Source organism: Pseudomonas sp. HAR-UPW-AIA-41, from assembly GCF_002304225.1.
Classification (GTDB): domain Bacteria; phylum Pseudomonadota; class Gammaproteobacteria; order Pseudomonadales; family Pseudomonadaceae; genus Aquipseudomonas.
Genome location: NZ_NSLB01000004.1, coordinates 169,596 through 225,229, shown reverse-complemented (window position 1 = coordinate 225,229; position 55,634 = coordinate 169,596). Strand labels below are relative to the sequence as shown.

The 55,634-nt window shown below is 64.9% G+C and carries 53 protein-coding genes and 1 pseudogene (2 of these 54 cut by a window edge); 17 read left to right on the top strand and 37 right to left on the bottom strand.

Features of this window, described 5'->3' with window-relative positions; genetic code table 11:
- Both CK486_RS10265 and CK486_RS10260 read left to right on the top strand, forming a co-directional pair.
- Positions 1-1,022, top strand: partial view of a fatty acid desaturase gene (locus CK486_RS10265; RefSeq protein WP_176481691.1) — the 3' portion only. 82 nt of this gene lie to the left of the window's left edge; only the last 1,022 of its 1,104 coding nucleotides appear in the window; its start codon lies beyond the left edge, outside the window; its stop codon occupies positions 1,020-1,022.
- Positions 1,023-1,133: 111 nt separating this feature from the next.
- Entirely contained in the window at positions 1,134-4,061 is a 2,928-nt protein-coding gene (locus tag CK486_RS10260) for a hybrid sensor histidine kinase/response regulator (RefSeq protein WP_095940196.1), read from the top strand.
- A gap of 6 nt (positions 4,062-4,067) precedes the next feature.
- On the opposite strand, the gene CK486_RS10255 is transcribed toward CK486_RS10260, so the two are convergent.
- A complete protein-coding gene (locus tag CK486_RS10255; RefSeq protein WP_176481690.1) occupies positions 4,068-4,832 on the bottom strand; it encodes a glutathione S-transferase family protein in 765 nt (254 codons plus the stop codon).
- 108 nt (positions 4,833-4,940) lie between these two features.
- Here CK486_RS10255 and CK486_RS10250 point away from each other — a divergent pair, with 108 nt between their 5' ends.
- Positions 4,941-5,939: a GlxA family transcriptional regulator gene (locus CK486_RS10250; RefSeq protein WP_176481689.1), complete on the top strand. Its 999-nt coding sequence runs from the start codon at positions 4,941-4,943 to the stop codon at positions 5,937-5,939.
- Positions 5,940-5,957: 18 nt separating this feature from the next.
- On the top strand, positions 5,958-6,905 hold the full coding sequence (locus CK486_RS10245) for an alpha/beta fold hydrolase (protein ID WP_095940194.1): 948 nt from the start codon (positions 5,958-5,960) through the stop codon (positions 6,903-6,905).
- Between the two features lie 148 nt (positions 6,906-7,053).
- Here CK486_RS10245 and CK486_RS18075 read toward each other — a convergent pair whose 3' ends face one another.
- The 20 genes and pseudogenes from CK486_RS18075 to CK486_RS10145 all read right to left on the bottom strand — a co-directional run bounded on the left by CK486_RS18075 (position 7,054) and on the right by CK486_RS10145 (position 29,712).
- Complete coding sequence (locus CK486_RS18075; RefSeq protein WP_176481688.1) at positions 7,054-7,389, bottom strand: hypothetical protein; 336 nt, start codon at positions 7,387-7,389, stop codon at positions 7,054-7,056.
- A 106-nt stretch (positions 7,390-7,495) separates the two neighbouring features.
- Complete coding sequence (locus tag CK486_RS10235; protein ID WP_256574401.1) at positions 7,496-7,705, bottom strand: hypothetical protein; 210 nt, start codon at positions 7,703-7,705, stop codon at positions 7,496-7,498.
- Between the two features lie 212 nt (positions 7,706-7,917).
- Entirely contained in the window at positions 7,918-9,183 is a 1,266-nt protein-coding gene (locus CK486_RS10230; RefSeq protein ID WP_095940193.1) for an Hsp70 family protein, read from the bottom strand.
- A gap of 116 nt (positions 9,184-9,299) precedes the next feature.
- Positions 9,300-9,851 carry a putative natural product biosynthesis protein gene (locus tag CK486_RS10225; RefSeq protein WP_095940192.1) on the bottom strand — a complete coding sequence of 184 codons (552 nt, stop codon included), beginning with the start codon at positions 9,849-9,851 and terminating at the stop codon, positions 9,300-9,302.
- A gap of 114 nt (positions 9,852-9,965) precedes the next feature.
- A complete protein-coding gene (locus CK486_RS10220; protein WP_095940191.1) occupies positions 9,966-10,373 on the bottom strand; it encodes a DUF2946 family protein in 408 nt (135 codons plus the stop codon).
- A gap of 93 nt (positions 10,374-10,466) precedes the next feature.
- A complete protein-coding gene (locus CK486_RS10215) occupies positions 10,467-11,063 on the bottom strand; it encodes a MarC family protein (RefSeq protein ID WP_095940190.1) in 597 nt (198 codons plus the stop codon).
- 43 nt (positions 11,064-11,106) lie between these two features.
- A complete protein-coding gene (locus CK486_RS10210; RefSeq protein WP_095940189.1) occupies positions 11,107-13,896 on the bottom strand; it encodes a hybrid sensor histidine kinase/response regulator in 2,790 nt (929 codons plus the stop codon).
- Between the two features lie 114 nt (positions 13,897-14,010).
- Positions 14,011-15,300, bottom strand: a complete 1,290-nt coding sequence (purD, locus tag CK486_RS10205) for a phosphoribosylamine--glycine ligase (RefSeq protein WP_095940188.1) — start codon at positions 15,298-15,300, stop codon at positions 14,011-14,013.
- Positions 15,301-15,317: 17 nt separating this feature from the next.
- Positions 15,318-15,947: a hypothetical protein gene (locus tag CK486_RS10200; protein ID WP_095940187.1), complete on the bottom strand. Its 630-nt coding sequence runs from the start codon at positions 15,945-15,947 to the stop codon at positions 15,318-15,320.
- Between the two features lie 100 nt (positions 15,948-16,047).
- Positions 16,048-17,655, bottom strand: a complete 1,608-nt coding sequence (gene purH / locus CK486_RS10195; protein WP_095940186.1) for a bifunctional phosphoribosylaminoimidazolecarboxamide formyltransferase/IMP cyclohydrolase — start codon at positions 17,653-17,655, stop codon at positions 16,048-16,050.
- A 78-nt stretch (positions 17,656-17,733) separates the two neighbouring features.
- Positions 17,734-18,054: a DNA-binding transcriptional regulator Fis gene (gene fis, locus CK486_RS10190; RefSeq protein WP_095940185.1), complete on the bottom strand. Its 321-nt coding sequence runs from the start codon at positions 18,052-18,054 to the stop codon at positions 17,734-17,736.
- Entirely contained in the window at positions 18,051-19,049 is a 999-nt protein-coding gene (gene dusB / locus CK486_RS10185) for a tRNA dihydrouridine synthase DusB (RefSeq protein WP_095940184.1), read from the bottom strand. The genes fis and dusB overlap by 4 nt, the downstream gene beginning before the upstream one ends.
- Before the next feature lie 177 nt (positions 19,050-19,226).
- Entirely contained in the window at positions 19,227-20,681 is a 1,455-nt protein-coding gene (locus CK486_RS10180) for a DUF3426 domain-containing protein (RefSeq protein ID WP_095940183.1), read from the bottom strand.
- A gap of 45 nt (positions 20,682-20,726) precedes the next feature.
- Positions 20,727-21,605 (bottom strand): 50S ribosomal protein L11 methyltransferase, encoded by an 879-nt coding sequence (prmA, locus tag CK486_RS10175; RefSeq protein ID WP_095940182.1) that lies wholly within the window; start codon positions 21,603-21,605, stop codon positions 20,727-20,729.
- 124 nt (positions 21,606-21,729) lie between these two features.
- Entirely contained in the window at positions 21,730-23,079 is a 1,350-nt protein-coding gene (accC, locus tag CK486_RS10170) for an acetyl-CoA carboxylase biotin carboxylase subunit (RefSeq protein WP_095940181.1), read from the bottom strand.
- 16 nt (positions 23,080-23,095) lie between these two features.
- A complete protein-coding gene (gene accB / locus CK486_RS10165) occupies positions 23,096-23,560 on the bottom strand; it encodes an acetyl-CoA carboxylase biotin carboxyl carrier protein (protein ID WP_095940180.1) in 465 nt (154 codons plus the stop codon).
- 20 nt (positions 23,561-23,580) lie between these two features.
- On the bottom strand, positions 23,581-24,024 hold the full coding sequence (gene aroQ / locus CK486_RS10160; RefSeq protein WP_095940179.1) for a type II 3-dehydroquinate dehydratase: 444 nt from the start codon (positions 24,022-24,024) through the stop codon (positions 23,581-23,583).
- A gap of 145 nt (positions 24,025-24,169) precedes the next feature.
- Positions 24,170-25,971 (bottom strand): annotated as a pseudogene (gene dsbD, locus CK486_RS10155) (protein-disulfide reductase DsbD).
- Positions 25,872-26,960, bottom strand: a complete 1,089-nt coding sequence (locus CK486_RS18500; protein ID WP_371915498.1) for a methyl-accepting chemotaxis protein — start codon at positions 26,958-26,960, stop codon at positions 25,872-25,874. The pseudogene dsbD and the gene CK486_RS18500 overlap by 100 nt, the downstream one beginning before the upstream one ends.
- Positions 26,961-28,080: 1,120 nt before the next feature.
- Positions 28,081-29,712, bottom strand: coding sequence for a PleD family two-component system response regulator (locus CK486_RS10145; RefSeq protein WP_095940352.1), 1,632 nt, complete (start codon positions 29,710-29,712; stop codon positions 28,081-28,083).
- A 237-nt stretch (positions 29,713-29,949) separates the two neighbouring features.
- Between CK486_RS10145 and CK486_RS10140 the strand changes: the two genes are divergently transcribed.
- Together CK486_RS10140 and CK486_RS10135 are read left to right on the top strand one after the other, a co-directional pair.
- Entirely contained in the window at positions 29,950-31,020 is a 1,071-nt protein-coding gene (locus tag CK486_RS10140) for a DUF2333 family protein (protein WP_095940178.1), read from the top strand.
- A complete protein-coding gene (locus CK486_RS10135; protein ID WP_095940177.1) occupies positions 31,020-31,565 on the top strand; it encodes an NUDIX hydrolase in 546 nt (181 codons plus the stop codon). The genes CK486_RS10140 and CK486_RS10135 overlap by 1 nt, the downstream gene beginning before the upstream one ends.
- A 13-nt stretch (positions 31,566-31,578) precedes the next feature.
- On the opposite strand, the gene CK486_RS10130 is transcribed toward CK486_RS10135, so the two are convergent.
- Positions 31,579-32,184 (bottom strand): GNAT family N-acetyltransferase, encoded by a 606-nt coding sequence (locus tag CK486_RS10130; RefSeq protein WP_095940176.1) that lies wholly within the window; start codon positions 32,182-32,184, stop codon positions 31,579-31,581.
- Positions 32,185-32,252: 68 nt separating this feature from the next.
- Positions 32,253-33,494 (bottom strand): TIGR03862 family flavoprotein, encoded by a 1,242-nt coding sequence (locus CK486_RS10125; protein ID WP_095940175.1) that lies wholly within the window; start codon positions 33,492-33,494, stop codon positions 32,253-32,255.
- A 130-nt stretch (positions 33,495-33,624) separates the two neighbouring features.
- Between CK486_RS10125 and CK486_RS10120 the strand changes: the two genes are divergently transcribed.
- A complete protein-coding gene (locus tag CK486_RS10120; protein WP_095940174.1) occupies positions 33,625-34,812 on the top strand; it encodes a diguanylate cyclase in 1,188 nt (395 codons plus the stop codon).
- 7 nt (positions 34,813-34,819) lie between these two features.
- Here the strand turns inward: CK486_RS10120 and CK486_RS10115 are convergent, their stop codons facing one another.
- On the bottom strand, positions 34,820-35,734 hold the full coding sequence (locus tag CK486_RS10115; protein WP_095940173.1) for a histone deacetylase: 915 nt from the start codon (positions 35,732-35,734) through the stop codon (positions 34,820-34,822).
- A gap of 60 nt (positions 35,735-35,794) precedes the next feature.
- On the opposite strand from CK486_RS10115, the gene CK486_RS10110 reads away from it, so the two are divergent.
- From CK486_RS10110 to CK486_RS10095, 4 genes are read left to right on the top strand one after another with little or no spacing between them, the layout of a single operon-like run.
- A complete protein-coding gene (locus CK486_RS10110; RefSeq protein WP_256574400.1) occupies positions 35,795-36,355 on the top strand; it encodes a GNAT family N-acetyltransferase in 561 nt (186 codons plus the stop codon).
- Positions 36,348-37,949, top strand: coding sequence for a SagB/ThcOx family dehydrogenase (locus CK486_RS10105; RefSeq protein ID WP_176481687.1), 1,602 nt, complete (start codon positions 36,348-36,350; stop codon positions 37,947-37,949). Before CK486_RS10110 ends, CK486_RS10105 begins: the two co-directional genes overlap by 8 nt.
- Before the next feature lie 23 nt (positions 37,950-37,972).
- Complete coding sequence (gene tesB, locus CK486_RS10100; RefSeq protein ID WP_095940171.1) at positions 37,973-38,842, top strand: acyl-CoA thioesterase II; 870 nt, start codon at positions 37,973-37,975, stop codon at positions 38,840-38,842.
- Positions 38,839-39,435, top strand: coding sequence for an HAD family hydrolase (locus CK486_RS10095; RefSeq protein WP_095940170.1), 597 nt, complete (start codon positions 38,839-38,841; stop codon positions 39,433-39,435). The genes tesB and CK486_RS10095 overlap by 4 nt, the downstream gene beginning before the upstream one ends.
- Here the strand turns inward: CK486_RS10095 and CK486_RS10090 are convergent, their stop codons facing one another.
- From CK486_RS10090 to CK486_RS10080, 3 genes are all read right to left on the bottom strand, one after another.
- Positions 39,436-40,296: a neutral zinc metallopeptidase gene (locus CK486_RS10090; RefSeq protein ID WP_095940169.1), complete on the bottom strand. Its 861-nt coding sequence runs from the start codon at positions 40,294-40,296 to the stop codon at positions 39,436-39,438. It lies immediately after the preceding gene.
- A gap of 72 nt (positions 40,297-40,368) precedes the next feature.
- Entirely contained in the window at positions 40,369-40,794 is a 426-nt protein-coding gene (locus CK486_RS10085; RefSeq protein WP_095940168.1) for a DUF411 domain-containing protein, read from the bottom strand.
- An 82-nt stretch (positions 40,795-40,876) separates the two neighbouring features.
- Positions 40,877-41,734 carry a PhzF family phenazine biosynthesis protein gene (locus CK486_RS10080; protein ID WP_095940167.1) on the bottom strand — a complete coding sequence of 286 codons (858 nt, stop codon included), beginning with the start codon at positions 41,732-41,734 and terminating at the stop codon, positions 40,877-40,879.
- Between the two features lie 104 nt (positions 41,735-41,838).
- Here CK486_RS10080 and CK486_RS10075 point away from each other — a divergent pair, with 104 nt between their 5' ends.
- The gene (locus tag CK486_RS10075) at positions 41,839-42,228 is read left to right on the top strand and encodes a DUF4345 family protein (RefSeq protein WP_095940166.1); all 390 of its coding nucleotides are present in this window, start codon (positions 41,839-41,841) and stop codon (positions 42,226-42,228) included.
- Between the two features lie 16 nt (positions 42,229-42,244).
- Here the strand turns inward: CK486_RS10075 and CK486_RS10070 are convergent, their stop codons facing one another.
- Positions 42,245-42,745 carry a DUF4136 domain-containing protein gene (locus CK486_RS10070; RefSeq protein WP_256574399.1) on the bottom strand — a complete coding sequence of 167 codons (501 nt, stop codon included), beginning with the start codon at positions 42,743-42,745 and terminating at the stop codon, positions 42,245-42,247.
- A 136-nt stretch (positions 42,746-42,881) separates the two neighbouring features.
- Positions 42,882-44,237: a 3-oxoacyl-ACP reductase gene (locus tag CK486_RS10065; protein WP_095940165.1), complete on the bottom strand. Its 1,356-nt coding sequence runs from the start codon at positions 44,235-44,237 to the stop codon at positions 42,882-42,884.
- A 171-nt stretch (positions 44,238-44,408) separates the two neighbouring features.
- Here CK486_RS10065 and CK486_RS10060 point away from each other — a divergent pair, with 171 nt between their 5' ends.
- Positions 44,409-45,686, top strand: a complete 1,278-nt coding sequence (locus CK486_RS10060) for an acetyl-CoA C-acetyltransferase (RefSeq protein WP_095940164.1) — start codon at positions 44,409-44,411, stop codon at positions 45,684-45,686.
- A 123-nt stretch (positions 45,687-45,809) separates the two neighbouring features.
- On the opposite strand, the gene CK486_RS10055 is transcribed toward CK486_RS10060, so the two are convergent.
- The 5 genes from CK486_RS10055 to CK486_RS10035 all read right to left on the bottom strand — a co-directional run bounded on the left by CK486_RS10055 (position 45,810) and on the right by CK486_RS10035 (position 50,197).
- The gene (locus tag CK486_RS10055; RefSeq protein ID WP_095940163.1) at positions 45,810-47,186 is read right to left on the bottom strand and encodes an L-serine ammonia-lyase; all 1,377 of its coding nucleotides are present in this window, start codon (positions 47,184-47,186) and stop codon (positions 45,810-45,812) included.
- 66 nt (positions 47,187-47,252) lie between these two features.
- On the bottom strand, positions 47,253-47,684 hold the full coding sequence (locus tag CK486_RS10050; protein WP_095940162.1) for a PaaI family thioesterase: 432 nt from the start codon (positions 47,682-47,684) through the stop codon (positions 47,253-47,255).
- Positions 47,685-47,720: 36 nt separating this feature from the next.
- Entirely contained in the window at positions 47,721-48,605 is an 885-nt protein-coding gene (locus tag CK486_RS10045) for an alpha/beta fold hydrolase (RefSeq protein WP_095940161.1), read from the bottom strand.
- A complete protein-coding gene (locus tag CK486_RS10040) occupies positions 48,595-49,194 on the bottom strand; it encodes a TetR/AcrR family transcriptional regulator (RefSeq protein WP_095940160.1) in 600 nt (199 codons plus the stop codon). Before CK486_RS10040 ends, CK486_RS10045 begins: the two co-directional genes overlap by 11 nt.
- Positions 49,195-49,303: 109 nt before the next feature.
- Positions 49,304-50,197 (bottom strand): LysR family transcriptional regulator, encoded by an 894-nt coding sequence (locus CK486_RS10035; protein ID WP_095940159.1) that lies wholly within the window; start codon positions 50,195-50,197, stop codon positions 49,304-49,306.
- A gap of 142 nt (positions 50,198-50,339) precedes the next feature.
- On the opposite strand from CK486_RS10035, the gene CK486_RS10030 reads away from it, so the two are divergent.
- A complete protein-coding gene (locus CK486_RS10030; RefSeq protein ID WP_095940158.1) occupies positions 50,340-51,413 on the top strand; it encodes a polyamine ABC transporter substrate-binding protein in 1,074 nt (357 codons plus the stop codon).
- A gap of 56 nt (positions 51,414-51,469) precedes the next feature.
- Positions 51,470-52,423 carry an agmatinase gene (gene speB / locus CK486_RS10025; protein WP_095940349.1) on the top strand — a complete coding sequence of 318 codons (954 nt, stop codon included), beginning with the start codon at positions 51,470-51,472 and terminating at the stop codon, positions 52,421-52,423.
- Between the two features lie 150 nt (positions 52,424-52,573).
- Here speB and CK486_RS10020 read toward each other — a convergent pair whose 3' ends face one another.
- The 3 genes from CK486_RS10020 to CK486_RS10010 all read right to left on the bottom strand — a co-directional run bounded on the left by CK486_RS10020 (position 52,574) and on the right by CK486_RS10010 (position 54,559).
- Positions 52,574-53,503 carry a methylated-DNA--[protein]-cysteine S-methyltransferase gene (locus CK486_RS10020; RefSeq protein ID WP_095940157.1) on the bottom strand — a complete coding sequence of 310 codons (930 nt, stop codon included), beginning with the start codon at positions 53,501-53,503 and terminating at the stop codon, positions 52,574-52,576.
- Positions 53,504-53,575: 72 nt separating this feature from the next.
- The gene (locus tag CK486_RS10015) at positions 53,576-53,872 is read right to left on the bottom strand and encodes a DUF2218 domain-containing protein (protein WP_095940156.1); all 297 of its coding nucleotides are present in this window, start codon (positions 53,870-53,872) and stop codon (positions 53,576-53,578) included.
- Positions 53,873-53,917: 45 nt separating this feature from the next.
- Positions 53,918-54,559: an NAD(P)-dependent oxidoreductase gene (locus CK486_RS10010; protein WP_095940155.1), complete on the bottom strand. Its 642-nt coding sequence runs from the start codon at positions 54,557-54,559 to the stop codon at positions 53,918-53,920.
- A 102-nt stretch (positions 54,560-54,661) separates the two neighbouring features.
- Between CK486_RS10010 and CK486_RS10005 the strand changes: the two genes are divergently transcribed.
- Together CK486_RS10005 and CK486_RS10000 are read left to right on the top strand one after the other, a co-directional pair.
- Entirely contained in the window at positions 54,662-55,549 is an 888-nt protein-coding gene (locus CK486_RS10005; protein WP_095940154.1) for a LysR family transcriptional regulator, read from the top strand.
- Between the two features lie 78 nt (positions 55,550-55,627).
- Positions 55,628-55,634: the start of a PA4780 family RIO1-like protein kinase gene (locus tag CK486_RS10000; protein ID WP_095940153.1), read on the top strand. 881 nt of this gene lie beyond the right edge of the window; 7 of the gene's 888 nt are visible here — the first part of the coding sequence; its start codon is at positions 55,628-55,630; its stop codon lies beyond the right edge, outside the window.

Below are 55,634 nucleotides of genomic sequence, written 5' to 3'. Positions count from 1 at the left end.
CCGAGCTGGATGCCCTGCGCGAACGCACCCTGGCCGATCTGGGTGAGGCCGATGCCCGTTATATCCGCCGGGTGCGGGCCGTGGTCCGGGCCTGTTGCTGGAGCGGCCGCCTGCTTCTGCTGGCCGGCTGGTTCCCGCCGACCTGGCTGCTCGGCACCCTGCTGCTGGGGCTGGGCAAGATCATCGAGAACATGGAGCTGGGGCATAACGTGATGCACGGCCAGTACGACTGGATGAACGATCCGGAGCTGGCCGGGCGCACTTACGAGTGGGATATCGTCGGGCCTGCCGACTTCTGGCGGCACACCCACAATCACATCCACCACACCTACACCAATGTGCTGGGCATGGATGACGACATCGGCTACGGCGTGGTGCGACTGTTCCCCGAGCAGCGCTGGAAACCCTTCTACCGCTGGCAGCCGCTGTGGGTGACGCTGCAGGCGCTGCTGTTCCAGTACGCCGTGGCCATTCAGCACCTGCGTCTGGATAAGGTCTTCAAGGGCCGCATCAGCCGGGAGGAGGTGCGTCCGCTGCTGCGCCAGTTCAACGCCAAGGTCGGGCGCCAGTGGGTCAAGGACTATCTGGTGTTCCCTCTGCTGGCCCTGGCGCTGGGCTGCAATGCCCTGGCCGTGCTGGCCGGCAACGTGGTGGCCAACCTGATCCGCAACCTGTGGACCTTCACCGTGATCTTCTGCGGGCACTTCACCGAGAAGGCGGCGGTCTTCCCGGCCAGCGTGCTGGAGCAGGAAAGTCGTGGTCACTGGTACCTGCGCCAGCTCAAGGGCTCGAGCAATCTGCAGGGCAGCCGCCTGCTGCACTTCATGACCGGCAACCTCAGCCACCAGATCGAACACCACCTGTATCCCGACGTGCCGGCGCGTCGCTATGCGGCCATGGCCCGCGAGGTGCGGGAAATTGCTGCGCGCTATGGGCAGACCTACAACACCGGAACCATGAGCGGGCAGTTCGCCACTGTGTTGCGGCGCATCTGGCGCTACCGCCTGCCACAGGCTGTCTAGCGATTTAACAGCCTGTTAAGGCCCTGGCGCCAGGCCGACCAATGGCGCCCATGCCCCCCTGTTGCGCGTGTCTATAGTTAAGCCAGTAGCGGGCAGAGCAGGGGACTGTGCATGGCTGAGCATCTGAAAGGCTGGATGCGGCGCTTGCCGTTGCTGCTCAGCCTGCTGTTCGGTGCCTGGCAAGCGGGGCATGCCGTCGAGCTGGATATCGCCACCGAGCCCAGCGTGGCGCAGGCCGGCCACTGGCTGGAGTATCTGGTCGATGTCGACGGGCAACTGACGGCCGAACAGGTGGCCCGCAGCAGCGCCAGAAACTGGCAGCCTGCGCCCGGCGCCAGCCCCAACTTCGGCTTCACCACGCGGGTCTACTGGTTCCGTCTGCAGCTGGCCAACAGCAGCGCCCAGGCGCAGACGCGCCTACTGGGCATCGAGTACCCGGTGCTGGACCGGATCGACCTGTATCTGCAGGAAGATCGCGCGCCGCGTCATCTTGGCCAGCTGGGCGACAGCCTGGCCGCGTCGCAGCGCGCCCTGCGACATCCCTGGCTGGTGCACGAGCTGGAGCTGCCGGCGCAGAGCCGGCAGACCCTGTATTTCCGGGTGCAGACCACCGGCGCCATGCAGTTTCCCCTCGGCGTGTGGACGCCGCAGAACTTCATCCGCGCCGAGCAGGAGTTTCTCCTCGGCCAGGGGCTGTATATCGGCGTGGTGCTGGTCATGCTGCTGTACAACCTGTGCATCTATACCCTGGTGCGCGATCAGAGCTACCTGGTCTATGTCCTGTCGATGCTCTGCTATGGCCTGCTGCAGGCCACCCTGCACGGTTTCACGCCGCTGTACCTGTGGCCGCAATGGCCGCAGCTGAACAATGCCATTCCGTTGCTGATCTTCCTGTTTACCGCCACCGATGCCTGGTTTGGCGTGCTGTTCATGCGCCTGTCGCAGGAGGCGCCGCGCTATGCGCGCTGGCTGGGCGGCTATGCGGTGCTGATGGCGGTGTGCGGTCTGCTCAGCCTGTGGCTGCCGTATAACCAGGCGGTCAGCGCCAGCACGCTGCTGGTGATTCCCGGCGTGGTGCTGGCGGTGTACATCGGCATTCGCATGCTGCTGCGCGGGCAGAAGTCGGCACGCTATTTCGTCGTGGCGTGGATGGCCTTTCTCACGGCTTCGATGGTGCTGGCGCTGAACAAGATGGGCATCCTGCCCTACAGCATGGTCATCGAGTTCGCCCCGCAGATCGCCCATGTGCTGATCTGTGTGCTGCTGTCCTTTGCCCTGGCCGACCGCATCAACAGCGAGCGGCGTGCTCGTTACCGTGCTCAGGAAAAACTCCTTGAGGCCGAGCGCCAGTCGCGGGTTGAGCACGAACGTATCACCAATCTGCAGTTTCGCGCTCAGGCCGAGGAGCTGGCGGCCAAACGCAAGGCCATCGAAGCCAAGGCCGAGAGCCGGGCCAAGAGCGAGTTCCTCGCCACCATGAGTCACGAGATCCGCACGCCGATGAACGGGGTGCTGGGCATGACCGAGCTGCTGCGTGACACCGAGCTGGGCCCGCAGCAGCGCCAGTATGTCGAGGTGATCGAGCGCTCCGGGCGCACCCTGCTCAACATCATCAACGACATCCTCGACTACTCGAAGATCGAGGCCGGCAAGCTGACCCTGGAGGCGCTGGACTTCGACCTCGACGAACTGTGCCTGGAATGCGCCTCGATGTTCACCAACATGGCCGAGCGCAAGGGACTGGAGCTGATCTGCTCGGTGGAGCCGGGCACGCCGACGCTGATCAAGAGCGACCCGACGCGCCTGCGGCAGATTCTTCTCAACCTCCTGGGCAATGCCTTCAAGTTCACCAACGAGGGGCACATCAGCCTGCGCGTGCGCCGCTGCCCGGAAACCTTGCTGGCGCCCGGCGAGCATTGCCTGCTGTTCGAGGTCAGCGATACCGGTGTGGGCATTTCCGCCGAGGGCCAGGCCCAGTTGTTCCAGGCTTTCAGTCAGGCCGAGCGGGGCACCACGCGCAAGTACGGCGGCACGGGTCTGGGCCTGTCGATCTGCAAGCGCCTGGCCGAACTGATGGGCGGCAGCGTGGGGGTGGAGAGTGAACCCGGCAAGGGCGCGCGTTTCTGGTTCCGGATCGTTTGCCGTGATGCCGATGCCGCGTTCATCAGCAGCCAGGTGCTGCCTTTCTACGACCTCAAGGGCGTGCGCGTGCTGCTGGTCGATGATTCGCCGGAGTTTCTGCAGATGCTGCTGGAGCAGGTGCAGGCCTGGGGCATGCAGGCGCAGACCGCCTTCTATGGCGAGCGTGCCCTGCAGATGCTGCGCGAGGCGGCCGCCCAGGGCGAGCCGTATCGCATCGCCTGCCTGGACTACAACATGCCGGGCCTCAGCGGGGTGGAGGTGGCCGCCGCGATCAAGGCCGATCCGGCCCTGCGGGAGGTGCGCTGCCTGCTGCTCAGTGCGGCCCGCTGCATCCCGCCGCGCGAGCAGCTGGAGGCGGTCGGGATTGGCCTGGCGGTGCAGAAGCCGGCCTCGGCGGCGGTACTCAAGGGCGCCTTCCGCCAGCTGCTTTCCGGCCTGGATGAGCCGGCCCAGCGCAGCGCGGCGGTCGCCACCAGCGCCAGTGACAGCGAGGTGCGGGTGCTGGTGGCCGAGGACAACCCGGTCAATCAGATGGTGGTGCGCGGTCTGTTGGGCAAGCTCGGCATCGCCTGCGAGCTGGTCGGCAATGGCCGCGAGGCAGTCAACCGGGTAATGCAGGCCGGCGGCCAGTTCACCCTGGTGCTGATGGATTGCGAGATGCCGGAGATGGATGGCTACCAGGCCACCCAGGCCATCCGTGAGCTGGAACAGGCGCAGCAGCGCCCCGCGCTGCCGGTGCTGGCGTTGACCGCCCATGCCCTGCAGGAGCATGTCGAGCGTTGCCGGCAGGCCGGCATGAACGGCCATTTGGCCAAGCCCCTGAGTCTGGAAAGCCTGCGCGAGGCGCTGCAGCCCTATCTGCCGGCCGGGCCGAGCAATGCGCAGAACCGGGCGTAGCGCGGCTTAATCAGTCAGCCTGGTGTGCCGCTGCTGGCGGTACAGCTCGCGTACCCAGGCCATGCCCGGGCGTGCCTGCCAGGGTGCGAGGGTGGCGGCCATGCCGGCCTGGTAGGCCGCGTCGCCATACACCGGGTGTTCGGCCGGGCAGGCGATCGGTGCCAGCAAGGACGCGGCGGTGATATCGGCCAGGCTCAGCTGGTCGCCGACCAGATAGCGGCGGCCATCGGCGAGCTGCGCCTCCAGCCAGTCCAGTTGCGCGCCAATGCGCTCGCTCGCGCGGGCGGCGCTGGCTGCGTTGATGTTCAGCTTCCGGCGGAAGCCCAGGCAGATCAGCGGGTAGGCGAGGCGGATGAACAGGGTCTGCAGCGGGTTGGCGTGGGCCGTCCACAGCTGTCGGATATGCCCATCGGCCACGCCGAAGCTGCCGGCATAGAGCAGGCGGGCGACATCCTTGCCGATGCTGTCGAAGCGCTGCTCGATCTGGCGAATGGCCTCGCGCTGCGCCTGCGGAAGGATGCTCAGCGTGCCCTGGCAGGTCTCCAGCCAGTCGACGATGCGCGGGCTGTCCTGCACGGCGACGCTGCCCTGCTGCACGATCGGCAGGGTGGTCTGGCCGCGTCGGCCCAGGCGCAGGGCGGTGGGCATGTGGAACACTGGGGTCAGGCAGCGTTCCTCATAGGGCAACTGGCAGGCATCCAGGGTCCAGCGGATCTTCTCGCTGAAGTGCGACATGGCGAAGGTGTAGAGGGTGAGCGGGGCGCTGGTCATGGCCGTTTCCAGTGAGTAATGGGGGCGGTGGCGCATTGTCGGCGTCTGTGTGCGTGGCTAGAATCGCCCGAAATGCCATCTTTGAAGCTGATCTGGACAGGAAAGCCCATGCCCAAGCCCGCGCCCCATCGTGTCGCCGTCCTGCTCTGTCCGCAGCACAGCCTGGCCAGCATCGGGCTGGTGCTGGATGTCTTGCGCATGGCCAATCATCTGCCCGGCGCGCCGTATTTCGAGCTGTTGCGCATCAGCGAAAGCGGCCAGGCGGTGGCGCATGAGGATGGCCTGATCAGTGTGGACGGTGGCCCCGAGTGCCTGGCGCAGATGGATCTGGTGGTGATTCCCTCGCTGTGGATGGCCGGGCCGGCCGCGGTGGCGGGCAGTCCGCGACTCATCCAGGCGCTGCGCGAGCTGCCGGAGCGGGTGTTGGTGGCCAGCCTGTGCAGCGGGGTGTATCTGCTGGCCGCCAGTGGCCGGCTCAATCAGCGACCGGCCACGACCCACTGGATGCTGGCCGACGGCCTGCAGGCCCGCTACCCGAGGGTGCAGGTGCAGGCGGCGTGCAACCTGACGCAGTCGGGCAACCTGATCTGCTCCGGCGGTTCGCTGGCGGGAGTGGATGCCTGCCTGCAGGCGGTCGAACGCCTGTGCGGGCGGGAGATCGCCGAAGGCCTGGCGCGGCTGCTGGTCACCGACCTGCGCCATGGGCCGCAATCGGCCTACATGCCGTCACCGGGCTGGCGGCGGCATGCCGATGGCGAGATTCAGGCGATTCAGGCTTATCTGGCCGAGCACTTTGCCGAGACGCTGAGTCTGGAGGCGCTGGCGGCGCAGATTCATGTCAGTGTGCGCACCCTGCAGCGGCGTTTTCTCGCGGCCTGCGGGATGACGCCGATGCAGTACCAGCAGGCGCTGCGCATCGAGCGCAGCAAGGACTTACTGGAGAACAGTCGACTGCCGGTGGAGGCGATCGCCGAGCAGGTGGGCTATCAGGACCGGGTGGCCTTCGGTCGCCTGTTCAAGCGCCTGACCGGCCTCACCCCGGCGGCCTATCGGCAGCGCCAGGGCTGGGGGCATCATGCCGGTACTAATCGCGATAGCACGGTATAGAGCCACAAGGAGAACAGGATGCGGCGGGTCATACGGGTACTGCTGGGTGTGTTGCTGGTTTTGGGTCTCAGCGTGGCAGGATTCATCGTACTGAACTGGGCGCCGGATCGGCCGGTGGAGGAACTTCAGGCGCGTTGGGCGCCGGCGCCGTCACAGTTCATCGAGCTGATGGGCATGCAGGTTCACCTGCGCGACGAGGGGCCTCGTGATGATGCCGAGCCACTGCTGTTACTGCATGGCACCTCGGCCAGCCTGCATACCTGGGAAGGCTGGGTGGCCGACCTCAAGCGCACTCGACGGGTGATCAGCGTCGACCTGCCGGGTTTCGGCCTGACCGGGCCGTTTCCCGATGGTGACTACCGCATCGCCCACTACACGGCATTTCTCGATGCCCTACTCGACCGCTTGCAAGTGCCGCCGGTGGTGGTGGCCGGCAACAGTTTCGGCGGGCAGCTGGCCTGGGAGCTGGCCGTGGCCAGGCCTGCACGTGTCAGTCGGCTGATTCTGGTGGATGCCGCCGGCTATCCACGGCAGTCCAGCTCGGTGCCGATCGGCTTTCGTCTGGCTCAGGTGCCAGCTCTGGCGCCGCTGATGGCCAGGCTGCTGCCCCGCAGGATGATCGAAAGCAGCGTGCAGAACGTCTACGGCGATCCGACTCGGGTCACCGACGAGCTGGTCGAGCGCTATTACCAGCTGACCCTACGGGCTGGTAACCGCCAGGCCTTGGTGCAGCGCTTCCAGCAGGCGCCGGCGGGCGACAGTCAGGCCCTGATCCGCCAGGTGCGGCAGCCGACGCTGATTCTCTGGGGCGGGCGCGATGGCCTGATTGCGCCGGCCAATGCCGAGCGCTTCAAGGCCGATATCGCGGGTAGCCGCCTGGTCATCTTCGAGCAGCTGGGGCATGTGCTGCAGGAGGAAGATCCGGCGCTGACCCTGCCGGTGGTGCAGGGTTTTCTCGCCGAATAGAAAGGCCTCACCCGCTGGCAGCACCTGGCGGCCAGCGGGCGAGAAATAGCGTGTAGGTTGGGTTGAGCCGCAAGGCGACGAAGCCCGACGAAGCCAGCTTTCCGCTGTTGGGCTTCGCTGCGCTCAACGCCAACCTACAGCTGCCGGCTCAGGCCAGTCGGCGCGCCAGCAGGCGATCGGCGCCGCCTTCGGCCACACGCGGCTTGCCGACACGCTCGGCACCGTCGGCGGCGATGCGTTGACCACCGACCCGGTCTGCTCCGTCGGCGGCAATGCGCTGACGACCTACGCGGTCGGCGCCATCCGCCGCGATGCGCTTGGCGGACACCCGATCAGCACCATCGGCGGCAACCGGCACCACCGGCTGGGTGTGCGCCGGCTGCACCTTTTCCCCGAGCAGCGGCTGGTTGTGTTCGGCCGGGACGGCCAGTGCGTTGAGAGAGAAACTGGCCAGGATCAGGCTGGCGAGGGCAACGTTTTTCATCGTGGGCTCCTTGTGGGGGCTGGGTGAGTACGCTGCCTATTCTGATCAGTTTAATGGTTTAAAAAAGCGCAAATATCCGGATAAAAATATCTGATTATTTGATGCTTTATTGCTCGCCGGCCGGCAACTGTTCCTGCAGTCGTACCGTGTTTTTCGCATTGGCAGCCTCGACCTGCTGCTTGAGCTGTTCCATCTGCTGTTGTGCCTGTTTGGCTTGCTCGGCCTGCAGGGCGGCAGTCGTGGCGGTTCCCCCGGCATCACAGCCACTGAGGGCGAGGAGCAGGGTGGCGGGCAGGATCAGGGGGCGCAGTGGCATGGCGATACGCTCGGCAGGTGGTAGGAGGTCCACAGCCTAGCAGGCCGTTGAAAAACTACCTGTGTTGCCAGCGTGGCGTTAAAAACAGGCTCAAAATGCTCATCTACCATGCGTAAACTCCGCTTTTTCACCTGTTTTTGCCTTGCGCTGGCTGCCTCGCCTACGTTTTTCAAGGGCCTGCCTAGCCGAGCGCACTTGTTATGCCTGCCGGCTCAGCCGTAGCGGCGCCAGGCTTCGATTGCCAGACCACTGCCGATGCTGCCGAAGGCATTGCCTTCCACGGCACGGGCATTGGGCAGCAGGGCGGCGACGCTGTGGCGCAGGGCCGGCACGCCGCTGGAGCCACCGGTAAAGAACAGCGTATCGACCTGATCGGCGCGAACACCGGCGCTGTTCAGCAGGTCGCCAATGCTCTGGTGAATGCGCTGCAGCAGCGGCTCGATGGCATCCTCGAACAGACGGCGACTGAGCTCGGCCTGCAGTCCGGGTTCGATCCGCGACAGATCGATGTGCCGGCAATCTTCCTCGCTCAGGGCAATCTTGCTCTCTTCCACCTGCATGGCCAGCCAGTGTCCGCCGCGTTGTTCGATCAGCTTGAGCAGACGGTCGATGCCCAGCGGCTCGACGCAGTCGTAGCGCATGCTCTGCAGCGAGCGTTGCGCGGCGGCGGCATACACGGCATTGATGGTGTGCCAGGTGGCCAGGTTGAGGTGATGGCTGGTCGGCATCAGCGCGTCGCTTTTCATCCGGCTGCCGTAGCCGAACAGGGGCATGATGCCGGCCAGCGACAGTTGCTTGTCAAAGTCGGTGCCGCCGATATGCACGCCGCCGGTGGCGAGAATGTCGTCCTGGCGCTGGCTGAGCTGGCGCCGCTCCGGCGCGAGGCGGACGAGGGAGAAGTCCGAGGTGCCGCCGCCGATGTCGACGATCAGCACCAGCTCTTCGCGGGTGAGGCCCGACTCGTAGTCGAAGGCCGCGGCGATCGGCTCGAACTGGAACGATACGTCCTTGAAACCGAGCTTGTGCGCCACCGCGCGCAGGGTGTCTTCGGCTTCCTGATCGGCACTCGGGTCATCGTCGACGAAGAACACCGGGCGCCCGAGCACCACCTGTTCGAACTCGCGGTCGGCCTGGCTTTCGGCGCGCTTTTTCAGCTCACCAATGAAGAAACCGAGCAGGTCGCGAAAGGGCAGGGCGCTGCCGAGCACGGTGGTTTCGCTTTTCAGCAGCTTGGAGCCGAGCAGGCTCTTGAGCGAACGCATCAGGCGCCCTTCGTAGCCGTCCAGGTATTCACCGAGGGCCTGACGCCCGTAGACCGGGCGGCGCTCCTCCAGGTTGAAGAACACCACCGAGGGCAGGGTGATCTTGCCATCTTCAAGTGGCAGCAGGCTGTCCTGCTCCGGGCGCAACCAGCCGACGGTGGAGTTGGAGGTGCCGAAGTCGATGCCCAGGGCACGGGCGGGGGCGTTGAGCTGCATGGGGCGGGTCCGGGAAAAACGGCCGCGCATTCTAGGGGAGTTGAGGAGGGAATCGAAGGGCCAGTCGACGGATCATGGCGGCCAGCACCCGCTCAGGGCAGGTGCTGGCCCGGCAGTCAGGCAGGTACTGTCTGCCAGTTGGGCTGGGCGGGAATCTCGTTGCTTTCCAGCAGAGCCCAGGCGAAATCAGCTGTAGGCAGTTCGACCAGGCTTGGGTCCGGGTTTTCCAACGGGCGGCCGTGGCTGCCACGCTTGCGGGCCAGACTCAGCTGCTCGCCACCCCGGCGATAGAGCAGGATGGCCTGTGCCGGGCCCTGATCGAGGTCGCTCCAGCGCAGGGCCGAGGCATCCAGAAGAATATCCAGCTGCTCGTCGCTGACCCTGTGCCGGTAGGGCGAGAGCAGCAGCCAGCGGCTGACATCCAGATAGAACTGCCAGCCCGGCAGAGCCGGACGGCGTGCCGCCCAGTACAGGTAGCTGTACAGCAGGCTGCGGCCTTCGGGGGCATCGAGTTTGAGCAGGCTGGGGCAGATGTCGAACAGCTGGTGCCAGTAAGGGCGCAGGCTGGGGCCGACGGGCAGATTGTCTTTGAGGGCCTGTTCGAGAATGGCCAGGTTGGGCAGTGCGCGTTTGGGCAGGCGAATGCCGTCTTGGGTGAAATTGGACATGGTGCTGACTCCGGTTGCCGGGCCCTATGGCGGCCGGCAAAACAAGAACAAGGCCATCGCCTTGGCGATGGACAGGTGAGGCCAACAGGCCTGTTCCGGCAGGGCCGGCGGAGGTCAGCAGAGTGGTGAGGCGCGGGGCGTGGCGCTGAGCAGGTAGCGCGAGGTGGGCGGTTGCGGTGTGAATGCCGGCAGGGGCGGAGCCTGGGCCGGCGGCTGAGTGAACTGGCCTGCACTGCTGCTGATGGCCAGGCCGAAGCTGGCGCCGGCACAACAGCAGGTATGAGCATGATCGCCGTGTTCGCCGTTATCCGCTGCGGCGAGGAGGTCCAGCTGTGCGGCCAGGTCGGTCAGGGCGCTCGGGTCGCTGTCACTGCTGGAACAGAAACCGGCCATCAGCCAGTCGGCTTCGCCACTGCCCATGCTTGCCTGGCTCAACGGCGTGCCGAGCAGGTTGAGCAGTACCGCCAGGCAGGCGATCCAGGCAACCCAGGGACGGTTGAGTGAGGGGCGGTGGGTATTCACGGCAGTGACTGTTGTATGGAGGTTCAGGTCTACAGATTTAGCCGCATGGCGCACGGCTTGTAAAAATATCGGCTGCGGCTGATTGCCGCAGCCTCAGGTCAGCAGGTAGTTCTTCACCCCGGTGAAGATGATCTGCGCGGCCAGGGCGCAGACGAACAGCCCCATCAGGCGGCTGACGATCTGCAGGCCCTGATCGCCCAGCAGGCGTTCAAAACCGTCGGAGAGATAGAGCACGACGCCGACGGTGACGCTGGCGGCGGCGATACCGATCACCGCCAGTAGGCGGTCGTCCCAGCCCGGATGGCTGGCGCCCATGACCAGCATTGCACCGATGGTACCGGGCCCCACGGTGATGGGAATGGTCAGCGGTACGATGGTCACGTCCTGCTGCAGGTTATCCTGCTGCACCGCCGGCTTGCCCTGGGCCATACCGAGGGCCGAGATGAACAGCACCGAGCCTGCGCCGATGCGGAAGGCATCCACGGTGATGCCGAACAGGGTGAAGATGTGTTCGCCAAAGAGGTACAGCGAGACGCTGGCGATCAATGTGCCGAGGGCGACCTTCCAGGCCAGGCGCTTGCGTTCTCTGATGGTGTAGCCCCGGGTCAGGCTGATGAAGCACGACAGCACGAAGAACGGGCTGTAGAGCACCAGCATCTTCAGGTACAGACTGGACAGCTCGGCAAACATGGCGGCACTCGGCTCAGACGTGAGGGCAGTGTAGCGCGGTCGCTCAGTTGGCGTGCAGGGGCTGGCTGTTCTGCTGGCGGCGGCGCTCGCGTTCGATCACCCAGTGCTGGATCAGTTCGCGCAGTTGCGACAGCTCCACCGGCTTGGCCATATGGCCGTCCATGCCGACTGCCTTTGCCCGCTCCTTGTGCTCGCTGAGGATGTGAGCGGTGAGGGCGACAATCGGGGTACGCGGGCGACCTTCCTCGCGTTCCCACTGGCGCAGCTGTTCGGTGGCCGAGAAGCCATCCAGAACGGGCATCTCGCAGTCCATCAGCACCAGATCGTAGGGCGTCTTCTGCATGGCGCGCAGGGCTTCCTCGCCGTTGCTGGCGGTATCCGGCTGCAGGTCGAGCTTGCTCAGCATGCCGCGGATCACCTTGGTCGAGATGCTGTTGTCCTCGGCCACCAGAATGCGGAAGTCGCGTGGCACCTGCAGCGGCTCGATGGCCTGGGTCATGGCCTGAGGTTGCGGCTGGTCGCTGCCGCGGTGGCTGAGTTCGTCGGCCAGGGTGGCCTTGAGCGTATAGCCGGCTACCGGCTTGGCCAGGATGCGGCGGATACCGGCGTTGCGCGCGATGATCTTGCTCGGCGCATTGCTGATGCCGGTGAGCATGACCAGCAGAATGTCGTGGTTGAGCGTCGGGTCTTCCTTGATCTTGGCGGCCAGTTGCATGCCGGTCATGCCGGGCATGTCCTGATCGAGCAGGACCAGATCGAAGTATTCACGCAGGTGTGCCTTGGTGCGCAGCAGGGCCAGAGCTTCCTTGCCGGAGGGCACCGCGCTGACCTGCAGGCCCCAGGCGCTGCATTGCTGGGTGAGTACCTTGCGGCAGGTTTCGTTGTCGTCGACCACCAGAATGCGTGCGCCCTGCAACGGGCTGTCGAGATCGCTGGTGGGGTGCTCCAGGGTCTCGCTGGACAGTGGCAGGTTGAGCCACAGGGTATTGCCCTGCTCACCGCCGGACTGAATACCGAACTCGCCGCCCATCAGACGGATCAGCTGGCGGGCGATGATCAGACCCAGGCGGCCGCCGAGACGGGTCGCTGCAAGGAAGTCGCTGCTGTGCAGTTCGGCATGCAGGAGTACGTTGCGCTCGCTGCTGTCCAAGGGGTCGCCGCTGTCCTGCACGGCGATGCGCAGGCGCGGCTGCTGGCCACTGTTGTCCAGCGCGGCGACCAGCAGAATCTCGCCTTCGGCGGTCTGCTTGAAGGCATTCTCCAGCAAGCTGAGCAGGGCCTGTCGCAATCGCGTCGGATCGCCACTGATGACCCGCGGCACCTGTGGCTGGATGAAACTGATCAGTTCCACGCGTTGCTGCTCGGCCTTGGCGCGGAAGATATCCAGGCAGTCTTCGATCAGTGCGCTGATATCGAACTGCACATCGTCCAGCTCGATCTGGCCGGACTCGAGATGCGAGATGTCGAGAATCTCGTTGATCAGGGTGAGCAGTTCGTTACCCGCGCTGTGAATGGTCTGCACATAGTCGCGCTGCTTGGCCGAGAGCGGGGTGCCCAGCAGCAGCTCGGTCATGCCCAGTACGCCGTTCATGGGGGTGCGGATTTCGTGACTGATCTTGGCCAGGAACTCGGCCTTGGCTTTCAGTTCAGCTGAGGTGGTCGCCATCTGGCGGCTGGTGCTGAACTGCTCGAAGAGGATGCGGGTCTGCCGTTCGGTAAGTGCCATGCTGAGCAGAAAGCCACTGACCACGCAGGTACCGAACAGCAGCACCAGCATGTCCTCCGGGGCCAGCAGAGGCGCGCCGAACAGCACCGGCAGGCAGGCCAGAAATACCAGGGTGAACAGCAGGACACCTGCGAAGAACAGACGCGCCGGACGATAGCCGTGACGCCAGTGGTAGGCGGAAATCAGCAGTACGCTGAGGCCGGCCAGCATCACCAGCAGGTAGCTCAGCTGGTTGAGATAGATTTCCAGGTTGAACAGTGGCAGCAGGGCGAGCATTGCAACCAGCAGCATTTCCCCGCGCAGCAGGTTCCGGGCCAGTGGGCTTTGGCATACACGATTGAAAAAACCGGCGGTAAAGCCCAGGGCGCAGAACACCCCGACGAGTATCGACAGGGTCAGCATCTGTCCCTGAAGAAACTGCTGCTGACCCAGCCAGGGAGCAAGAAGGCCCAGAACGCTGATCAGGGCGCCGGCGGTTGCCAGCTGCAGGCCGGCCAGCCACAGGGTGTTGCTGCTGCGGTAGTAGGCAAAACGCATCAGGTTGTAAAACACCAGCAGCATCAGGCAGCCGAGGATGACGCCGTGCAGCAGGTCGCGGCTGTTGTCGCTGATCCGCGCCTGGGGGCTTTCCAGGCTGATGATCGGGCGCAGGGCCTGGTTGGCCGACAGCCGCAGGTACAGGTCCAATGGCGCATTGGCCTCGGGCAGCGGCAGCAGCAGATCATTGCTGGGCAGCGGTCGGCTGCTGAAGGGCAGCTGGTTGCCGGTGCGGGTGTGCCGCAGCAGTTGCTCGCCCCGCATCACATACAGGTCGAGATAGGAGAGATAAGGGGCAAGTACCCGGATCAGTCGTGTCTGACTGTCGGCGGGCAGCTGGTAATGCAGCCACAGAGCCTTCTGGCCGCCGGGCAGATAGAACTGGTCGGGTTCCTGGGCGAGGAAACGTTCCTGCAGCGCCGGGCTGCGGACCTCGTCGAGCTGCAGGCTGGCATCGGCATCCAGCAGCACCTGCCAGCCAGGCTCATCGGCATGAGCAAAACCGCTCAGGCCGAGCAGGCTCAGCAGCAGGCTGATAGCGAGTCCTTTGGCAATCCAGAGCCGGAGCACGGGCGAGATCCCTTCGAAGTAAGTGGTCGGATTATAGACAGCTGTCAGTCCGCCAGCATATGACAAAGGCGGCCATTGGCCGCCTTTGTCATAACCTTTACTTCTAGCTTACGTTCAGCCTTCGCCGCGCTCGCGGGCGATGGCGCGGTAGCCGATGTCCTTGCGGTAGAAGCAACCGTTCCAGCGGATCTGCTCGGCCAGACGGTAGGCCTGCTCCTGAGCTTCGGATACCGTGCGGCCGATGGCGGTGGCGCACAGTACGCGGCCGCCGGCGGTAACGATCTGGCCGTCCTTCAGGGCAGTACCGGCATGGAAGACCTTGCCGTCGATCTTGGCGGCAGCATCCAGACCTTCGATGACGTCGCCCTTGGCGTAGTCGGCCGGGTAGCCGCCGGCCGCCAGCACCACACCCACAGTCGGGCGCGGGTCCCAGGTGGCTTCGACCTTGTCCAGCGCCTTGGCCAGGGCGGCCTCGACCAGCAGAACCAGGCTCGACTCCAGGCGGACCATGATCGGCTGGGTTTCCGGGTCGCCGAAGCGGCAGTTGAACTCGATGACTTTCGGCGCACCGCTCTTGTCGATCATCAGGCCGGCATAGAGGAAGCCGGTGTAGACGTTGCCTTCGCTGGCCATGCCGCGCACGGTCGGGTAGATCACTTCGTCCATCACACGCTGGTGCACGTCGGGGGTGACCACCGGAGCCGGCGAGTAGGCGCCCATGCCGCCGGTGTTCGGGCCGGTGTCGCCGTCGCCCACGCGCTTGTGGTCCTGGCTGGTGGCCATCGGCAGTACATTTTCGCCGTCGACCATGACGATGAAGCTGGCTTCTTCGCCGTCGAGGAACTCTTCGATCACCACGCGGGCGCCGGCGTCGCCGAAGGCGTTGCCCGACAGCATGTCGCGCACGGCCTCTTCGGCTTCGGCCAGAGTCATGGCGACGATCACGCCTTTACCGGCGGCCAGGCCGTCGGCCTTGACCACGATCGGTGCGCCCTTCTCGCGCAGGTAGGCCAGCGCCGGCTCGACTTCGGTGAAGTTCTGGTAGTCGGCAGTGGGGATCTTGTGGCGGGCCAGGAAGTCCTTGGTGAAAGCCTTGGAGCCTTCCAGCTGGGCAGCGGCGGCGGTGGGGCCGAAGATGTCCAGGCCGCGCGAACGGAACAGGTCGACCACGCCCTTCACCAGCGGCGCTTCCGGGCCGACGATGGTCAGCTGCACGTTCTTTTCGGCGAAATCGGCCAGTTGCTCGATAGCCAGCACGTCAATGGCGACGTTCTCGCACTTGGCTTCGGTGGCGGTGCCGGCGTTGCCCGGGGCGACGAAGACCTTCTCAACGCGCTTGTCCTGCGCCACTTTCCAGGCCAGGGCGTGCTCGCGGCCGCCGCTGCCGATGATCAGTACGTTCATTAGTATTGAACTCTTAGTTAGTTGCCCGAGCCGCTCTTGGCTGACTTGGTATAAATGGGGTTAAGGAAGTCGTCGACTAAACCGTCGACATCTTCTTGCAGGTCCTCTGTTGCACGTCGAGGGCGGCTGTAGAAGGTTGAGCTGCCCTTGAACACGGCATCCCCAGGAGTTGCCTGACGTTCAAGTGTCCAGCTAATCAGCGCGTAGTATTCCTCTTCGGCCTGATGCAGGCCAGTAAGCCCAACTGTCTTGGGGAAGATGACTAAGCGGTGAGTCGCGCTGCTTTCCAGTTCTTGGGTGCGGTTGAGCGTTGTGACCAGCCCCACTGGAATCATCTTTCCATAACCGTCGGTGCTGTTCTTTTCGGCAGCTGAATAACTCTGACCGAAGGTAGAGTCCTCGAACCAAAGCCAGTGCGTACGCACGCCGTGTTTGGCGAAACGATCGCTTAATGTTTTCTGAAACACCGGAAACAGCGATTCGCCTGTGTATTCGCGTCGAGCGTCGAGGAAGCTATAGATATAGATGTCCTTGACTTCTTGCGCGTTGAAGTCGCTCTTGCGTTTTTCCTCGGTGAACGATGAGTGTCCGGCGCAGCCGCTGAGGCACAGCAACAATAGGGGTATTAGATATTTGCTGAAGCGCATGATCCTTTGGCTCCTGGCTGAGCACGGCGCAGAGCATGCCTGCACCGTGCGATGAAATCATGACCTGCCAGATTATTCCGGCGAGGTCATGGACAGTTCCTTAGTGCCTGAAATGGCGCATTCCTGTGAACACCATGGCAATGCCGGCTTCATCAGCCGCATCGATCACTTCCTGGTCGCGCATCGAACCACCCGGCTGGATCACCGCGGTGATGCCGACCTTGGCGGCATTGTCGATGCCGTCGCGGAAGGGGAAGAAGGCGTCCGAGGCCATCACCGCGCCGGCAACCTGCAGACCTGCGTGTTCGGCCTTGATGGCGGCGATGCGCGCGGAGTTGACCCGCGACATCTGACCTGCGCCGACACCGATGGTCTGGCGGCCCTTGGCGTAGACGATGGCGTTGGATTTGACGAACTTGGCCACTTTCCAGGCGAACACCAGGTCGTGGATTTCCTGCTCGGTCGGCGCGCGCTTGGTCACTACCTTGAGGTCGGCGGCGGTGATCATGCCGATATCACGGCTCTGCACCAGCAGGCCACCGTTGACGCGCTTGAAGTCCCAGCCGGCGGCACGTTCGGCCGGCCACTCGCCGCATTCCAGCAGGCGCACATTGGCTTTGGCAGCGACCACGTCGCGGGCGGCCTGGGAGACTTTCGGCGCGATGATCACTTCGACGAACTGACGCTCGACGATGGCCTTGGCGGTTTCGCCGTCCAGCTCGCGGTTGAAGGCGATGATGCCGCCGAAGGCCGACTCGGTGTCGGTGGCGTAGGCCAGGTCGTAGGCCTTGCGGATGCCGCCTTCTTCATCGGTGGCCACGGCCACGCCGCACGGGTTGGCGTGCTTGACGATGACGCAGGCCGGCTTGACGAAGCTCTTCACGCACTCCAATGCGGCATCGGTGTCGGCCACGTTGTTGAACGACAGTTCCTTGCCCTGCAGCTGCACGGCGGTGGAGACGCTGGCTTCGCCGCGCTGGGCCTCGACGTAGAACGCCGCGCTCTGGTGCGGGTTCTCGCCGTAGCGCATTTCCTGGGCCTTGATGAACTGGCTGTTGAAAGTACGCGGGAAGGCGCCGCGGTCTTCGGTGGACAGGGTGTCGCGGCTCTGGTCGATGGTGCCCAGGTAGTTGGCGATCATGCCGTCGTAGGCGGCGGTGTGCTCGAAGGCCTTGAGCGCTAGGTCGAAGCGCTGGGCGTAGCTCAGGCCGCCAGCTTTCAGGCTTTCCACGATGCCGGCATAGTCGCTGGCGTTGACCACGATGGCCACGTCTTTGTGGTTTTTCGCGGCAGAGCGGACCATGGTCGGGCCGCCGATGTCGATGTTCTCGATGGCGTCGGCCAGGTCACAGCCAGGCTTGGCCACGGTGGCGGCGAAGGGGTAGAGGTTGACCGCAACCAAGTCGATCGGCTTGATGCCGTGCTCTTCCATCACCGCGCCGTCGAGGGCGCGACGGCCGAGGATGCCGCCATGGATCTTCGGGTGCAGGGTCTTGACGCGACCGTCCATCATCTCCGGGAAGCCGGTGTAGTCGGCCACTTCCACGGCGGCCACGCCGTTGTCCTTGAGCAGCTTGTAGGTGCCGCCGGTGGAGAGGATCTCGACGCCCAGGGCGACGAGTTCGCGGGCGAACTCGAGGATGCCGGTCTTGTCGGAGACGCTGATCAGGGCGCGGCGAACGGGGAGGCGGGTGGTCTGGTCGGTCATGTCACTGTCCATCAGGCGGTAAAGATCAAAAACATAAAGGGCGACCTCGGTCGAGATCGCCCTTTATGCAGGATTGGGTCAGAGCAGGTCGTACTGCTTGAGCTTCTTGCGCAGGGTGCCGCGGTTCAGGCCGAGCATTTCCGAGGCCTTGGTCTGGTTGCCCTTCACGTAATTCATCACGCTTTCCAGCAGCGGAGCTTCTACTTCGGAGAGCACCAGGTTGTACACGTCGGTGACCGACGCACCTTCCAGATGGGCGAAGTAGTTGCGCAGCGCTTTTTCCACGCTGCCGCGCAGCGTCTGACCTTCGGCGCTCGGCGCGTTCAGGTGCTGCTTCAGGTTGAGCTCATCATTCACAACTGTGGTCCCACTCGAAAAAGTCTCGTTCAACAACGTCATGCCGCCACCTCTTCTCCGTTGTTATGCCGTTCGGCAAAAAACTGCCTCACGTTGGCGCATTGTTCATCCATGCTCTCCAGTCGATTGAACTGGCTGCGGAAATCCCGCGCACCAGGCAAGCTGGCGAGGTACCAGCCGACATGCTTGCGGGCAATACGAGTGCCCATGTGTTCGCCGTAGAAGGCATGCAGTGCCGACAGGTGTTCCAGCAGAATCTGCTCCACTTCCCCCAGTTGCGGGGCCGGCAGTGGTTCGCCGGTTTCCAGGAAATGCACGATTTCGCGGAAGATCCAGGGCCGCCCCTGAGCGGCGCGGCCGATCAGCAGGGCGTCGGCGCCGGTGTGCGCGAGCACGTCACGGGCCTTGCGGGGCGAATCGATATCGCCATTGGCAAAGACCGGAATCGACACGGCCTGCTTGATCGCGGCAATGGTGTCGTACTCGGCCTCGCCGGTGTACAGGTCGGCGCGGGTCCGGCCATGCACGGCTAGCGCGCTGATGCCGGCGTCCTCGGCGATTCTGGCCACCGTCACGCCATTCTTGTTCTGCCGGTCCCAGCCGGTGCGAATCTTCAGGGTCACCGGGACATCCACTGCGCTCACCACGCTGTGAAGAATCTCCGCCACCAGTGCCTCGTCCTTCATAAGCGCCGAGCCGGCCGCCTTGTTGCACACCTTTTTCGCCGGGCAACCCATGTTGATGTCGATGATCTGCGCGCCGAGCTGAACATTGGCGCGGGCCGCCTCGGCCAGCATCTGCGGATCGCCGCCGGCAATCTGCACCGAACGGGGTTCCGGGTCACCCTCGTGGATCATGCGCAGGCTCGACTTGCGGCTGTTCCACAGGCGCACGTCACTGGTCAGCATCTCGGCCACTACCAAGCCCGCCCCCAGGCGCCGGCACAGCTGGCGAAAGGGCCTGTCGGTGACCCCGGCCATGGGCGCGAGGATCAGTTGATTGGGCAGCGTATAAGGGCCGATGCGTACCGCCGACATGTTCTTCCCTGCCTCTTGGGCCTGTTCTGCTTCAGTCGGGACTGCGAAAAAGGGTGGGCATGATACCCGCTCCGGATGAAGGGGTGAAGGCCGTTTTGAACAAATTCTGAACAATCACTGGCTTATCGCCAGTAGCATTAAAACCGGCGCCAGGCGGCGCCGATTGCCGGCTGCGGCTTATTCCGGGGAGAAGAAACTGAGGCTGTAGTTCACGGCCTTGGCGCCCGGATCGAGGATGTCCAGGGAGATGTGAATAGGCGTCTGCGGCGGCATTTCCGCCTGGCCGGCCAGTTCGCCGCCGAGGTATTCGCCGGGCTTGAAGCGACGGCTGGCCAGCAGTTGGCCGTTCATGTCGGCGAAGCGCAATTCCAGCAGTGGGAAAGGCTGGGAGAACAGGGCGCGGTTGTAGAGGATGGCATCGACCACCAGGGCGCCATTGAACTCGGGGTGGCTGCGCACCACCAGATTGCTGCTCTTGATCTGCGCCACATCGACCTTGGACGGCAGTTTGCAGCCAATCTCCGGGCACAGCTGCTCGAACCAGGGGCGGTACTGATCCTGACGGGCCAGCTCGTCGAAGTGGTAGCTCACGTACTGGCCTGCCAGAGCGCCGGCACCGATCAGGTTGAGCAGGCTCCAGCCGATCCAGCGGCCCCAGGGCTTCTTCGGCTGCTGCCAGTCGAGCTGCAACGGCTCTTCACTGAGGTTGAGCAGGCTCTCGTTGCGCAGGGCCGGCTCGCTGCGCAGGGGGGCGCTGGCGGTCAGTTCGATTTCCTCGATCCGCGCGCGCGGCGGTAGCGCGCTGAACGTGGGTTCGCGCTCGTCTTCTTCGGGCTCGCTGTCAGTCTCGTTGTCCGCCCTCAGGCGCAGCGAGCTGTCACCCTCATGTCGGCGGAAGTCCGGGTGCAGGCCGTCATCATCGTCGTCGTGCGACTCATCCTCGCCGCTCAGCGGAGTAACGGCTGGCTCAATGCGTGGCTCAGCCGCCGCAGGCGGTGTAGCAGCAGGCTCACGAGGCGTAATCCGCGGGGGCGGAGGCGCCGGGCTGGCTTTGGGGTCTTCCAGCAATTGCTCGGCCCAGCTCTCATCGTGTGGATCGCGGCGGGCGCTGAGCTGGCTGAGCAGTTGTTCCTGAGGTTTTGGCGCCCGCTCCACGGCGAGGAAGTCACGGGAGAGCTGCTGCTCTTCCTCTTCCAGGCGTGCCAGCTCTTCGTCGAGGTTGAGTGCGTCGAGGTCGAGATCGTCGTGAATCCACAGGGTGTCGTCACTGATCTTCTTGGGCGATGCTGATGCCGGAGCCGGAGCCGGAGCCGGAGCCGGAGCCGGAGCCGGAGCCGGAGCCGGAGCTGTGGCTGGACGCGCTGAGCTGGCTGTGGCGCTGCTGGCCGCAATGGGCGTGTCGGTTCTTGGCTTGACGGTTGCCGGTGTCGGCGTCGGCGCCGCTGGGCGTACAACGGATGCGGTCGGTGCGGTGCGGCTTGGTGTCTGCTCCCCCAGCAGATGCTGGGCGGCATTGAACACCTGCATGCAGGCACCACAGCGCACGGCGCCATGGGCAGCGCCAAGCTGGGCGCTGCTCACGCGGAAACTGGTGCGGCAGTGTGGGCACTGGGTGACAAAGCTGTCGGTCATGCGGCTGTCCCTATCAAGCTGGGCGCTAGTCTAACCAAAAGCCGCTCAGCGGCGCACGCCGCTGATACGAACCCAGCCGTCCTGTACCGCGGTCGGGTCCAGCTCGAACAGCTCGGCGTAGGCGGCGCGTACCTCCTCGGCCTGCTCGGCGAGGATGCCGGACAGGGCCAGACGGCCACCGGGACGGACATGGGCGCTGATGGTCGGTGCCAACTGCACCAGTGGGCCGGCGAGGATATTGGCCACCACCACGTCGTAGGTGCCGGCCGGCATGTCGCCCGGCAGGTAGAGCGGGAAACGCTCGGCGGCGATGCCGTTGCGCGAGGCGTTGTCGCGCGAAGCCTCCAGAGCCTGCGGGTCGATGTCGGTGCCGACGGCGCGCTCAGCGCCCAGCAGCAGTGCGGCAATGGCCAGAATGCCCGAGCCGCAGCCGAAATCCAGCACGCTGCAGCCGTCTAGCGCCTGGCCGTCGAGCCACTGCAGGCACAGCGAGGTGGTCGGGTGGGTGCCGGTGCCGAAGGCCAGGCCCGGATCAAGCAGCAGATTGACGGCCTGAGGTTCCGGCGCCTCGTGCCAGCTGGGCACAATCCACAGGCGCTGACCGAAGTGCATGGGCTGGAAGTTGTCCATCCAGCTGCGCTCCCAGTCCTGATCTTCGATGCGCTCAATCTGGTGCTCGGGCAGGTCGCCGCCGGTCAGCAGTTGCAGGTGTGCTACCAGATTGGCCGGATCGGTGTCGGCTTCGAACAGGGCCAGCAGGTGGGTGTGCGACCACAGCGGGGTGGTCCCCAGATCCGGCTCGAAAATCGGCTGATCCTCGGCATCCATGAAGGTGACAGACACGGCGCCGACTTCCAGCAGGGCGTCTTCGTAGGTTTCTGCCTGTTCCGGAGTAATGGCAAGACGAACTTGTAACCAGGGCATGGCAGACCTCGAAGACGCAGAAAATGGGGCTTGGACGAAAAGGCGGCAAGCTTACTTGAGGGGCGCAGCCGGCACAAACGACAAGGGCTGCCGGTTGGCAGCCCTTGTCGGTGGCGGAGCAGGCTCAGTGCTTGTCCATGCCGAGTTTCTTTTCCAGGTAGTGGATGTTGATGCCACCCTTGCAGAAACCCTTGTCGCGAACTAGGTCGCGGTGCAGCGGGATGTTGGTCTTGATCCCGTCGACCACGATCTCGTCGAGAGCATTGCGCATGCGCGCCATGGCTTCGTCGCGATCCTTGCCATAGGCAATCAGCTTGCCGATCAGCGAGTCGTAGTTCGGCGGAACCACATAGTCGCTGTAGACATGCGAGTCGACGCGGATGCCGTTGCCGCCCGGGGCGTGGTAGTGCTTGATCTTGCCGGGGCTGGGCATGAAGTTGTCCGGGTCTTCGGCGTTGATCCGGCACTCCAGGGCATGGCCGCGGATGACCACATCTTCCTGCTTGATCGACAGCTTGGCGCCACCGGCGATGCGCAGCATCTCCTTGACGATATCGACGCCGGTTACCATTTCGGTGACCGGGTGCTCGACCTGCACGCGGGTGTTCATCTCGATGAAGTAGAAGCGGCCGTCTTCATAGAGAAACTCGAAGGTGCCGGCGCCGCGGTAGCCGATCTCGATGCAGGCATCGACGCAGCGCTTGAGCACTTCGGCGCGGGCCTTTTCATCAATGCCCGGGGCAGGGGCTTCTTCCAGAACCTTCTGGTGGCGGCGCTGCAGCGAACAGTCGCGGTCACCCAGGTGGATGGCGTTGCCCTGGCCGTCGGAGAGTACCTGCACTTCGACGTGACGCGGGTTTACCAGGAATTTTTCCAGATAGACCATCTCGTTGCCGAACGCAGCGCCGGCCTCGGTGCGGGTCAGGCGTGCCGATTTGATCAGGTCTTCTTCCTTGTGCACCACGCGCATGCCGCGACCACCACCGCCACCGGCGGCCTTGATGATCACCGGATAGCCCACTTCGCGGGCAATGCGCAGCGCTTCTTCTTCGTCTTCCGGCAGCGGGCCGTCAGAGCCCGGTACTACCGGCACGCCCGACTTGATCATGGCTTCCTTGGCAGAGACCTTGTCGCCCATCAGGCGGATCACGTCGGCAGTGGGGCCGATAAAGGCAAAGCCGGATTTCTCTACCTGCTCGGCAAAGTCGGCGTTTTCGGCGAGGAAGCCGTAGCCCGGGTGAATGGCCGTGGCGCCGGTTACTTCGGCCGCGGCGATGATCGCCGGGATATTCAGGTAGGACTTGGCCGCCGGGGCCGGGCCAATGCACACCGACTCATCGGCGAGCGACAGGTGCATCAGCTCGCGGTCGGCGGTGGAGTGCACAGCTACCGTCTTGATGCCCAGCTCTTTGCAGGCGCGCAGAATGCGCAGGGCGATCTCGCCACGGTTGGCAATCAGGACTTTTTCCAGCATCGCAGGCTCCCGCGAATCAGACGATGGTGAACAGCGGCTGGTCGTATTCCACCGGCTGGCCGTTGTCGACCAGGATGGATTCGATCACGCCACTGCTCTCGGCCTCGATGTGGTTCATCATCTTCATGGCTTCGACGATGCAGAGGATGTCGCCTTTCTTCACGCTCTGGCCCACTTCGGCAAAGTTGGCCGAGGTCGGCGAGGCGGCGCGGTAGAAGGTGCCGACCATCGGCGAACGCACCACGCTGCCGTTCAGCTTGGCGGCGGCCGGCGCTGCTGCTTCGGCTGCCGGTGCGGCGGCAACAGGAGCGGCTGGTGCGGCGGCCGGGGCAGGCGCGGCAGCATATACCGGCTGCTGCACAAAGGCCTGCTTGCTGTGGCGGCTGATGCGGACGGACTCTTCGCCTTCGCGAATCTCCAGTTCGTCGATGCCGGATTCTTCCAGCAGTTCGATCAGTTTCTTGACTTTGCGAATATCCATAAAGGTCACTCCCGGTGAGGTCAGGGGCGTTGAAGTTGTTCGATTGCGGCTTCCAGGGCGAGGCGGTAGCCAGTGGCCCCGAGCCCGCAGATCACTCCCACGGCAACGTCCGAGAAGTAGGAGTGATGACGGAAAGGTTCGCGTTTGTGCACGTTCGACAGGTGCACTTCGATGAATGGGATGCTCACTGCGAGCAATGCGTCACGTAGGGCGACGCTGGTGTGGGTAAAAGCCGCCGGATTGATCAGGATGAAGTCGACGCCTTCACTGCGCGCAGCATGGATGCGCTCGATCAGTTCGTACTCGGCATTGCTCTGCAGATAGAGCAGGTGATGACCCGCTTCGCGGGCGCGCTGCTCCAGATCGAGGTTGATCTGCTCCAGGGTGGTGGAGCCGTACTTGTCGGGCTCGCGGGTGCCCAGCAGGTTCAGATTGGGGCCGTGCAGCACCAGAAAGGTGGCCATGTGTCGTTGTCCTTCTTATTGGCAGCCAGCCTGGCAGCGCGCGCCAGTCCGTCATGGAATGGCGCGACTATGCCGAAAGACGCCTAAGTTGTCAGCAGTTGTCGACACGATGCCTGCCGATTACGGCAATTGCATGACGCTTGGCTCAGCGTTTACTGGCCGCAGCCTGCAGGCGCCGGGCGAACTCCGGCGCATCGACTTCACCTACGACACGCAAATCCCGCCATTCGTCACCGTTGGGTGCGAAAAACAGGATGGCGGGCGGACCGAACAGCTGATAGCCATCGAGCAGGGCGCGTTGTTTGGCGTTGCTGGCGCTTATATCGAAGCGGATCAGGCGGTAGCCGCCCAGTTGCGCGGTCACTTCGGGGGCGTTCAGCACTTCGCGTTCGATCACCTTGCAGCTGATGCACCAGTCGGCGTACCAGTCGAGCAGCAGCGGCAGCTTGGCGGCCTTGGCGGCCGCCAGCGCGGTGCTCAGCTCGGCCGGCGTGGTGATGGTTTGCCAGTGTTCGGCTTTGGTCGCGGGGCTGTTGGTCGCGTTTGGGCCGAGCGTGCCCAGTGGGCGCAGCGGATCGGTTTCGCCGCGCAGGGCGCCGACCCAGGTGGCGATGGCATAAACCAGCAGCATCAGCCCCAGCAGCTGGGCCAGCTTCTGCCGGTGGGTTTTCAGGGTGAATTCGAGGGCGCCCAGCCACAGTGCCACGCCGGCCGCCAGTACGCCCCACAGTGCCAGGCTCAGTGAGGCTGGCAGCACGCGCTCCAGCAGCCACAGGGCCACCGCCAGCAGCAGCACGCCAAAGGTATTGCGCACGGTCACCATCCAGGCGCCGGACTTGGGCAGCAGGGTGCCGCCGCCAGTGGCGAACAGCACCAGCGGGGTCCCCATGCCCATGCCCAGCAGGAACAGCTTGAGGCCGCCGCCCAGAGCATCGCCACTGGCACTGATGTAGAGCAGGGCACCGGCCAGCGGGGCTGACACGCAGGGGCTGACCAGCAGGCTGGAGAGCACGCCAAGCAGGGCGGCGCCCCACAGCGAGCCACCACGGGTATTGCCGGCCAGACGGTCGAGCGGCGCGCTGAGGAAATGTGGCAGGCGCAGTTCGTACAGGCCGAACATGGCCAGCGCGAACGCGGCAAAGAAGGCAGCGAAAGGAATCAGCACCCAGGGCGACTGCAGGCGGGCCTGCAGGTTGAGCTCGGCGCCGAACAGGCCCATCAGAGCGCCGAGCACGGCAAAGCTGGCGGCCATGGCGATGACATAGGTCAGCGACAGACTGAAGCCGCGCAGGCCGCCGATTTGTCCGCGCAATACCACGCCCGAGAGGATCGGCAGCATGGGCAGCACGCAGGGAGTGAAGGTCAAACCGAGGCCGGCGAGGAAGAACAGCAGCAGCTCATGCCAGTTCAGCGCGGTTTGGGTTGCGCTGCTGTCGGTGGGGGAGTTGTCAGACGTCGCGTCTGTGGTCGCCGGGATGCTTCCGGCAGCAGCCGGGATAGGCAGGCGTGCGGTTTCTGGCGGATAGCACAGCCCCTTGTCGGCGCAGCCTGGTAGGTCAGCAGCAGGGTAAAGGCCTGATTGTTTCCAGCCGGCAGCGGCACTTCCAGATCGAGCACGCCGTAGTAGACCTCGACATCGCCGAAATACTCATCCTGCTTGTGCTTGCCCGCAGGCAGCTGCAGTTCACCGAGGGCAATGCCGGCGGGCTCGCTCTTGACGCTGAAACGGTGACGGTAGAGGTAATAGCCTTCGGCATTGACGAAGCGCAGCTTGACGGAGCTGGCCGTGCGCTCGACCAGGCTCGGTACAAAGGCTTCGGCGACCGGCAGGAAGTCGCGGCTGTTGTTCAGCGGTGCGCCCAACTCGGCAGAGGGGCGCGGATCAAACAGGTTGGCGCTGACGGGCAGGCACAGTAACAGGAGCAGGAGCGGCAACAGGCGGCGCATGGACAGTCTCGAAACTGCAGAAAGCCGCCATCATAACGGAGCCGCCTGCCGCCTGCAGGCTCCGCCTGCAAGCGGTTGTTTCGCCAGTGCCAGCGGTCAGACCTGAAAGGCCTGCACGGCGGTGCGCAGCTCTCCGCTGAGATTTTGCAGCTGGGCGCCTTGCTGGCGGCTGGCGCTGATGTGCTGCAGGTTGTCGCCACCCAGCTGATGGATGCGCTGGCTGTGTCCGCGGATCTCGCTGGCGGCGCGCCCTGCTGGGCGGTGGCTTCGGCGATGCGCGAGGCATTCTCGGCGATGGTGCGGATGGCCTTGACCACCTCGTCCAGCGCGCCGTCGGCACTGGCCGCCTGCTGAGCGGTACTGCTGGCCTGTTCGACCTGAATGCGCATGGCGTCCACCGACTGGCGAGCGGCCTGCTGCAGGCGGTCGATCAGTTGCTGGATCTCGCTGGTGGCCAGGGTGGTGCGCTGAGCCAGCGAGCGGACCTCCTCGGCGACCACAGCGAAGCCGCGGCCCATCTCGCCGGCACGGGCCGCCTCGATAGCGGCATTGAGGGCCAGCAGGTTGGTTTGCTCGGCCACGCCGCGAATCACGGTGAGCACCTGTTCGATGGCGGCGGTTTCGCCGGCCAGTTGCTCGATGGACTGGGCATTGCCCTGTACCTGTTCGACCAGTTGGTAGAGGCCGGCCAGGCTCTGGCTGATCACCTGCTGACTGTGCAGGGCGGCACGGTCGGCCTCCTGGCTGGCCTGCGCGGTCTGGCTGGCATCGCTGGCGACCTGCTGGATGGTCTGCTCCAGATCGCCAAGGGCGTCGCGGATCTGTGCTGTATCGGCGACCTGACGCTCGGCACCCTGATGCAGACCGTCACTCAGGTGCGCCAGGCTGTGACTGCTGCCGGCGACCTGCTCGGCATGCAGGCGAATGCTGCCAACCAGCCCGACCAGATAGTCGCGCAGCTGGTTGAGGGAGTCTTCGATGGCGCGCATTTCGGTGGTCTGAGCCTGCAGGCCGACGCTCTGGCCGAAATGCCCGGCGGCCCAGTTCGACAGTTGTGGAACCAGACGCTCCAGAACGCGGGTCAGGCGGCGCTGCAAGGTATCGATGCTGATGGCAATGAGCAGGAGCAGGGCGATCACACCGCCCTGCAGCAGGCGAACCTCGCTCTGGATGCGCTGATGTTCACTGCGTACGGCAGGCTCCAGTGCCGCCAGTGCCTGTTGCAGGTTGTCGATCCGTTCGCGGCTGGCGTCGGCCAGGTCGTTGCGCGCGGTAATCAGCTGGCGGGTCCGTTCTAGCTCCGCGGGGTAGCGCTGAACCAGCGCCGCCAGCTCATGCTTGAGGGCGATGCCCTGGTCGCTGGCAGGCTTTTCTTGTTCGTCGGCCAGTCCGAGCATCGCCGCGAACTCGTTGCCGCTGGATTCCTCCAGTACGCCGAGCAATGGCAGGGCTTCGAGGTCGCGGCTCAGCTGTTCGAGCAGTTTGAGTGAGCGCTGCACTTCGGCCAGTTGCTGGCTCTGGCCCTGGCTGACGTACTGTTCGCGCTGGTGCGCCAGTTGCAGCAGCAGTTGGCCGCCGCGCTGCAGGGGCTCGCCGTAGCGTGGTGCATCCGGGTGGGTGCTGGCGGCCATATAGCGGCCCAGCTGGCTGAGGCTGCCGGCCATCTCCCGCTCGGCCTGGAGAAGCAAGCCCTGAGCATTGCCGGAGAGTTTGCCGGCTGCCAGTAGTTCATTGGCGCTGAACTGCTGTAGTTGCTCAAGCTGGCTACGAACACCAGTTTGCAGCTCAACTGGCAGCGCATCCAGATCGCTGCCCAGCTGTTCGATGGCGCGCGTGGCAGCCTGGTGACGCAGGGCGTCGCCGCTGCGCAGGTATGCCTGGATGTTGTCGGCGACTTCCTGCTGGAAGCGCTGCGACAGATTGAGGTAGCGACTCATCAGCTGATAGGGCTGCTGCAGCGCCTGTTGCGACCACCAGAGGGTCGCGCCCAATGCGGCGCAGGCGGTAATCAGCAAAACCGTGGTGAGGTTAGTCAGGGTTTTGAGGCGCATGGCGTGGTACCGCGATTGTGAATTTCTTCACGCAATTTATGGCGGTACCGTTGCGGTTTTATGACAGTGCGGGCTCGTCCTGAAAGATCGATACGCGGTTTCGTCCGCCATGTTTGCTGACATAGAGCGCTTCGTCAGCACGTTTGGAGAGGGCTTTGGAGTCGAGACCGATTTCCAGTTCGGCAATGCCACTGCTGAAGGTGCAGTGCAGGTCCTGCTGACCAGCGGGAAAGTGAATCTCAGCAAAACGCTGGCGAATTTCATCGAGTATTCGCCAAGCCGTTTGCTTGTCCGTATCGGGCAGCACGACGGCAAACTCTTCGCCACCGTAGCGACCGATGTGATCGGTCTTGCGCAGGCGCTGCTTGAGGAACAGTGCCAGACTCTTGATCACGCGATCGCCCATGGGGTGTCCGTGAGTGTCGTTGACCTTCTTGAAATGGTCGATATCGAGCATGGCAAAACTGACCGGGGTGCCGCTGCGCAGGCCACGGCGACAGGCATCTTCCAGCAGTTGCAGTGTATGGGTGTGGTTGTACAGTCCGGTCAGGCTGTCACGCACCATACGCGCCTTGAGGCTGCGGGCGCGGGCGGCGCGGGTACGCACGGTGGCAATCAGGTGACGTGGCTTGATCGGTTTGGTGAGGAAGTCGTCGCCGCCTTCGCTCATTGCATCAAGTTGTTTGTCCAGGTCTTCCTCTGCCGAAAGGAAGATGATCGGCACGCTGACATGGCGTTCATGCTGTCGAATAACCTTGGCCAGCTCGGGGCCCTGACAGTCAGGCATATACATGTCGAGGATGATCAGGTCAGGCTGGAACTCTGCCAGCACATCGAGAGTTTCGATCGGGTTGTTCAGCGTGCGGGTAATGATGCCGGCGCTGTTGAGCACCATCTCGGCGTGGGTCGATTGCGCGCGTGAGTCGTCCACCACCAGTACGCGGAACGGGTCGTCATGGGTGCTGTGAGTCAACTGCTCGATACGCTCGAGCAGGCTGGATGCGTCGACACTGCCGCAGAAAAAATCCTCCCCGCCTACGCGGATTGCGGCCAGGCGGGTTGGTGTGTCGGCTTCGGTATCACTGCAGAACAGCACCGGCAGGCGATTTTCCTGGTCGTTCTGTAATTCCTGAACGATGGACACGCCCTGCTGGGCACCACTGAAATCAAGGTCGATAAGCAGGGCCGCCGGGCGCCGTTCCTCACAGGCAGCGAGCAGAGCCTCGCGGGTTGAGCAGCCGATCGCGTTAAGCCCGAAGGAGTGCAACTGCTGAACCAGTCGCTCACAGCGTTCCAAGTCCTGCAGGGCCAGATAAACAGGCTTGCGCAGGGCCGGGAGGGCGATCTGTTCGAGCTGGTCGCCATGGCGCAGGCCGGTGCGGGACAGGCGTTGCATCAGCTGGCTGAGCTCGCTGATCAGATCGCTGGACAGGCGGCCGCGATTGGCGCGTACGCCTTCCACGCATTGCTGAATGGCATGTGCCAGCTGGCTGTGGCCAACTTGCTCGAAGCGTTCTGCATAGCGCAGCAGGCGGAGGCTGGCATCATCCAGCTCGGCCAGCGTGGCGGCATTCCATTCTGTGCGCTGCAGTCGCTGCCAGACTTCCAGCACCTGACGCGCCTGATTGGTCACTCGCTGGGCGAAGTGATGCTTTAGGCGGTCGCGGGACGGGTCGTCTTGTTCGGACATGGGGCGCATACAGGCGCTCGGATGGCAATGATGGCAGCATGCTAGCACTTGTTTGGCGCCAATAAACTACCGCCTGTCATTGGCTGCTGTCCTTCCATCCCGCCTTCCATCCTGGATCAGCGCCGGCCCTAAGTTTGTCGGTCAACGCTGCCGCCTGTGGCGTGCATCCCTTATAGTGAAGCCAGCGTCGCCACAAGCGACTCATTCTTTTCATGCAAGTGATTGAAGGAATTGCTCATGCTGGACTGGAAGAAACGCAGCGAAGAGGTTCGTGGACGGGTGGATGATTCGGTCGAGGACGTGCAGAGCTACCTGGGTGGCCTGTGGGTCAGTCGGGCGCTGGGTACCCTCCTGGCCATTTACCTGCTGGGGGCTTTGATTGTCGGCTGGTACTGGAGCCAGGAGCCAGCGCTGTTCCCGGTGCAGCAGAATGCCCAGGCCGCGGCGGAAAAGGCCCAGCGCGAGCTGGTGCGCGGTTACACCACGGTGGAAACCCTGAAGACCGTGGCAAGCACCCTGTTGGACAAGCCGGGTGGCTACCTGTCCAACGACCTCGCTCCGCCGGGTATCTGGCTGGACAATATGCCGAGCTGGGAGTACGGCGTGCTGGTGCAGGTGCGTGATATGTCCCGTGCTCTGCGCAAGGACTTTGCCCGTTCCCAGTCGCAGTCCACCGAGGATCCGAACCTGGGCAAGGCCGAGCCGCGTTTCCACTTTGACAACAAGAGCTGGGCGCTGCCGGCTTCCGAGGCTGAATACCGCCTGGGCATTGGTTCTCTGGACCGTTACCTGGCGCAGCTGGTTGATCCTGCCCAGGGCAATGCGCAGTTCTATGCCCGCGCCGACAACCTCAACAACTGGCTGGGCGATGTGGCTACCCGTCTTGGCTCGCTGTCCCAGCGTCTGTCGGCCAGCGTTGGCCGCGTGCGTCTGAATACTGATCTGTCGGATGACCAACTGGCGACCGGAGCCAATCCAGGACAGGTTCGTGAGGAAATGATCGAAACGCCCTGGCTGCAGATCGATAACGTGTTCTACGAGGCCCGTGGTCAGGCCTGGGCGCTGTCGCATCTGCTGCGCGCTGTTGAGGTCGACTTCGGTGACGTACTGGCGAAGAAGAACGCCACTGTCAGCCTGCGTCAGATCATCCGTGAGCTGGAGGCCACTCAGGAGCCGATGTGGAGCCCGATGATCCTCAATGGCGACGGTTTCGGTGTGCTGGCCAACCACTCGCTGGTGATGGCCAACTACATCTCCCGCGCCAACGCGGCGATTCTGGATCTGCGCACCTTGCTGAGCCAGGGCTGATGAACAACTGGTCGCCCGCCGAGGCTGCGCACCGCGCGGCCTCGGATGCCGAGCTGATTGCCTGGGTCGACGAGCAGGACGGTCTGCTAGGTGCCTTGCCGCGTGCCGAGCTGCGCCAGCGCGGGTTGATCGGGCGTGGTACCTTCATCCTGCTGTTCAACAGCGTGGGCGAGCTGTGTGTGCACCGCCGGGCGCTAAGCAAGGCGATCTATCCCGGTTACTGGGATGTGGCGGCAGGTGGCATGGTTCAGGCCGACGAGGACTATGCCCTGTCGGCTTCCCGCGAGCTGGAGGAAGAGCTGGGCGTGGCGGGTGTGCCGCTACGCGAGCATGGCCGCTTTTTCTTCGATCAGCCGGACAACCGTCTGTGGTGTGCAGTGTTTTCCGCTGTGTGGGACGGTCCGCTGCGACTGCAGCCTGAGGAAGTGCTGGAGGCCGGCTTCCTGGAGCCGACGCAGGTACTCAGCTGGACTGGTGAGCGGCCGGTGTGCCCTGACTCGCTGGTGGCGCTCCAGCATTACCTGAGTGCTACAAGTACGAACTAGTGTGTCGCCGGAATCACAGCGCCTTGCTCAGGTAGCGGTGATCAGCCACCCCGGCGATGGTGGATGTCCGCGCCTTCTCCAGCCGGTAACCCAACCGCTCATAGAGGGCCTGCGCGCGCGGATTACTGGCAGCCACGTCCAGTGCCACCCGCTCAAATCCAGCCGTGCGCCCCTGTTGCTCCAGGTGGTCAACCAACTGCTGGCCAAGGCCCTGGCCGCGGGCCTCTGCGGCAACACCCAGATGTGCGAGATACCAGGTTTCGCGGGGCGGCGGCGGTATCAGGCGCTCCATCGCCAGACCTCGGCTCAGCACTCCCAGCGCCGCACGAAAGCTGTAGTGGGAGAGGATCTGCCGGGCCGAGCGCAGGCTGTAGGCCAGGGTGTCGCGGCCGCTGTAGGCGGTGCCGGTAGCCAGGACCTGGCCGTTCTCTTCGATCAGCCAGTGTTGCCGGCAGCCGAACTGGCCGAAACCTGAGCAGAAGGCCGGGCGCAGAAAATCCTGGGCGGTCAGTTGGCCACAGGCGAAGACATGCTCGAAGGCTGCAGGCCCCGAACTGTAGATCAGCGGCACGCAGGCGTCGGCATCGGCGGGAGTGGCGCGGCGGATGGTCAGGCCCATCGGAATGGCTCCGTTGAAAACTGCAATATGGAACATTCGTTCCATATTGCAGTTTTCACCTGTGTCGATCAATCCGCCTGTTGCTGCAGCCAGTCGGTCAGGCCCCTGGCGGCGGCGCGGCCGCTGGCGAAACAGGCGGTGAGCAGGTAGCCACCGGTGGGGGCTTCCCAGTCGAGCATCTCGCCGGCACAGAACACGCCGGGCAACTGGCGCAGCATCAGTCGTTCATCCAGGGCTTCGAAGGTTACGCCGCCAGCGCTGCTGATGGCCTCATCCAGCGGCTGCGTGCGCAGCAGCGTGAGAGGCAGGTGCTTGAGCTGGTGGGCGAGGGCGAGTGGCTCGTCGAACTGCCGGGCGTCACCCAGTTCGCGCAGCAGGGCGGCGCGCACGCCTTCCAAGCCGAGCTGGCTGCGCAGGTGATTGCTCAGGGATTTGCGCCCGCGCGGCTTGCTCAGCAGGCTGGCGACTTTATCCACGCTGCGCCCGGGCAGCAGATCGAGCCAGACCCTGGCCTGCCCGTTACGGTTGATCTGCTCACGGATGGCCGCCGAGAGGGCGTACACCAGGCTGCCTTCAATGCCCTGCGTGGTAATCACGAACTCCCCCTGGCGCGGCGCATCATCGCCCAGGCTCAGCGCCACCGGCTTGACCGGTGCGCCGGCAAAACGCTCGACGAACAACTCACTCCACGGCTGGCTGACAAAACCGCAGTTGCTCGGCTGCAGTGGTGCAACCTGCACGCCGCGCTCAGCCAGCCAGGGTAGCCAGGCGCCGTCCGAGCCCAGTCGGCGCCAGCTGCCGCCGCCCAGGGCGAGCAGGGTGGCGCGCGCGGCAACCCTGTGTTCCCCCTCTGGCCCGACAAAGCGCAGGGCGCCATCTTCGGTCCAGCCCAGCCAGCGCTGGCGGGTATGGATGACCACGCCCAGCTCGCGCAGGCGTCGCAGCCAGGCGCGCAGCAGGGGGGCGGCTTTCATGTCTGAGGGAAATACCCGGCCGGAGCTGCCGACAAAGGTGTCGATGCCCAGTCCGTGAATCCACTGGCGCAACTGGTCGGGCGAAAAGTCCTGCAGCAGCTGACCGATCTGCTGGCTGCGTTCGCCGTAGCGATTAATGAACTCGGGGAGCGCTTCGGCGTGGGTGATATTCATGCCGCCCACCCCGGCCAGCAGAAACTTGCGCCCGACCGAGGGCATGGCATCGTACAGCGCTACCGGTAGGCCCTGCTCAGCCAGTACTTCGGCGGCCATCAGGCCGGCCGGCCCGCCGCCGACAATCACGATGGGCAGCGCGGCAGAAGAGGTTGAAGTCATGCGGGTCTCCAGGCAGGGGAGGCGCATTCTAGCCTAGTCAGTGCAAGCGCAAGGCTGGCTTTCCCGTGCCGGCGGCACTACCTTTAACGGTATGCGGGCCTAGAACACCTATAAAGAGTGGCGCCGATCGATGTTGTCCAGTTTCGAAGAACTGTTTCGCGGAACCCCGGGTAACCCTTATTTGCAGCAATTGCTCAAGGGCTTTGTCTGGTTGCGCTTTGAGCCGCAACTGGAACGTGAATACCACCAATACCTGGGCGCTGCAGCGATTCGTCAGCGGCGTATCGCTATTGTTCTGGCTCTTCTGATCTGGTGTGGTTTCGTCGCGGTAGATTTGCACCGTTTGCAGCCATTCACTGTGGGTGTACAGCTCAGTGAAACAGCCAGCTGGCTGTTGCACCTGCGCTGGGCCGTGCTTGGCTTGCTGGTGGGGGCGCAATTGATGATTCTGCTCAAGCGCCTTGAGTTCCTCACCCTGCCACTGACGCCCTGGGTGATCGCCCTGACAGGGATAGTCACCGCGCTGATCAACATGCTGTACAGCCGTCTGGGCATGCAGGCCTCCTATGACGGCGTGATCCTGCTCACCATTGCCGCGTTCTTCCCGCTGGGCATGACCTTCTACACCAGCCTGATGGTTGGCCTGGCGATTTCCATCGGCAGTTTCCTGCTGGCTCAATGGCTGCTGATCGGCGATTACCTACGGGCGTTCAACCTCACCGCGGTGTACCTGTTCCTTGGCGTGCTGGTCAGCGCCGGCGGTGGTTACCTGCGCGATCACAACCAGCGCGAGCAATTTCTGTCGCGGCACCTGCTCAACTGGCTGGCTGAGAGAGACAGCCTGACCGGCCTGTACAACCGCCGCAGTCTGGAGCAGAAACTGGCCGTGCTGTTCCTCCAGGCGCGGCGGCAGAAGTGTCGTATTGGTCTGGTGCTGGTCGACCTCGACCACTTCAAAGCCTACAACGACAGCTACGGTCACCGTGCCGGTGATCTGGCCCTGCAGAGAGTGGCGCGGGTACTGCACGACTTTGCCCGCCGTCCGCTGGACATGGCGGTGCGCCTGGGCGGGGAGGAGTTTGCCCTGCTGCTGTTCGACTGCGATGAACAGGCGCTGAACAGCCTGGCTGAAGAAGTGCGCCAGGCCATCGAGCAACTGGCCATCGAGCACCGCAGCTCGACTACCCTGCCGGTGATGACTGCCAGTCTGGGTCTGGCGCTGTCCGGCCCGGAAGAGTCATCCGGTACGCTCTACCAGCGCGCCGATGAAGCGCTGTACCGGGCCAAGCATGCCGGCCGTAACCAAGTACTGCTCTAACCGCTAATCAGCGCCAGACCTTCCACAGCTCGGCCGCACTGCTGTGCAGGATTGCATGGCGGGCGGCGACCCGGGCCGGGTCCGGGTCATAACCGCCGCCGAGCAGGCCGGTCACCGGAATATCGCGTTCCAGGCAGCGCTCCAGCACCAGGCGATCACGCGCGGCAATGCCGGCATCGCTGAGTTGCAGATAGCCGAGGGCATCATCGGCGTGCACATCCACCCCGGCGATATACAGCACTAGATCCGGTTGCAGACGCGGCAGCAGCACGTCCAGAGCATCGTCCAGAATGCGCAGGTATTCGTCGTCACCCATGCCGTTGGGCAGCTCGATGTCCCAGTCGCTCTGCGCCTTGCGCGCGGGGAAGTTCTTCGCGCAGTGCAGTGACAGGGTGAACGCCTGCGGCGTATCCGCAAGCAGGCGTGCCGTGCCGTCGCCCTGATGCACATCGCAGTCGACGATCAAAACCTGCGCAACCCGCTGTCTGCTCAGCAGGTATCGGCTGACGATGGCGGCGTCATTGAACACGCAGAAACCCGAGGGGAAGTCGTAGTGGGCATGGTGTGTGCCACCGGCCAGATGGCACGCAATGCCATGTTCCAGCGCCTGCTCGGCGGCCAGCAGCGAGCCGCCCACGGCGCGTACGGTTCGCCGTGCCAGCGCTTCGCTCCAGGGCAGGCCAAGGCGGCGCTGCTCTTCGTGGCTGAGGGTGCCACTCATGAAACGTTCGATGTAGGCCGGGCAGTGCGCCAGTGCGAGAATCTCCGGCGGACAGATGGCCGGGCGCAGCAGCTGTTCTTCGCGCGTGATACCGCTGGCCAGCAACTGCTCCTTGAGCAGGCGGAACTTGGCCATGGGGAAGCGGTGCCCGGCCGGAAAGGGCGGGCTGTAATCCTCGTGGTAGATCAGCGGCAGCGGCATGACGGGGCTCGGCAACGGGCTTGAGGCAGTATGCTGTGCGGATTCAGCGAGGCGCAAACCGTGATCGAACTGCAAACCCCCCGGCTGCTGCTGCGGCAGTTGCGCGACGAAGACCTGGCGGGTTTTGCCGCGCTCAACAGCGATGCCGAGGTGATGCGCTATTTCCCGGCCTGTCTCGACCGGGCGCAAAGCGATGCCCTGGCTGAGCGTATTCGTGCGCACTTCGCGCAATATGGTTACGGCCTGTGGGCCCTTGAGCGTCGTGACAGCGGCGCCTTCATCGGTTTTACCGGATTGCTGCAGCTGAGTTTTGCCGCGCCCTTTGCTCCGGCGGTGGAGATCGGCTGGCGGCTGGGCCGGGCCCACTGGGGGCAGGGGCTGGCGCTGGAGGCGGCCCGCGCGGCGCGCGATTGTGCCTTTGCCCAGTTGGGGCTGGCGCAACTGGTGTCCTTTACCGTGCCGGCCAATCAGCGCTCGCGGGCGTTGATGCAGCGTCTTGGTCTGCGCCGCGACGAGCAGGGCGATTTTGCCCATCCGCGTCTGCCGGCCACGCACCCGCTGTCGGCCCATGTGCTGTACCGTCTCAGTTGGCAAGAGTGGCAGGAATTCCAACATGACTGATCTGCAAGGCGTCTACGCCTACCATGCGCTGAGCAAACACCAGCCGCAGCACTATGCGCCGGGGCCGGGCTATCTGGATTGGGCCTGCCAGCCTGCGCCGTTTCGCCGCTATGCCGGCGCGGCGCTGATCGAACTGCCACATCGCCCGCTGGAGCAGTCGCCGGCCTACGAGGCGGTGTTTGCCGCGCCGTTGGGCGAGCCGGCGCCGCTGAATCTGGCCAGCCTCGGCCAGTTGCTCTACGACAGCCTGGCCCTTTCGGCGTGGAAGGAGGCCGGGGGAAATCGCTGGGCCCTGCGGGTCAACCCTTCCTCGGGCAACCTGCACCCGACCGAGGCCTACCTGCTGCTGCCTCCAGCGGTGGCCGGCGAACCGGGTCTGCTGGCCCATTACGCACCGGATGAGCATGCCCTGGAGGTCCGCAGCGAACTGCCACAGGCGCTCGGCACGATGCTGGCTGCAGCAGTGCCGGCCGGAGGCTTTCTGCTGGGCCTGTCCAGCATTGCCTGGCGCGAGGCATGGAAGTATGGCGAACGGGCTTACCGCTATTGCCAGCACGACCTGGGTCACGCCCAGGCGGCGCTGGCTATCGCCGCCAGTGCGCTGGGTTGGCAGGTGCGCCTGCTACACGGGGTGGCGGAGGCGCGGCTGGACGCGGTGCTGGGGCTGGATCAGGCGGAGTTTGCCGAGGCTGAACAGGCCGACTGTCTGCTCTGGATCGGGCCGCCGCAACACGCTGAGCCGCATCTGCGCGAGACGCTGCTGGCTGGGCTGTCCACGCTGCCACGGCTGGGGCTGCCCAATCGGCTGTCGGCTGAACAGCGGCACTGGCCGGAACTGGGGCGTGCGCAGGCGCTGTGCCGGGCACCTCAGTTGCCGCTACGGCCGTGGGCGGAGGTGGCAGGGCAGGGCACGGTCGAGGAGCCGGAGCTGCTGCTACGCCCCTTGTTGCACCGGCGCCGCAGTGCGCAAAGCATGGACGGGCGCAGTGGCATCCGCCGCGAGCTGCTCGACAGCTGGCTGGCGCGCCTGCTGCCGGGGCACTCGCCGGTGCCGCTGGCACTGACGGGCGATACGCCGCGCGTCGACCTGCTGCTGTTTGTTCATCGTGTCGAGGGCCTGACGCCCGGCCTGTACTGGTTGGACCGGACCGGCAGCGGGCCGCAGGCCTTGCGTGCGGATTTCCTCTGGCAGCCGGTCAGCGGGGCCCTGCCGCTGTACCGGCTGCTGGAGGGTGATGCCCGCGGGGTGGCACAGTTTCTCAGCTGCGGTCAGGACATCGCCGCCGATGGCTGCCTGGCGGTGGCCATGCTGGCGCACTTCGATGACGCCCTGGCCAATGGCAGCTGGGCCTATCCGCGCTTGTATTGGGAGTGCGGCCAGATCGGTCAGTTGCTCTATCTGGAGGCCGAGGCGGCAGGTCTGTCCGGGACCGGCATCGGCTGTTACTTCGATGATGCCGTGCATGAACTGCTCGGGATTGCCGACAGCCGCCTGCAAAGCCTTTACCATTTCACCCTTGGTCGTGCCGTCTGGGATCTGCGCCTGAGCAGCCAGCCGGCTTACCCCACCTTGCGTCGCCCCGGGCAAACCTGAGCCCGGGCATTAGAGGAGAACCCATGACCCACGTGCTGGATAACCTGGTGGCCCTGCTCAGCCTTGAGCAGATCGAGGAAAACCTGTTTCGCGGTCTCAGTCAGGACCTCGGCTTTCGCCAGCTGTTCGGTGGCCAGGTGCTTGGCCAGTGCGTCTCGGCGGCCAGTCAGACGGTGGAGGAGGCGCGCCATGTGCACTCGATGCACGGCTATTTCCTGCGCCCCGGCGATGCCACCATTCCGGTGGTCTATCAGGTCGAGCGCATCCGCGACGGCGGCAGCTTCAGCACCCGCCGGGTGACGGCGATCCAGAAGGGCAAGCCGATCTTCAGCTGCGCCGCTTCGTTCCAGTACGACGAAGAAGGCTTCAGCCACCAGCCGCAGATGCCTGAGGTGCCGGGGCCGGAGGAACTGAAATCGGAAACCGAGCTGGCGCGCATGGTGGCGCCGATGATTCCCGAGCGCATGCGCGAGCGCGCCACCAGCGAAAAACCGATCGAGATTCGCCCGGTTACGCTGATCAACCCCTTCGCGCCCAAGCCCTGCGAGCCGGTCAAGCATGTATGGTTCCGTGCCGCCGGCAACCTGCCGGACGAGCCGCAACTGCACAAGTTCCTGCTGGCCTACGCCAGTGACTTCAACCTGCTGACCACCTCGATGCAGCCCCATGGCGTGTCGGTGTTCCAGAAGTTCATGCAGGTGGCCAGTCTCGACCATTCGCTGTGGTTCCACGCCAACCTGCGCATGGACGACTGGCTGCTGTACAGCATGGACAGCCCCTGGTCGGGCAATGCCCGCGGGTTCTCCCGTGGCAGCATCTACAACCGCGCCGGCCAACTGGTGGCTTCGGTGGCTCAGGAAGGCCTGACCCGTCTGCGCGAAGACTGGAAATGACCCCTGCGGCGCTGCGTGACCGCCAGCACTGGGTGTTCGACATGGACGGCACCCTGACTCTGGCGATTCACGACTTTCCGGCGATCAAGCGTGCTCTGGACATCCCCCAGGAGCACGACATCCTCGCGCATCTGGCACAGCTGCCGGAGGATGAGGCAGCGGCCAAGCATGCCTGGCTGCTGGCCCATGAGCGCGAGCTGGCCCTGGCCGCACAGCCGGCGCCCGGTGCCCGTGAGCTGGTGCAGGCCTTGTCCCGGCGCGGTTGCCAGCTGGGCATCCTGACCCGCAATGCCCTGCCGCTGGCCGATCTGACGCTGGAGGTCATCGGCCTGCGCGGGTGCTTTGCCGATGCGGCCATCCTCGGTCGTGACGAGGCACCGCCCAAGCCTGATCCGGGTGGCCTGCTGCATCTGGCGGCCCACTGGCAGGTGCCCAGCAGCCGTCTGGTGATGGTGGGTGATTATCGCTATGACCTGGAGTGCGCCCGTCAGGCTGGAGCCTGCGCGGTGCTGGTCAACCTGCCGGACAACCCCTGGCCGCAGCTGACCGACCTGCATGCCGGCAGCTGCGCCGAGTTGCTGGCGCTGCTCTGATCAGGGCCGGATAAAGGGGTCGCAGGTCATCGGGTCGCCGGACTCAAAGCCCTGCTTGAGTGCATATTCGCGCTGGCTGGAGGTGCCATGGCTGATCGGCTCCGGCCACTGGCTGGTGCTGTCATTCTGCATGCGCCGCTGGGTCACCACGTTGGCCGCGATCAGCGCCGCGCTGAGGTGGCGCTCCTCCAGCCAGTCCAGGCGTTTGCGGGCATAGCCGGCCCAAACCCCGGTGAAGCAGTCCTTGAGCAGGTTGAAGCGCAGCTTGAGCTCCTCGCCTTCCTTGCCCTTGCCGGCGATCTGCCGGGCCATCTTGAAGCGGGCATAGAGGCCGGTCTGAGCGCTGGCGTGCTGACTCACGGATCGCATGATCAGGTAGGCCTGGGCGACGGCTCCCTCTGCGGGGTAGTCCCGCTGCAGTTGCTGCAACTGGCCCAGATCGATGTACAGCGTTTTGTTACGGGCGCAGTAGAAGGTGCCGCTGGCCTTGGCCGGCGTGGTACAGGGGTTGCTGACGCTGCCTTCGAACAGCTGGCTTTTTGGCTTCTTGTAAACCTGATCGCCGCGCGCCATCAGCTCGCCCAGCACATCTTCGCTGCTGAGCAACACCGCCTGTACCAGCTGGCGGCTGTCGCTTGGCGGAACAATGGGTTTGGGCTTTTCGACAGGCACCTGCGCGGTGCTCGGTGCCGGGATGACCGGTGTGCTCTGCAGCATGGCGAACAGTTCCGGGCGCAGCTTGAACAGCAGCGCCGCGCCGATAACCAGCAGTATCACCAGGCCCAGCAGCAGTTTGAGGAGGATGCCGCCCTGCTGGCGCAGGGCGGAAGGGCGGGCATGCAGGCTGGGCAAGACGGGCATACGGCGAACCTTGTGCAGAGGGTTATCGCTGCAGTGTTGCCTTTCGTCGGACGCCCGGCAAGTGGGTATGTATCAGGGGTAGCTCTGCACCACGCTTTCCTTGCCCTGACGGTCGAGGCCGATCACTTCGTAGCTGTCCTGACGGCCGGTTTCCATGCCGGGCGAGCCGTGGGGCATGCCCGGCACGGCCAGACCTGCCAGCTCGGGGCGCTGTTTGAGCCCGAGGACATCGCGGGCCGGCACATGGCCTTCGACGAACTGGCCATTGATCACCCCGGTGTGACAGGAGGCCAGACGGGGCGGCACGCCGAGGCGGGCCTTGACCGCGCTCATGTCGGCTTCCACGTGATCGTTGACCTTGAAGCCGTTGTCTTCGAGGTGCTTGATCCAGTCCTTGCAGCAACCACAGTTGGCATCGCGGTGAACATCAATCACCGGGGTTTCACCGGCCTGGATGGTGGCGCTGAGCAGCAGCGTGGCAAGCAGTAGTGATCTCATGGCGGTTCTCCGGCAAAAGCAACAGGCTACGCGCCCTTCGCTTTCAGTTGAAGGCAGGGACTGTTGCAGGATATGGACCGGCTCAGGAAAGCTGCGCGGCGCTCAGCAGCAATTCACTGCGGGCCAGCAACTGAACCTCTCCGCCGACCCTGACCTGCCCGTCAGCGCCGACCTGAACGTCGAGCTGGCTCGGACGGCGCAGAAAACGCCCCTGATGGAGCCTGAACGGCTCACCGCTCCGGTTGAGCCCGCGGGCCACCCGCCAGGCCGCCACGGGACCGGCGGCGCTGCCCGTGGCGATGTCTTCGATGACGCCCTCGGGGTCCCAGGTCCGGCCTTCGGCGGCGTCCACATCCATCAGAAAGACGAAGGCGGCGCCCAGTTCATCGAGCAGCGGCTGCAGGTTTTCCCGCTGCCGGGCCTTGGCCAGCCCGGCACTACTGACCGGCAGCAATACATAGGGCAGGCCGGTGCTGACCACCTGAGCCGGGTGACGACTGTCATGGTCACTGCCAAAGGCTTGCGCCAGCCACTGGGCCTGCTGCGCGTTCAGCACCGCGCCGAATTCGGCATTGCCCTGATTCATTTCGGTGTAGAAGCCTGAGCCGCGCCGCTGACTGCTCAGGGGAACGGTTTTGTCGCGCAGCTGCAGATGCCAGCGGCTTTCGTGCTGATCACCCGCATGCAGATGGTGCAGCAGTGCCGCCGCGCCGAGCAGGGGGTGGCCGGCGAAGGGAAGCTCTTCCTCGGCGGTGAAGATATGGGCGCGGAAACAGTCCGCACTCTCGGTTGGCAGGAGAAAGATCGACTCGAACTGGCGCAGTTCAACGGTCAGAGCCTGCATGGCGCTGGCGGAAAGCCCCCGGGCATCGGCGAAAACAGTCAGGCCATTGCCGGCCAGCGGGCGGTCGGCAAATACGTCCAGTTGCCAGTACTGCATGGGTCAGTGCTCCGGAAAGGAAAGCTGCACTGTAACTCAGGGCAGTGGTAGGCGTTTGGCGGATTTGCCCCTATGCTCGCCGCAGACTCTAAGGGGGATTGCTGATGCTGTGGACACGTGTGTTTCTCGGGGTTCAGGCCCTGACGCTGGCCGGTTTCGGCCTGGCCTATTTCATCTGGCCGGAGGCCATGGCCAACCTCAGCGGCATGCTGCTGATGCAGAGTGCGGCGGTCACCGATGTGCGGGCCTATTACGGTGGTCTGCAGCTGGGTCTGGCGGCCTGGCTGGGGCTGGCGCTGCTGCGCCCGCGCCTGCTGGAGGCCACCTGTATGCTGCTGGTGCTGCTGTATGGCGCCCTGGCCCTGGCCCGTATCGGCGGCCTGTGGCTGGATGGTGGCGCGCAGCAGACCTTCAACCTTGCCGCGCTGCTGTTTGAAGCGGTGTCGGCGGCGCTGGCGTTTCTCTGCCTGCGTCAGGTCGAGGCGCAGGCGTGAGTGCCAGCGGCAGGTTTTAGCGGCGGGCGGGGAAGTCGGCCAGCAGCTTGGCGACGCCCTGATCGAAGCGCTCCTGCGACATGTCCGGGTTGTGCAGCTGACGGCTGATCGCCACCTGAAACAGCACGGCTTTGCTGCGGCTATCGAGGATGCGCAGGGCCAGGCGCGCGCGTTCTTCCTCGGTGGTCAGCGTCTGGGTATAGGTCGCGCCAGCCACCTGCACTGGCTTGAGTTCGACGCCGCTTTCCTTGCTTAAGCCCAACGCGTAGATCACCTGCATATCGGCGTTCTGCTGCAGTTCGTAGCCTTTGGCCTGCAGCGCGCGGACGACGGCAGTGGTGAAGCGTTGCTCCAGATCCAGCCGGTGTCCCGGCGCGCGGATCGGCGCCACGCTGAAACTCTGGTACTGCGCGCTACTGGCCTCGGGGGCGATCTGGACGGCTTGCTTGGCGGGCGAGCTGCAGCCTACGAGGCTCAACAAGGCAAGGGCGGGTACAAACAGGCGGGTGATCTGCATGGTCGGATTCCTGGCAGAGAATCCGCTCATGCTAATGGCTGGCGAGCGGGCGTGGCGCCGAACTTGCGAAGGGTGCCCGGCCTGCGCCGGTAACACCGCCCGGACGCAGTGGCCAGGGCGGTGACAGTAGCGGTTATCAGGCGCCGAGCAAGCTCTGCCCGCACACACGCATCACCTGCGCGTTGAGGCTGCCCGAACTCGGTTGGGCGAACCAGGCCACGGCCTCGGCCACGTCCTGCGGCTGGCCACCCTGGTTCATCGAGTTCATGCGCCGGCCGGCTTCGCGGATGGTGAAGGGGATGGCCGCCGTCATCTGGGTTTCGATGAAGCCCGGTGCTACCGCGTTGATGGTGATGCCGCGCTTGGCCAGGGTCGGCGCCCAGGCCTGGGCCAGGCCGATGACACCGGCCTTGCTGACGGCGTAGTTGCTCTGGCCGAGGTTGCCGGCAATGCCGGAGATCGAGGCGATCAGCACGATGCGGCCGTTGTCATTGATCTTGCCAGCATCGAGCATGGCCTGCGTGAGCACTTGCGGCGCCTTGAGGTTGACGTTGATCACCGAGTCCCAGAAGGCATCGCTCATCTTGGCGATGGTCTTGTCGCGGGTGATACCGGCGTTGTGCACAACGATATCCACCCCCTCGGGCAGCGCTTCCAGCAGCTGCGCCGGTGCGTCCTCGGCGCAGATGTCCAGCGCTACGGCACGGCCACCCAGGCGGGCGGCCAGACCCTGCAGCGCGTCCTTGGCCGGCGGCACGTCGAGCAGGATCACCTCGGCGCCGTCACGCGCCAGCACTTCGGCGATGGCCGCGCCGATACCGCGCGAGGCGCCGGTGACCAGGGCCTTCTTGCCGGCCAGCGGACGGGTCCAGTCCTTGACCTGCTCAGTGGCCGGGGTCAGGCGCAGCACCTGAGCGGAGACATAGGCGCTCTTGGGCGAGAGGAAGAAACGCAGGGCGCCTTCCAGCTGGTTTTCCGCGCCCTTGGCCACATACAGCAGCTGCACGTTGCCGCCGCGGCGGATTTCCTTGCCCAGCGAGCGGGTGAAACCTTCCAGCGAACGCTGCACGCTGGCGGCAATCGGGTCCTTCAGCGATTCCGGGGCGCGGCCCAGCACCACCACGCGCGGGCACTTGCCCAGGCCCTTCATGGCTGGCTGGAAGAAGTTGCGCAGCTCGATCAGTTGCTCGAATTTGCTCAGGCCGCTGGCATCGAACACCAGCGCCTTGAGTTTCGGGCCGTGCTCGGCTGTCCAGCGCTTGAGGCCGAAACGGCCTTCGACATCGGCGTAGCTCTCGTCGGTCAGCTTGTTCAGCACGCCGCTGGCGGCTTCGGTCAGAGCACCGTCGCCGCCGAGCAGCAGGGCGCCATCCACCGGGCGAGCCCGACCGGCCATCCAGCGCTCCAGGCGTACCGGTGCCGGCAGGCCCAGGGAACCGGCCAGGCGGCGGCCGAAATTGGAGTTGACGAAGGCAAGGTAACGATCGGACATGGAGCGGCTCCCGAGGTGCAGGGTTCGAAAAAGTGTCGCCACTCTACGCATGCCGGGCGATGACGCAATTGACCGCGCTGCCTGGCACCCTGGCAAGGCGGCCAATGCGGCGATTCGGCCAGACGCTAGCCTGTGCGCCACTGGCAACAGCCTCAACTTCAGGAGCACTCCATGGCCCAGCTGCGTCGGGTCGCCATCGTCGGCGGCAACCGTATCCCCTTCGCCCGTTCCAACACCGTGTACGCCACGGCTTCCAACCAGGACATGCTGACCAGCGCTCTGGATGGTCTGGTCGAGCGCTTCAACCTGCACGGCCAGCGCATGGGCGAGTTCGTCGCTGGCGCGGTGCTCAAACACTCCCGCGACTTCAACCTCGCCCGCGAATGCGTGCTGGGTTCGCGCCTGTCGGCTGAGACGCCGGCCTATGACCTGCAGCAGGCCTGCGGTACCGGCCTTGAAGCCGCGCTGCTGGTGGCCAACAAGATTGCCCTGGGGCAGATCGAGTGCGGTATCGCCGGCGGTGTGGACACCACTTCCGATGCGCCCATCGGTGTGCACGAAGAGCTGCGCCAGATTCTGCTCGAAGCCAACCGCGGCAAGACCACCAGCGACAAGCTCAAGACCCTGCTGAAAGTGCGTCCGCGCCATCTGGCCCCGGCCATCCCGCGCAACGGCGAGCCGCGCACCGGCCTGTCCATGGGCGAGTCCTGCGAACTGATGGCGCAGCGCTGGGAAATCCCGCGTGACGAGCAGGATGTACTGGCCGTGAACAGCCACCAGAAGCTCGCCGCCTCCTATGCCGAAGGCTGGCACAGCGACCTGATCACCCCGTTCCGTGGTCTGACCCGCGACCAGAACCTGCGCCCGGACATCAGCCTGGAAAAACTCAAGACCCTCAAGCCCTGCTTCGAGCGCAGCGCGCGCGGCACCATGACCGCGGCCAACTCCACGCCCCTGACTGACGGCGCCTCGGTGGTACTGCTGGCCAGCGAAGAGTGGGCCAAGGCCCGTGGTCTGCCGATTCTTGCCTACTTCAAGGATGGCGAAGCGGCCGCCGTGGACTTCGTCAAAGGTGACGAGGGCCTGCTGATGGCGCCGGCCTATGCTGTGCCACGTCTGCTGGCGCGCAACCAGCTGACCCTGCAGGACTTCGACTACTACGAAATCCACGAAGCCTTCGCCGCCCAGGTGCTCTGCACCCTCAAGGCCTGGGAAGACGCCGACTACTGCAAGACCCGCCTGGGTTTGGACAAGCCGCTGGGCGCCATCGACCGCAGCAAGATGAACGTCAAGGGCAGCTCCCTGGCCGCCGGCCACCCGTTCGCCGCTACCGGCGGACGCATCGTCGCCAACCTGGCCAAGCTGCTCTCGGTAGCCGGCGAGGGCCGCGGCCTGATCTCCATCTGCGCCGCCGGTGGCCAGGGTGTGACCGCGATCCTGGAAAAGTAATCCAAGGTTCACTGGGCCGCCGTGTTGTGTCGGTAGGCGGCCGAGTTCGACAGAGTGTCAACTCCGTGATTGAGGCGGCCTGCGCAAGCAGTGCCGCCTTCTTTTTTGCGGTGCCGGGCAGGCTCAGCACTCGATGATGTTCACCGCCAGCCCGCCGCGGGCGGTTTCCTTGTACTTGCTCTTCATGTCCGCGCCGGTCTGGCGCATGGTGCGGATGACCCGGTCGAGGCTGATGTAGTGCTGGCCGTCGCCGCGCAGGGCCATGCGCGCGGCGTTGATGGCCTTCACGGCCCCCATGGCGTTGCGCTCGATGCAGGGCACCTGCACCAGTCCGCCGACCGGGTCGCAGGTCAGCCCGAGGTTGTGCTCCATGCCGATTTCGGCGGCGTTCTCGACCTGCTGCGGGGTGCCGCCGAGCACTTCGCAGAGGGCGCCGGCGCCCATGGAACAGGCCACGCCGACTTCGCCCTGGCAGCCCACTTCGGCGCCGGAGATGGAGGCATTTTCCTTGTACAGCATGGCGATGGCGCCGGCGGTAAGCAAAAAGCGCAGCACGCCTTCGTCACTGCTGCCGGGGCTGAAGCGCCGGTAGTAGTGCAGCAGGGCCGGGATGATGCCGGCGGCGCCATTGGTCGGGGCGGTGACGACCCGGCCGCCGCTGGCGTTTTCCTCGTTGACGGCCAGGGCGTAGAGATTGACCCAGTCCATTACGGTCAGCGGGTCGCGCAGGCTGGCTTCGGGCTGGGCGCACAGCTGACGATGCAGGTCGGCGGCGCGCCGGCGAACCTTGAGTCCGCCGGGCATGATGCCTTCATGGCGGCAGCCGGCGGCGACGCAGTCCTGCATCACCTGCCAGATGCCCAAGAGTGCGGCGCGGGTGTCGGCCTCCGGGCGCCAGGCGGCTTCGTTGGCCAGCACCAGGGCGCTGATCGACAGCCCCGTGCTCTGGCAGTGGGCGAGCAGTTCGCGGGCGCTGTGGAAGGGGTAGGGCAGGGTGGTCTGGTCGGCAACGATGCGGTCGGCGCCCACGGCTGCCTCATCGACCACGAAACCGCCGCCCACCGAGTAGTACTCGCGGGCGCGCAGCTGCAGACCGGCGCTGTCGAAGGCGCGGAAGATCAGGCCATTGGGGTGATAGGGCAGCGCCTTGCGGATCAGCGCCAGGTGTTCCCTGTCGACGAAGCGGATGCGCTGCAGACCGGCCAGCAGCAGGCGGCCGCTGGCGTGGATCGCCGCTAGGCGCGCGTCGATCTGCCGGGTGTCGATGCTGTCCGGCTGCTCACCTTCCAGACCCAGCAGCACGGCCTTGTCGCTGCCATGGCCGCGCCCGGTGGCGCCCAGTGAACCATAGAGTTCGACCCGTACCTGTGCGGTGGCGGTCAGCAGACCGTCGCGGCGCAGTCCCTCGGCAAAACGCGCTGCTGCCCGCATGGGCCCGACCGTGTGGGAGCTGGACGGGCCGATACCGATCTTGAACAGGTCGAGCACACTGAGGGCCATGGCGGCCTCCGCGACACAGGCTATGCCTTGAGCGTAGCTGCTGGCCGCGGCCCGGCCGTGACGGACTCAGCGCAGGATCATGCAGGTGGCGGTGCCGTAGGCGTAGAGGGTGCCGTCTTCGTCGCGGATGCTGCCTTCGGAGATGACCAGGCGCGAGCTGACGTTGATCACCTTGCCCTCGGCGCGCAGGGTACGGTGGAACGGAATGGCCTTGCTCATCTTCACGTTCAGTTCGATGGTGCCGTAGCTCTCGCCGGCGGCCAGTGCGGTGTGGGTGGCGCAGCCGGTCACCGAGTCCAGCACGGTGGCGGCAAAGCCCCCATGTACGCCGCCCAGTGGGTTGGTGTGGCGCTCGTCGGCGGTCACCGCGAAGACCACGCGGTTGGGCTCCACCGTTTCGACTTCCATGGGCACGGTCTTGGCGATACCGGGTTTGGGGAAGTGCCCGGCGGCAAAGGCCTGCATGATCTGCAGGCCACTCATCTGTTGCGGGTTCATCCGTTTTCTCCTGGGTTCTGTCTGAAAGCCGGCTGTTCAGGCGGCGCGACGGTTGTTCTGCAGCTGTTCGAACCAGTCCAGTGCCTCGTCCCACAGAGGCTGGCTGCTGGAGCGGAAGTAGCCCATATGACCGACGTTGCCGAGGCCTTCGGCCGGCGAGTCGATGGTGCGGGCCTGGTAGGGCGCGTTGCGGTAATGGGCCATGAAGGCATCGCGCGAGGCGGGTGGCGCCCACAGGTCGTCGAGGGTATTGGCAGCGACTATGGGCGTGCGCACGGCGGCAAAGCGTTCGGCCATGCCGGGCATGGTTGGGTCGTCGAAGAAGTAGCGGGGGAAGCGGCACCAGCGTTTCCATTGCTGGTACACGCCCAGCGGCAGGTCTTCGCCCATGCCCAGCTTGCTCCAGGCCAGGTAGCCCTTGCGCCGCACGATCAGCGGGCCGACCAGATTCCACATCAGCTGCACGCGCAGGCGTTCGCCGCGCGGCATCCAGCCGTGCCAGCCGGCACCGGTGCCGAAAGTGAAGAAACCGGATACCCGCTCATGCCCCGGCAGCAGGCCGAAGGCATGGCCGCCAAAGGAGTGGCCGACCATGTAGGTGGGCAGGTCATCGCCGTGCAGGTGATCGAGGGCGGCCGCGAGGTCGTGCCAGGCCCAGTCCAGATACTGCATGGCAAAGCCGCGCAGACTGCCCTGTTTGGACTGGCCGATGCCTCGGTAATCCACGCTCAGTGTGGTGAAGCCGCGCTGCGCAGCGTACTCGGCAAAGCGGCGGTAGAAACCCTGCGGCACGCCGGTGGCGCCGCCGATCAGCAGGCGGGCGCGGGGCTGTGGCGCGTGATAGAGGGTGGCCACCAGCGGGTAGCCATCGGAGGCGGTGAGGTTCAGGCGTTCCTGGCTGATGGCGGCTTCAGGCTTCATGGCGCATCTCCCGGGGGTAGTGTTGAAGCAGCTCGAACAGGGCATTGGCGGCATCGAGCAGCGGTTGGCAATCGGCGGCCACGCGGGCTTGCAGCAGACCGCCTTCGTAGAGGGCAACGAACAGGCTGGCGAACTGGTTGGCACTGGCTGGCGGGTAACCCATGGAGGCGATCTGCCGGCCGAGAGCCTCGCGCAGCCGCACAAAGCAGTTGGCCAGGGCAGCACGGATTTCCACGTCTTCCGGGCCGCTCTCCAGCGCCACCGTGGCCAGCGGGCAGCCCCGGCTGAAACGACTGGCTTCCAGCTGTTGCAGGCCGCCGTCGAGCCAGCGGCGCAGGGCCTGCAGCGGTTCGGGGTGTTCACTGAACAGGCGTTCGACGAAGGTATCGATGCGGGTGCCGAGGTACTCGATCGCCGCCACCGCCAGCTCCGTCTTGCCGCCTGGAAAGTGGTGATAGAGGCTGCCCTTGGGCGCTTGCGCCTGGCTCAGCAGTTCATTCAGACCAACGCCATGCAGGCCTTTGCGCTGCAGCGCGTCGGCCATGGCGGCGATCAGTTTGTCGCGGGTACTGAGGGTGTGTGTGTTCATGGGGGGTATATGTAGACCGGTCGGTCTAGAGAATAAAGTGTCATAACCGTCGACAAGGATGGCAAATCGGTCAGGCGCTGGGGCAGTTGTGCGGAAACTGCGCTAAACGCTAAGCAAATGCGCTGAGCAGATCCTCGACCAGTGCCCGTTGAGCCTCACTGGGCTGGCGGGCGCGGTGCTGGGCCAGGCGGAACTCGACGCTGAAGCCCTGCTGGGCGGGCAGCAGAGTCTGCAACTGACCCCGTGCGACCCAGGGGGCGGCGATGTGTTCGGGCAGGTAGCCGATGTGGGCGCCGGACAGGATGAAGGCCAGCGTGCCTTCCACCTGCTCGCTGCGGGCACTACTGGCACCGGCCTGCCAGGGTTCGTCGGCGGCGATGAAGCGGTAGGGGTGCAGCACGCCGTCGCAGCGGTCCAGATCTTCCGCGCCGAGGTCCGCGCGGCCGAACAGGGGGTGCCCGCGGCCGCAATACAGCTGCTGTTGCTCGCTGAACAGCGGCCGGTAATCCAGCGTGGTCTGTGCGCCGGAAAAATAGCCGATGGCCAGTTGCAGCTGGCCCTGCAGCAGGCGTCGCTCCAGCTCGGCCGGCATCGCGCTGAGCAGTTCGATCTGCACCGCCTGGTTACGTTGGCGGAAACGGTGGATGGCACCGGCGACCCGTTCCAGCACCTCGTCGGCCAGCGCCTCGGACAGGCCGATATGCAGCTCGCCCAGCAGCTTGTCGGCCATGCCCTGAGCTTCGCCCTTGAAGGTCTCGATGGCGCTGAACAGCTTGCGTGTGGCGGCCAGCACCTGCTCACCCTTGGGCGTCAGACGGAAACCGGCCTTGCCGCGCTCGCACAGGCGAAAGCCCAGGCGCGTCTCCAGCTTGGCCATCTGGGTGCTGATGGTGGACTGGCCGATGCCCAGCTCGCCCTGAGCCGCACTGAAGCCGCCGCTTTCCACCACGGTGACGAACAGACGCAGGAGCTGCAGATCGAGGTCGCGCAGTTGGCTGAGCATGAGGGGTCCAAACATTGATTTCTGTAGAAGTCAGAGTAGATCACTTCGTATTTATTCGAAGCAATGCCGGGCGCAGGATGCAGTCATCCCCAGCCTCCGCCAGAGAGGCACGGCCAACCGAGAACTGCCCGAGGAACTTCTCATGCGTCTTGCTGCAAGCCTGATCCTGTGTGCCCTCAGCCTGCCGTCACTGGCGGCCGAGCCGGCACTCAACCTGTACAACTGGGCCGACTATGTGCCGCAGGAGGCGCTCAAGCGCTTCCAGCGCGACACCGGCATTCAGGTGAAGTACGACACCTTCGACAGCGCCGAGGTGCTGGATGCCAAGCTGCTCACCGGCGGCAGTGGTTACGACGTTGTCTTCCCGGCCTCAAGTGGCCTGGGCCGGGCGATCCAGGCCAAGGCCCTGCAGCCGGTCGGGGTGCTGGGCAATGCCGCCAACCTCGATCCCGAGATGCTGGCCAAGCTGGCGCAGATCGACCCGGATAACCGCTTCGGCGTGCCCTACACCTGGGGCACCGTGGGTCTGGCCATCAACCGGCAGGCCGTGGAGCAGCGCCTGCCGGGCGTTGCGCTGAACAGCCTCGACCTGCTGTTCAAACCGGAGTACGCCAGCAAGCTCAAGGACTGCGGTATCGCCGTGCTCGACTCGCCGCAGGAGGTGGTGGCCATCGCCCTCAATTATCTGGGGCGTCCGCCCTATGCCGGCTCGGCGGAGGATCTCAAGGCGGTGCAAGGGCTGCTCGCCGAGCTGCAGCCCAACCTGCGCTACCTCGGCCAGAGCCGGCAGATCAATGACCTGGCCAAGGGCGAGATCTGTCTGGCCCTGACCTACACCGGTGATGCCGGCATGGCGGCGGCGCGCGCGGTCGAGGCCAGGCAGCCATTCGAGGTGGTCTACCGGATTCCCAAAGAAGGCACGCTGATCTGGTTCGACACCATGGCCATCCCGGTGGATGCGCCGCATCCCGAGGCGGCGCGGGCCTTCATCGACTACATGCTCAAGCCCGAGTCCATCGCCGAGCTGACCAACGCGCTGTTCTTCGCCAATGCCAATCGCGCAGCCACGCCGTTGCTCGACGAGGCAGTGCGCAACGATCCGGATGTTTATCCGCCCGAGGCTGTGCGCGCCAAGCTGTTTGCCGAACAGTTGCTGCCGCTGCGCGAGCAGCGCGAGCGGACGCGGCTTTGGAGCAGGTTCCGCACCCAGTACTGACAGCCGTCTGGCCGCTCCGGCACTGAGCGGCCTGTACCCCTTATCGAGTAATGACCATGGACCAAGCCTTCGACAACGATCAGGCCATCACCCGTGACAGCCTGTATGGCACCGCCGCCGAACCGACCTACGCCGGCATCACCAGCTTTATGCGTCGCCGCTATACCCGCGACCTGAACGGGGTGGATCTGGTGGTCAGCGGCGTGCCGTTCGACACCGCCACCACCAACCGCCCCGGCAGCCGCTTCGGCCCGCGCGCCATTCGCGCCGCCTCGATCCAGTCAGCGTGGGCCCGGCACTATCCCTGGGAGTTCGATCCGTTCGACCTGCTGGCCTGCATCGATTACGGCGACTGCCATTTCGACCATGGCACGCCGCAGGACACTCCGGCTGCCATCGAGGCTCATGCCGACCGGATTCTGGCCGCCGGCTGCGCCATGCTCACCCTGGGTGGCGACCACTTCATTAGCTACCCGCTGCTCAAGGCCCACGCGAAAAAGCACGGCACGCTGTCGCTGATTCACTTCGACGCGCACAGCGACACCTGGCCGGATGAGGAGGTGCAGCGCATCGATCACGGCACCATGTTCTACCACGCGGCCCGCGAGGGACTGGTCGATCCGGCGCGTTCGGTGCAGGTCGGCCTGCGCACCACCAATGACGATGTGATGGGTTTTCAGGTGCTGGATGCGCGGCAGGTCAACCGCAGCACGCCGGAGCAGATCGCCGAGCAGATCCGCGCCCGGGTTGGTGACAACCCGGTGTACCTGACCTTTGACATCGACTGCCTCGACCCGGCCTTTGCCCCCGGCACCGGCACCCCGGTGTGCGGCGGTCTTTCCAGTCATCAGGCTCTGGAAATCCTCCGGGGTCTGCGCGGCATCAACCTGGTGGGCATGGATGTGGTGGAGGTTTCACCGCCCTATGACCACGCCGAAGTCACCGCCCTGGCCGGCGCCACCCTGGCGATGGAGATGATCTGTCTCTATGCCGCCCGGCATAAGCTCTAGCAGGTCGTTGAAAAACTACCTGCGTTGCCATCGCGGTGTTAAAAACAGGCTCAAAATGCTCATTTACCACTCGTAAACTGCGCTTTTTCGCCTGTTTTTGCCTTGCGCTGGCTGCCTCGCCAACGTTTTCAACGGCCTGCCAACTCAGGTCTAGGGGAGGATAGGCGCGGCGTCCTCTTCCTGGCGCAACAGCTCGGCCTTGCGCGCCAGGCCCCAGCGGTAGCCGCTGAGGCTGCCGTCCGCACCCACCACGCGGTGGCAGGGCACCAGCAGGCCCAGTGGGTTGCTGGCACAGGCGCGGGCCACCGCCCGGGGGTGGCTGGCCAGCGCCTCTGCCAGTTCGCTGTAGCTGCGGGTCTGCCCGGGAGGAATCTGCCGAAGGGCCTGCCAGACGCGCTGCTGGAAGGCCGTGCCACGGATGTCCAGCGGCAGGTGCGCGGCGCGGCTTGGCTCCTGCAGTTGGGCGAGCACGGCCTGCAGGGCCGGTTTCAGGCTGTTGTCGTCCTGCTGCAGATCGGCGCCGGCAAAACGTTCGCGCAGTTCGGCCAGTACGGCGTCGGGCGTGTCGCCAAACAGCAGGGCCCGCAGGCCACGAGGGCTGGCCGCCAACAACAGCCAGCCCAGCGGGCAGCTGGCCAGGCTGTAGCTCAGGGTTTCCCCTCCGGTTTTCGCACGCGGTTGATCCTTTACCACATGGGCCTGACGCCAGCTCCGGGGTGTCAGGCCGGTGCGGGCTTTGAAGGCACGGACCAGATGCGAGGGTGACAGACCGATGCGCGCGGCCAGTGCGGCCAGCGGCAGATCCTCATTGCGCAGCAGTTCGCAGGCCGCCAACACCAGACCGTCGAGGTGCTCGGCCGGGCTCGGGCCATGGGGCGAGCAGCGCTGGCACGGACGAAAGCCGGCGGCGCTGGCGCTGGGAGCATCCGGATAAAACACCACGTTGCGGCGTAGCGGCCGCCGTGCCGGGCAGCTGGGGCGACAGAAGATGCCGGTGCTGCGCACGGCGAAGACGAATTGACCGTCCTGCGTGGCATCACGTTCGCACACAGCCTGCCAGCAGCGTTCGGGGTCCAGCATCGGGCGGCACTCCAGTGGGTAGGTGGCGATTGTCGGGGCTGCTGCCCGCGCTGCCAATCCCGCGACTGACTTTCAAACTGCCGGTGTGCGCCACTCCAGTTGCAGCGACTCCTGCCAGGCAAAGCGCTCGAAATGGCTGGCCACAATCTCTTGCAGTTTGTTCAGGTCGCCGGCATCGCGGCTTGACACCGTCAGGGTCAGCCCCTGTTCCTCGGCCGTCAGCCATGCCTGGCCGCAGTTGAAGTCGAGCTGGCCCTGCTGATCATTGAAGTTGACCGGAATCTTGTGTGCGAAGTGCTGACACAGGCGGCGGATGTATCGTGTTGGGGAGTGGGTGGCGACAAAGGCGCTGCTGTTGAACTGGTGCATGTTGAGCCTCTAAGAGAAGGCCCCTCGTCAGGAGGGGCGTGATGATCAGTAGGCCAGGGTGAAGCGCTGGCGGATGTGCTGCGGGCGCTCGGTTTCATCAAGCAGTGCCACGGCCAGGTCTGCCACCGAGATGCGTCCGGGGTGCTTGCCATCCATCAGCAAATGCTCGCCGCCCAGGCGGAATGTTCCAGTGCGCGGGCCGGGCTCCAGCAGTGCGGCCGGGGAGATAAAACTCCAGATCAGGTCATGCTCACTGCGCAGCAGGTTCAGTGCCTGCCGGGCACCTTCGGCCCCTTCCTTGTACTCGGCGGGGAAGCCTTCCGTGTCGATCAACTGCAGGCCTGGTGCAACGTAAAGACTGCCGGCGCCACCCACCACCAGCAGCCGCCTGACCCCACTCGCTTTGGTGGCGGCAGTGATGGCCTGCGAGCCTGCAATGAATTGCTCGCGGATGTCCGGATTGCCCCAGCCGGGGTTGAAGGCGCTGATCACGGCGTCATGACCGCGCAGCTGTTCGGTCAGACGGTCGACGTCATGGACATCGGACTGTTGTGCACTGAGATTTGGCAAGGACGGCAGTTTCTGAGGCTGGCGGACCAATGCGGTGACCTGGTGACCGCGGTTGAGGGCTTCTTCCAGCAGGGCTGCGCCGACATATCCAGTGGCGCCGATCAGAGCGAGTTTCATAGGACTTTCCTTGGGGTGAGTTAGGGTGTGTACATAATCTCAGCTGGATAAAGTTCAGAAAAAGTCGCTTAATTCGCTTTGATAATTAAGCTGGGCTTAGTAATGGATCAGCTCAAACGCATGGCGGTTTTTGCGGCGGTAGTGGACAAAGGGTCCATGGTTGGTGCCGCCGAAACGCTGGGTATGACGGCATCGGCAGTCAGCCAGCAGATTCGCAAACTGGAGCAGACCACCCAGGTCAGCCTCCTGCACCGCACCACGCGTAGGTTGACCCTTACCGAGGCCGGGGCTCAGCTCTACCAGAGCTGTCGACAGATCGTTGATCTGGCGGAGCAGGCCGAGCAGCGCCTGGCCGAACTGCGTGACGCACCAGTAGGCGAGTTGCGCATTGCCGCACCGGTCGGCCTGCCTGGTCGCATTCTCAGCGGCGCGCTGGCTCCTCTACTGCGTGCCCATCCAGGCCTCAGTCTGCGCCTGTTCTTCCATGACGAACTCATTGATATGGTCGAGCAGCGCATCGATCTGGCCATTCGTGTCGGCCGTCAGGAGGATTCGAGTCTCGTCGCTCGCCATGTTGTCGACTGGCGCATGTTGCTCTGTGCGGCACCGGCCTACCTGGCGCGCTGTGGCTGGATCGAGACGCCGGCGCAGCTGCAAGCTGTGGACTGGATCGGCCTCAATACCGAGCGGGCGCAGTACCTTCAGTTGCTGGGGCCGGCTGGAATGCAGGAGCGCTTGCGTCTGGAAAGCCGTATCGCCTGCAACAACATCCTCGCGGTGCGCCAGTTCACCCTGGCCGGCATGGGTGTTTCACTGCAGCCGGAACCGGAAATTCGCGAGTTGCTGGCCAGTGGCGAATTGCTTGCGGTGCTGCCGGAGTGGCAGCCAGAGGCCATTGGCCTGCACCTCGTGACGCCGCGCCGCGATGCTCAGCCGGCCAAGGTGCGTTATGCCATCGAGGCGCTACGCCGTGCCTTGCAAGGGAGTTAGTCTGGGCGTCGGCGCAGGATTGCCGTATAACGGCAGCCTAAGCAGCAAACCCAACAGACAGGACCCTAAGCCCGCGCAATGAAGA

Bases quoted from the DNA above. Each gene is read 5' to 3' on its own strand.
- CK486_RS10260 (WP_095940196.1), top strand. From the start codon at position 1,134: ATGGCTGAGCATCTGAAAGGCTGGATGCGGCGCTTGCCGTTGCTGCTC.
- CK486_RS10200 (WP_095940187.1), bottom strand. From the start codon at position 15,947: ATGCGCTTCAGCAAATATCTAATACCCCTATTGTTGCTGTGCCTCAGC.
- aroQ (WP_095940179.1), bottom strand. From the start codon at position 24,024: ATGGCCACCTTTCTGGTGCTGCACGGCCCCAATCTGAACCTGCTGGGC.
- CK486_RS10005 (WP_095940154.1), top strand. From the start codon at position 54,662: ATGGATCAGCTCAAACGCATGGCGGTTTTTGCGGCGGTAGTGGACAAA.
- CK486_RS10105 (WP_176481687.1), top strand. From the start codon at position 36,348: ATGACTGATCTGCAAGGCGTCTACGCCTACCATGCGCTGAGCAAACAC.
- CK486_RS10075 (WP_095940166.1), top strand. From the start codon at position 41,839: ATGCTGTGGACACGTGTGTTTCTCGGGGTTCAGGCCCTGACGCTGGCC.
- tesB (WP_095940171.1), top strand. From the start codon at position 37,973: ATGACCCACGTGCTGGATAACCTGGTGGCCCTGCTCAGCCTTGAGCAG.
- purD (WP_095940188.1), bottom strand. From the start codon at position 15,300: ATGAACGTACTGATCATCGGCAGCGGCGGCCGCGAGCACGCCCTGGCC.
- CK486_RS18500 (WP_371915498.1), bottom strand. From the start codon at position 26,960: ATGCGCGCCATCGAAGACTCCCTCAACCAGCTGCGCGACTATCTGGTC.
- CK486_RS18075 (WP_176481688.1), bottom strand. From the start codon at position 7,389: ATGAAAAACGTTGCCCTCGCCAGCCTGATCCTGGCCAGTTTCTCTCTC.
- CK486_RS10085 (WP_095940168.1), bottom strand. From the start codon at position 40,794: ATGAGATCACTACTGCTTGCCACGCTGCTGCTCAGCGCCACCATCCAG.
- CK486_RS10040 (WP_095940160.1), bottom strand. From the start codon at position 49,194: ATGAACACACACACCCTCAGTACCCGCGACAAACTGATCGCCGCCATG.
- CK486_RS10250 (WP_176481689.1), top strand. From the start codon at position 4,941: ATGCCCAAGCCCGCGCCCCATCGTGTCGCCGTCCTGCTCTGTCCGCAG.
- CK486_RS10050 (WP_095940162.1), bottom strand. From the start codon at position 47,684: ATGAACCCGCAACAGATGAGTGGCCTGCAGATCATGCAGGCCTTTGCC.
- CK486_RS10180 (WP_095940183.1), bottom strand. From the start codon at position 20,681: ATGACCGACAGCTTTGTCACCCAGTGCCCACACTGCCGCACCAGTTTC.
- CK486_RS10055 (WP_095940163.1), bottom strand. From the start codon at position 47,186: ATGGCCCTCAGTGTGCTCGACCTGTTCAAGATCGGTATCGGCCCGTCC.
- accC (WP_095940181.1), bottom strand. From the start codon at position 23,079: ATGCTGGAAAAAGTCCTGATTGCCAACCGTGGCGAGATCGCCCTGCGC.
- CK486_RS10140 (WP_095940178.1), top strand. From the start codon at position 29,950: ATGCTGGACTGGAAGAAACGCAGCGAAGAGGTTCGTGGACGGGTGGAT.
- CK486_RS10020 (WP_095940157.1), bottom strand. From the start codon at position 53,503: ATGCTGGACCCCGAACGCTGCTGGCAGGCTGTGTGCGAACGTGATGCC.
- CK486_RS10065 (WP_095940165.1), bottom strand. From the start codon at position 44,237: ATGTCCGATCGTTACCTTGCCTTCGTCAACTCCAATTTCGGCCGCCGC.
- CK486_RS10060 (WP_095940164.1), top strand. From the start codon at position 44,409: ATGGCCCAGCTGCGTCGGGTCGCCATCGTCGGCGGCAACCGTATCCCC.
- dusB (WP_095940184.1), bottom strand. From the start codon at position 19,049: ATGTCGGCGGTACGCATCGGCCCTTATACGCTGCCCAATCAACTGATC.
- CK486_RS10135 (WP_095940177.1), top strand. From the start codon at position 31,020: ATGAACAACTGGTCGCCCGCCGAGGCTGCGCACCGCGCGGCCTCGGAT.
- accB (WP_095940180.1), bottom strand. From the start codon at position 23,560: ATGGATATTCGCAAAGTCAAGAAACTGATCGAACTGCTGGAAGAATCC.
- CK486_RS10130 (WP_095940176.1), bottom strand. From the start codon at position 32,184: ATGGGCCTGACCATCCGCCGCGCCACTCCCGCCGATGCCGACGCCTGC.
- CK486_RS10230 (WP_095940193.1), bottom strand. From the start codon at position 9,183: ATGCAGCTCAACGCCCCCGCCCGTGCCCTGGGCATCGACTTCGGCACC.
- CK486_RS10095 (WP_095940170.1), top strand. From the start codon at position 38,839: ATGACCCCTGCGGCGCTGCGTGACCGCCAGCACTGGGTGTTCGACATG.
- CK486_RS10115 (WP_095940173.1), bottom strand. From the start codon at position 35,734: ATGCCGCTGCCGCTGATCTACCACGAGGATTACAGCCCGCCCTTTCCG.
- CK486_RS10225 (WP_095940192.1), bottom strand. From the start codon at position 9,851: ATGTCCAATTTCACCCAAGACGGCATTCGCCTGCCCAAACGCGCACTG.
- fis (WP_095940185.1), bottom strand. From the start codon at position 18,054: ATGACGTTGTTGAACGAGACTTTTTCGAGTGGGACCACAGTTGTGAAT.
- CK486_RS10215 (WP_095940190.1), bottom strand. From the start codon at position 11,063: ATGTTTGCCGAGCTGTCCAGTCTGTACCTGAAGATGCTGGTGCTCTAC.
- CK486_RS10235 (WP_256574401.1), bottom strand. From the start codon at position 7,705: ATGCCACTGCGCCCCCTGATCCTGCCCGCCACCCTGCTCCTCGCCCTC.
- CK486_RS10120 (WP_095940174.1), top strand. From the start codon at position 33,625: ATGTTGTCCAGTTTCGAAGAACTGTTTCGCGGAACCCCGGGTAACCCT.
- CK486_RS10090 (WP_095940169.1), bottom strand. From the start codon at position 40,296: ATGCCCGTCTTGCCCAGCCTGCATGCCCGCCCTTCCGCCCTGCGCCAG.
- CK486_RS10145 (WP_095940352.1), bottom strand. From the start codon at position 29,712: ATGTCCGAACAAGACGACCCGTCCCGCGACCGCCTAAAGCATCACTTC.
- CK486_RS10080 (WP_095940167.1), bottom strand. From the start codon at position 41,734: ATGCAGTACTGGCAACTGGACGTATTTGCCGACCGCCCGCTGGCCGGC.
- CK486_RS10015 (WP_095940156.1), bottom strand. From the start codon at position 53,872: ATGCACCAGTTCAACAGCAGCGCCTTTGTCGCCACCCACTCCCCAACA.
- CK486_RS10070 (WP_256574399.1), bottom strand. From the start codon at position 42,745: ATGCAGATCACCCGCCTGTTTGTACCCGCCCTTGCCTTGTTGAGCCTC.
- CK486_RS10010 (WP_095940155.1), bottom strand. From the start codon at position 54,559: ATGAAACTCGCTCTGATCGGCGCCACTGGATATGTCGGCGCAGCCCTG.
- CK486_RS10255 (WP_176481690.1), bottom strand. From the start codon at position 4,832: ATGACCAGCGCCCCGCTCACCCTCTACACCTTCGCCATGTCGCACTTC.
- CK486_RS10125 (WP_095940175.1), bottom strand. From the start codon at position 33,494: ATGACTTCAACCTCTTCTGCCGCGCTGCCCATCGTGATTGTCGGCGGC.
- CK486_RS10035 (WP_095940159.1), bottom strand. From the start codon at position 50,197: ATGCTCAGCCAACTGCGCGACCTCGATCTGCAGCTCCTGCGTCTGTTC.
- purH (WP_095940186.1), bottom strand. From the start codon at position 17,655: ATGACCGACCAGACCACCCGCCTCCCCGTTCGCCGCGCCCTGATCAGC.
- CK486_RS10245 (WP_095940194.1), top strand. From the start codon at position 5,958: ATGCGGCGGGTCATACGGGTACTGCTGGGTGTGTTGCTGGTTTTGGGT.
- speB (WP_095940349.1), top strand. From the start codon at position 51,470: ATGGACCAAGCCTTCGACAACGATCAGGCCATCACCCGTGACAGCCTG.
- prmA (WP_095940182.1), bottom strand. From the start codon at position 21,605: ATGCCCTGGTTACAAGTTCGTCTTGCCATTACTCCGGAACAGGCAGAA.
- CK486_RS10030 (WP_095940158.1), top strand. From the start codon at position 50,340: ATGCGTCTTGCTGCAAGCCTGATCCTGTGTGCCCTCAGCCTGCCGTCA.
- CK486_RS10045 (WP_095940161.1), bottom strand. From the start codon at position 48,605: ATGAAGCCTGAAGCCGCCATCAGCCAGGAACGCCTGAACCTCACCGCC.